This is a genomic window from Glutamicibacter sp. 2E12 (genome assembly GCF_050030965.1).
Taxonomy (GTDB): Bacteria; Actinomycetota; Actinomycetes; order Actinomycetales; family Micrococcaceae; genus Glutamicibacter.
The window spans coordinates 284,310-341,980 of sequence record NZ_CP188297.1 but is presented as its reverse complement, the minus strand read 5'-3'; the positions used below and the strand labels follow the sequence as shown (position 1 = coordinate 341,980).

General features: G+C 63.5%; 49 protein-coding genes, 1 tRNA gene, 3 rRNA genes and 1 pseudogene (2 of these 54 cut by a window edge). 41 read left to right on the top strand and 13 right to left on the bottom strand.

All coding sequences use genetic code 11. The features are described 5' to 3' along the window. The 7 genes from argC to ACP3TE_RS01515 form a co-directional block, all read left to right on the top strand. Positions 1-993, top strand: partial view of an N-acetyl-gamma-glutamyl-phosphate reductase gene (gene argC / locus ACP3TE_RS01545; RefSeq protein ID WP_426734979.1) — the 3' portion only. 39 nt of this gene lie to the left of the window's left edge; 993 of the gene's 1,032 nt are visible here — the last part of the coding sequence; the start codon falls outside the window, past its left edge; its stop codon occupies positions 991-993. After that, positions 990-2,204 carry a bifunctional glutamate N-acetyltransferase/amino-acid acetyltransferase ArgJ gene (gene argJ / locus ACP3TE_RS01540; RefSeq protein WP_332730558.1) on the top strand — a complete coding sequence of 405 codons (1,215 nt, stop codon included), beginning with the start codon at positions 990-992 and terminating at the stop codon, positions 2,202-2,204. The genes argC and argJ overlap by 4 nt, the downstream gene beginning before the upstream one ends. Before the next feature lie 21 nt (positions 2,205-2,225). After that, positions 2,226-3,161, top strand: a complete 936-nt coding sequence (gene argB / locus ACP3TE_RS01535) for an acetylglutamate kinase (protein ID WP_426734976.1) — start codon at positions 2,226-2,228, stop codon at positions 3,159-3,161. Further along, complete coding sequence (locus tag ACP3TE_RS01530; protein ID WP_426734975.1) at positions 3,158-4,417, top strand: acetylornithine transaminase; 1,260 nt, start codon at positions 3,158-3,160, stop codon at positions 4,415-4,417. The genes argB and ACP3TE_RS01530 overlap by 4 nt, the downstream gene beginning before the upstream one ends. 52 nt (positions 4,418-4,469) lie before the next feature. Then, positions 4,470-5,429: an ornithine carbamoyltransferase gene (gene argF, locus ACP3TE_RS01525; protein WP_105658130.1), complete on the top strand. Its 960-nt coding sequence runs from the start codon at positions 4,470-4,472 to the stop codon at positions 5,427-5,429. A gap of 1 nt (position 5,430) precedes the next feature. After that, a complete protein-coding gene (locus ACP3TE_RS01520; RefSeq protein ID WP_105658129.1) occupies positions 5,431-5,934 on the top strand; it encodes an arginine repressor in 504 nt (167 codons plus the stop codon). Positions 5,935-6,033: 99 nt separating this feature from the next. Next, entirely contained in the window at positions 6,034-7,869 is a 1,836-nt protein-coding gene (locus ACP3TE_RS01515; RefSeq protein WP_426734973.1) for an HNH endonuclease signature motif containing protein, read from the top strand. Between the two features lie 80 nt (positions 7,870-7,949). Here the strand turns inward: ACP3TE_RS01515 and ACP3TE_RS01510 are convergent, their stop codons facing one another. Next, a complete protein-coding gene (locus tag ACP3TE_RS01510) occupies positions 7,950-8,501 on the bottom strand; it encodes a macro domain-containing protein (protein WP_426734971.1) in 552 nt (183 codons plus the stop codon). Positions 8,502-8,753: 252 nt separating this feature from the next. Here ACP3TE_RS01510 and argH point away from each other — a divergent pair, with 252 nt between their 5' ends. From argH to ACP3TE_RS01415, 19 genes and pseudogenes are all read left to right on the top strand, one after another. After that, a complete protein-coding gene (argH, locus tag ACP3TE_RS01505) occupies positions 8,754-10,169 on the top strand; it encodes an argininosuccinate lyase (RefSeq protein WP_105658126.1) in 1,416 nt (471 codons plus the stop codon). Positions 10,170-10,288: 119 nt separating this feature from the next. After that, positions 10,289-11,029: a maleylpyruvate isomerase family mycothiol-dependent enzyme gene (locus ACP3TE_RS01500; protein WP_105658125.1), complete on the top strand. Its 741-nt coding sequence runs from the start codon at positions 10,289-10,291 to the stop codon at positions 11,027-11,029. A 105-nt stretch (positions 11,030-11,134) separates the two neighbouring features. After that, positions 11,135-11,674, top strand: a complete 540-nt coding sequence (locus tag ACP3TE_RS01495; RefSeq protein WP_105658124.1) for an adenine phosphoribosyltransferase — start codon at positions 11,135-11,137, stop codon at positions 11,672-11,674. A 257-nt stretch (positions 11,675-11,931) separates the two neighbouring features. Beyond that, entirely contained in the window at positions 11,932-14,205 is a 2,274-nt protein-coding gene (locus ACP3TE_RS01490) for a HelD family protein (protein WP_426736167.1), read from the top strand. A 190-nt stretch (positions 14,206-14,395) separates the two neighbouring features. Further along, a complete protein-coding gene (gene tyrS, locus ACP3TE_RS01485; protein WP_105658122.1) occupies positions 14,396-15,715 on the top strand; it encodes a tyrosine--tRNA ligase in 1,320 nt (439 codons plus the stop codon). Between the two features lie 522 nt (positions 15,716-16,237). Next, a 16S ribosomal RNA gene (locus ACP3TE_RS01480) occupies positions 16,238-17,763 on the top strand. A 598-nt stretch (positions 17,764-18,361) separates the two neighbouring features. After that, positions 18,362-21,494 (top strand): 23S ribosomal RNA (locus ACP3TE_RS01475). Positions 21,495-21,644: 150 nt separating this feature from the next. Beyond that, a 5S ribosomal RNA gene (gene rrf / locus ACP3TE_RS01470) occupies positions 21,645-21,761 on the top strand. The 16S, 23S and 5S rRNA genes sit together here, the layout of an rRNA operon. A 389-nt stretch (positions 21,762-22,150) precedes the next feature. After that, positions 22,151-22,921 (top strand): annotated as a pseudogene (locus ACP3TE_RS01465) (DEAD/DEAH box helicase); the annotation flags it as partial. Positions 22,922-23,416: 495 nt separating this feature from the next. Beyond that, the gene (locus tag ACP3TE_RS01460; protein WP_426736165.1) at positions 23,417-24,295 is read left to right on the top strand and encodes a hypothetical protein; all 879 of its coding nucleotides are present in this window, start codon (positions 23,417-23,419) and stop codon (positions 24,293-24,295) included. 48 nt (positions 24,296-24,343) lie between these two features. After that, positions 24,344-25,351, top strand: coding sequence for an HAD-IIA family hydrolase (locus ACP3TE_RS01455; protein WP_426734969.1), 1,008 nt, complete (start codon positions 24,344-24,346; stop codon positions 25,349-25,351). Between the two features lie 2 nt (positions 25,352-25,353). After that, positions 25,354-25,527: a hypothetical protein gene (locus tag ACP3TE_RS01450; RefSeq protein WP_388063492.1), complete on the top strand. Its 174-nt coding sequence runs from the start codon at positions 25,354-25,356 to the stop codon at positions 25,525-25,527. After that, on the top strand, positions 25,524-26,312 hold the full coding sequence (locus ACP3TE_RS01445; RefSeq protein WP_105659025.1) for a TlyA family RNA methyltransferase: 789 nt from the start codon (positions 25,524-25,526) through the stop codon (positions 26,310-26,312). The genes ACP3TE_RS01450 and ACP3TE_RS01445 overlap by 4 nt, the downstream gene beginning before the upstream one ends. 74 nt (positions 26,313-26,386) lie before the next feature. Next, positions 26,387-27,412 carry an NAD kinase gene (locus ACP3TE_RS01440; protein WP_105659026.1) on the top strand — a complete coding sequence of 342 codons (1,026 nt, stop codon included), beginning with the start codon at positions 26,387-26,389 and terminating at the stop codon, positions 27,410-27,412. A 117-nt stretch (positions 27,413-27,529) separates the two neighbouring features. Further along, the gene (gene recN / locus ACP3TE_RS01435; RefSeq protein WP_426734966.1) at positions 27,530-29,284 is read left to right on the top strand and encodes a DNA repair protein RecN; all 1,755 of its coding nucleotides are present in this window, start codon (positions 27,530-27,532) and stop codon (positions 29,282-29,284) included. A 107-nt stretch (positions 29,285-29,391) separates the two neighbouring features. Next, positions 29,392-31,071, top strand: a complete 1,680-nt coding sequence (locus ACP3TE_RS01430; protein WP_105659028.1) for a CTP synthase — start codon at positions 29,392-29,394, stop codon at positions 31,069-31,071. A gap of 120 nt (positions 31,072-31,191) precedes the next feature. Then, a complete protein-coding gene (locus ACP3TE_RS01425) occupies positions 31,192-31,836 on the top strand; it encodes an NUDIX domain-containing protein (RefSeq protein WP_426734964.1) in 645 nt (214 codons plus the stop codon). After that, complete coding sequence (gene xerD / locus ACP3TE_RS01420) at positions 31,833-32,756, top strand: site-specific tyrosine recombinase XerD (RefSeq protein ID WP_426734963.1); 924 nt, start codon at positions 31,833-31,835, stop codon at positions 32,754-32,756. Before ACP3TE_RS01425 ends, xerD begins: the two co-directional genes overlap by 4 nt. Next, positions 32,756-33,262 carry an 8-oxo-dGTP diphosphatase gene (locus ACP3TE_RS01415; RefSeq protein ID WP_426734961.1) on the top strand — a complete coding sequence of 169 codons (507 nt, stop codon included), beginning with the start codon at positions 32,756-32,758 and terminating at the stop codon, positions 33,260-33,262. Before xerD ends, ACP3TE_RS01415 begins: the two co-directional genes overlap by 1 nt. Positions 33,263-33,276: 14 nt before the next feature. On the opposite strand, the gene ACP3TE_RS01410 is transcribed toward ACP3TE_RS01415, so the two are convergent. The 6 genes from ACP3TE_RS01410 to ACP3TE_RS01385 form a co-directional block, all read right to left on the bottom strand. Beyond that, complete coding sequence (locus tag ACP3TE_RS01410) at positions 33,277-33,489, bottom strand: helix-turn-helix domain-containing protein (RefSeq protein WP_105659032.1); 213 nt, start codon at positions 33,487-33,489, stop codon at positions 33,277-33,279. Next, positions 33,489-33,986: a DUF2975 domain-containing protein gene (locus tag ACP3TE_RS01405; RefSeq protein WP_105662543.1), complete on the bottom strand. Its 498-nt coding sequence runs from the start codon at positions 33,984-33,986 to the stop codon at positions 33,489-33,491. The genes ACP3TE_RS01410 and ACP3TE_RS01405 overlap by 1 nt, the downstream gene beginning before the upstream one ends. A 178-nt stretch (positions 33,987-34,164) precedes the next feature. Beyond that, positions 34,165-35,304, bottom strand: a complete 1,140-nt coding sequence (locus tag ACP3TE_RS01400; RefSeq protein WP_332487340.1) for a bifunctional 2-methylcitrate synthase/citrate synthase — start codon at positions 35,302-35,304, stop codon at positions 34,165-34,167. Positions 35,305-35,399: 95 nt separating this feature from the next. Then, entirely contained in the window at positions 35,400-36,329 is a 930-nt protein-coding gene (gene prpB, locus ACP3TE_RS01395; protein ID WP_332487338.1) for a methylisocitrate lyase, read from the bottom strand. Between the two features lies 1 nt (position 36,330). Then, entirely contained in the window at positions 36,331-37,848 is a 1,518-nt protein-coding gene (locus ACP3TE_RS01390) for an MmgE/PrpD family protein (protein WP_105659036.1), read from the bottom strand. Beyond that, positions 37,845-38,498 carry a GntR family transcriptional regulator gene (locus ACP3TE_RS01385; RefSeq protein WP_332487334.1) on the bottom strand — a complete coding sequence of 218 codons (654 nt, stop codon included), beginning with the start codon at positions 38,496-38,498 and terminating at the stop codon, positions 37,845-37,847. The genes ACP3TE_RS01390 and ACP3TE_RS01385 overlap by 4 nt, the downstream gene beginning before the upstream one ends. A gap of 188 nt (positions 38,499-38,686) precedes the next feature. Between ACP3TE_RS01385 and ACP3TE_RS01380 the strand changes: the two genes are divergently transcribed. Then, a complete protein-coding gene (locus ACP3TE_RS01380) occupies positions 38,687-40,603 on the top strand; it encodes an AMP-binding protein (RefSeq protein ID WP_133834501.1) in 1,917 nt (638 codons plus the stop codon). Positions 40,604-40,616: 13 nt separating this feature from the next. On the opposite strand, the gene ACP3TE_RS01375 is transcribed toward ACP3TE_RS01380, so the two are convergent. Then, on the bottom strand, positions 40,617-41,366 hold the full coding sequence (locus tag ACP3TE_RS01375) for a response regulator (RefSeq protein ID WP_332503127.1): 750 nt from the start codon (positions 41,364-41,366) through the stop codon (positions 40,617-40,619). A 14-nt stretch (positions 41,367-41,380) separates the two neighbouring features. Beyond that, on the bottom strand, positions 41,381-43,093 hold the full coding sequence (locus ACP3TE_RS01370; protein WP_426734957.1) for an ATP-binding protein: 1,713 nt from the start codon (positions 43,091-43,093) through the stop codon (positions 41,381-41,383). Positions 43,094-43,260: 167 nt separating this feature from the next. On the opposite strand from ACP3TE_RS01370, the gene ACP3TE_RS01365 reads away from it, so the two are divergent. From ACP3TE_RS01365 to ACP3TE_RS01355, 3 genes are all read left to right on the top strand, one after another. Then, a complete protein-coding gene (locus ACP3TE_RS01365; RefSeq protein WP_105659041.1) occupies positions 43,261-44,559 on the top strand; it encodes a cation:dicarboxylate symporter family transporter in 1,299 nt (432 codons plus the stop codon). Between the two features lie 115 nt (positions 44,560-44,674). After that, complete coding sequence (locus ACP3TE_RS01360; RefSeq protein ID WP_426734954.1) at positions 44,675-45,298, top strand: GDSL-type esterase/lipase family protein; 624 nt, start codon at positions 44,675-44,677, stop codon at positions 45,296-45,298. Then, positions 45,295-45,738: a cytidine deaminase family protein gene (locus ACP3TE_RS01355; RefSeq protein ID WP_105662547.1), complete on the top strand. Its 444-nt coding sequence runs from the start codon at positions 45,295-45,297 to the stop codon at positions 45,736-45,738. The genes ACP3TE_RS01360 and ACP3TE_RS01355 overlap by 4 nt, the downstream gene beginning before the upstream one ends. A 16-nt stretch (positions 45,739-45,754) precedes the next feature. Here the strand turns inward: ACP3TE_RS01355 and ACP3TE_RS01350 are convergent, their stop codons facing one another. The 3 genes from ACP3TE_RS01350 to ACP3TE_RS01340 form a co-directional block, all read right to left on the bottom strand. Next, entirely contained in the window at positions 45,755-46,105 is a 351-nt protein-coding gene (locus tag ACP3TE_RS01350; protein ID WP_105659044.1) for a VOC family protein, read from the bottom strand. A gap of 69 nt (positions 46,106-46,174) precedes the next feature. After that, positions 46,175-46,345: a maleylpyruvate isomerase N-terminal domain-containing protein gene (locus tag ACP3TE_RS01345; RefSeq protein ID WP_426736163.1), complete on the bottom strand. Its 171-nt coding sequence runs from the start codon at positions 46,343-46,345 to the stop codon at positions 46,175-46,177. Between the two features lie 44 nt (positions 46,346-46,389). Next, complete coding sequence (locus ACP3TE_RS01340; protein WP_105659045.1) at positions 46,390-46,770, bottom strand: hypothetical protein; 381 nt, start codon at positions 46,768-46,770, stop codon at positions 46,390-46,392. A gap of 186 nt (positions 46,771-46,956) precedes the next feature. On the opposite strand from ACP3TE_RS01340, the gene ACP3TE_RS01335 reads away from it, so the two are divergent. From ACP3TE_RS01335 to abc-f, 10 genes are all read left to right on the top strand, one after another. Beyond that, positions 46,957-47,853, top strand: a complete 897-nt coding sequence (locus ACP3TE_RS01335; protein WP_426734951.1) for a ParA family protein — start codon at positions 46,957-46,959, stop codon at positions 47,851-47,853. Further along, positions 47,853-48,755: a segregation and condensation protein A gene (locus tag ACP3TE_RS01330; RefSeq protein WP_105659046.1), complete on the top strand. Its 903-nt coding sequence runs from the start codon at positions 47,853-47,855 to the stop codon at positions 48,753-48,755. The genes ACP3TE_RS01335 and ACP3TE_RS01330 overlap by 1 nt, the downstream gene beginning before the upstream one ends. Further along, positions 48,748-49,338: an SMC-Scp complex subunit ScpB gene (scpB, locus tag ACP3TE_RS01325; RefSeq protein WP_105659047.1), complete on the top strand. Its 591-nt coding sequence runs from the start codon at positions 48,748-48,750 to the stop codon at positions 49,336-49,338. Before ACP3TE_RS01330 ends, scpB begins: the two co-directional genes overlap by 8 nt. A gap of 101 nt (positions 49,339-49,439) precedes the next feature. After that, a complete protein-coding gene (locus tag ACP3TE_RS01320; protein ID WP_426734949.1) occupies positions 49,440-50,561 on the top strand; it encodes a pseudouridine synthase in 1,122 nt (373 codons plus the stop codon). Positions 50,562-50,564: 3 nt separating this feature from the next. Beyond that, entirely contained in the window at positions 50,565-51,665 is a 1,101-nt protein-coding gene (locus ACP3TE_RS01315) for a prephenate dehydrogenase (RefSeq protein WP_133834497.1), read from the top strand. Then, entirely contained in the window at positions 51,647-52,342 is a 696-nt protein-coding gene (cmk, locus tag ACP3TE_RS01310; RefSeq protein WP_426734947.1) for a (d)CMP kinase, read from the top strand. Before ACP3TE_RS01315 ends, cmk begins: the two co-directional genes overlap by 19 nt. Positions 52,343-52,407: 65 nt before the next feature. Continuing rightward, the gene (gene der, locus ACP3TE_RS01305; protein WP_105659051.1) at positions 52,408-53,940 is read left to right on the top strand and encodes a ribosome biogenesis GTPase Der; all 1,533 of its coding nucleotides are present in this window, start codon (positions 52,408-52,410) and stop codon (positions 53,938-53,940) included. A gap of 101 nt (positions 53,941-54,041) precedes the next feature. Continuing rightward, a tRNA-Pro gene (locus tag ACP3TE_RS01300) sits at positions 54,042-54,115 on the top strand. 100 nt (positions 54,116-54,215) lie between these two features. Then, positions 54,216-55,058 carry a PhzF family phenazine biosynthesis protein gene (locus ACP3TE_RS01295; RefSeq protein ID WP_426734944.1) on the top strand — a complete coding sequence of 281 codons (843 nt, stop codon included), beginning with the start codon at positions 54,216-54,218 and terminating at the stop codon, positions 55,056-55,058. A 209-nt stretch (positions 55,059-55,267) separates the two neighbouring features. Then, complete coding sequence (abc-f, locus tag ACP3TE_RS01290) at positions 55,268-56,974, top strand: ribosomal protection-like ABC-F family protein (RefSeq protein ID WP_426734940.1); 1,707 nt, start codon at positions 55,268-55,270, stop codon at positions 56,972-56,974. Here the strand turns inward: abc-f and ACP3TE_RS01285 are convergent. After that, on the bottom strand, positions 56,967-57,437 hold the full coding sequence (locus ACP3TE_RS01285; protein WP_426734938.1) for a hypothetical protein: 471 nt from the start codon (positions 57,435-57,437) through the stop codon (positions 56,967-56,969). The genes abc-f and ACP3TE_RS01285 overlap by 8 nt on opposite strands. A gap of 18 nt (positions 57,438-57,455) precedes the next feature. Here ACP3TE_RS01285 and ACP3TE_RS01280 point away from each other — a divergent pair, with 18 nt between their 5' ends. After that, on the top strand, positions 57,456-57,671 hold the 5' portion of the coding sequence (locus tag ACP3TE_RS01280) for a hypothetical protein (RefSeq protein ID WP_426734936.1). The gene runs 96 nt beyond the window's last position; only the first 216 of its 312 coding nucleotides appear in the window; it begins with the start codon at positions 57,456-57,458; the stop codon falls past the right edge of the window.

Here is a 57,671-nt window from a genome sequence, read left to right as displayed (position 1 = left end):
GCCGGTGGCGAGGTCCTGCGCATCCTCGCGGCCCACCCAGAAGTAGAGATTGGCGCGATCACCGCGCATTCGCAGGCCGGGCAGCGGCTCGGCTCGATCGCCCCGCACCTGCATGCGCTCGCCGATCGCGTCCTGCTGGACACCACCGTGGAAAACCTCGCCGGGCACGACGTCGTGTTCCTGGCCCTGCCGCACGGCACATCGGCCGCCGTGGCCGCGGCGCTGCCCGAATCCACCCTGGTCATCGACGCCGGCGCGGACCACCGGCTGGAATCCGCCGAGGCCTGGGAGAAATTCTACGGCTCGGCGCATGCCGGCTTTTGGCCCTATGGCCTGCCCGAACTTCCCGGCGCGCGCGAAAAGCTGGTGGGCACCAAGCGCGTGGCCGTCCCGGGCTGCTACCCGACCGGAGCGCAGCTGGCCCTGGCTCCGGGCTTCGCCGCTGGCCTGCTGGAAGCCGACGACGTGGTCATCGTCTCCGCCTCGGGCACCTCGGGCGCCGGCAAGTCGCTGAAGCCCAACCTGCTGGGCAGCGAAACCATGGGCTCGATGAGCACCTACGGGGTGGGCGGGTCCCACCGCCACATCCCGGAAATGGAGCAGGGCTTCTCCCAGCTCGCCGGCGAACCGGTTACCGTCTCCTTCACCCCCACCCTGGCCCCGATGCCGCGCGGCATCCTGACCACCGCCACCGCCAAGGCCAAGCCCGAGGTGAGCGAAGCGCAGCTGCGCGAAGCCTGGTCCGCGGCCTATGCCGACGAGCTCTTCGTGCACCTGCTGCCCGAGGGCCAATGGCCCACCACCGGAGCGGTGCAGGGATCGAACCACGTCCAGCTGCAGCTGGCCTTCGACACCCACGCCAACCGCGTGATCGTCACCGCCGCACTGGATAATCTCACCAAGGGCACCGCAGGTGCCGCGGTCCAGTCGATGAACATCGCACTGGGACTGGAAGAAAACACCGGATTGCTCATGCAAGGAGTTGCACCGTGAGCCTCGCGCACACCAACACCCACCCATCCGCTGCCGCCACCGGGGTCACCGCACCGGCAGGCTTCGCCGCCGCCGGCGTCCCGGCAGGCCTGAAGTCCACCGGCAAGAACGACGTGGTCGTGGTCAAGAACCTCGGCCCGCAGTTCACCGCCGCCGGCGTATTCACCTCCAACCGCGTGGCCGCCGCCCCGGTGCACTGGTCCAAGCAGGTGCTGGCCGACGGCCGCATCGACGCCGTGGTGCTCAACTCCGGCGGGGCCAACGCCTGCACCGGCGCCGAAGGCTTCGCGAACACCCACAAGACCGCCGAATACGCCGCGCAGCTGCTCTCGGTTTCCGCCGGCGACGTGGCCGTGGCGTCCACCGGGCTGATCGGGATGCAGCTGCCCATGGACAAGCTGCTGCCCGGGGTCCAGGCTGCCGCCGGGGCGCTGGCCGACGACCAGAACGCGGCCGATGCGGCCGCCGCGGGCATCATGACCACCGACACCGTGCCGAAGCTGGTCTCCCGCATCGTCGGGGCACCGGGCTCCGGCCAGGTCATCATCGGCGGCATGGCCAAGGGCGCGGGCATGCTCGCCCCGGCGCTGGCCACCATGCTGGTGGTGCTCACCACCGATGCGGTGCTGACCTCCGCACAGGCCGATGCCGCGTTGCGCGCCGCCACCGCGATGAGCTTCGACCGCGCGGACTCCGATGGCTGCATGTCCACCAACGACACCGTGCTGCTGCTGGCCTCCGGCGCCTCGGGCGCCGCCCCGGACCTGGCCGAGTTCACCGCGGCGCTGACCGACGCCTGCTGCGAGCTGGCCGCGAAGCTGATCGAGGACGCCGAAGGCGCGGAGCACACCATCGCGATCCGCACCTTCAACGCCGCTACCGAGGCCGACGCCCTGGAAGTCTCCAAGGCCGTCTCGCGCTCCAACCTGGTCAAGACCGCGGTCTTCGGCAAGGATCCGAACTGGGGCCGGGTGCTCTCCGAAGTCGGCACCACCAAGGCCGCGTTCGAGCCCGATGAGCTGAACGTGTCGATCAACTCCGTGATGGTCTGCAAGAACGGCGGGGTGGGCGAGGACCGCAGCCTGGTTTCGCTCGAAGAACGCAACGTGTTGATCGAGATCGACCTGAACGCGGGCACCGAGGAAGCCACCGTGCTGACCAACGACCTGACCCACGACTACGTCCACGAGAACTCCGCCTACTCCAGCTAGGCAGAAACTAGGAACACTCCCATGGCCCACACCGCCCGCACCAACCTGGGCATCGCCCAGTCCAAGGCCGAAGCGCTCATCGAGGCGCTGCCCTGGATCCAGCGCTTCGCCGGGACCACGATGGTCATCAAATACGGTGGCAACGCGATGGTCAACGACGAACTGCGCCGCGCCTTCGCCGAGGACATCGTGTTCCTGCGCCACGCCGGGATCAACCCGGTGGTGGTGCACGGCGGGGGACCGCAGATCAACAGGATGCTCGACACCCTCGGGATCGAATCCGAATTCCGCGGCGGGCTGCGGGTCACCACCCCCGAAGCCATGGACGTGGTGCGGATGGTGCTCACCGGCCAGGTGCAGCGCGACCTGGTCGGCCTGATCAACTCGCACGGACCCTACTCGGTGGGCATGTCCGGCGAGGACGGCGCCACCTTGCAGGCAGTGCGCACCGGCACGGTCGTGGACGGCCTGCCCGTGGACCTGGGGCTGGTCGGCGAGGTCACGACCGTGCGCACCGACCAGGTGGACTCGCTGGTGGATGCCGGGATGATCCCGGTCATCTCCACCGTCGCCCCGGAGTTCGACGAATCCGGCGAGCCCACCGGCGCGGTGCTGAACGTCAACGCGGATACCGCCGCGGCCGCGCTGGCCACCGCGCTGGGCGCCGCCAAGCTGGTGATCCTCACCGACGTGGAGGGCCTGTACGCCGCCTGGCCGGACAAGTCCTCGCTGATCAGCTCGATCACCAACGACGAGCTGCGCACCATGCTGCCGTCCCTGGAATCGGGCATGATCCCGAAAATGGGCGCCTGCCTCAAAGCCGTCGACGGGGGCGTGGGCCAGGCCCACATCGTCGATGGCCGCGCCCCGCACTCGATGCTGCTGGAAATCTTCACCACCGCCGGCGTGGGCACCCAGGTGCTCCCGGCCTCCGCACAAAAGAAGGACGCCAAGTGAGCGAGCACGCCGCTGAAACCACCTCCTCCGCCCTGGCTGGAACCGCTGAAGCTGCCGGGCTGGCGCAGCTGTCCTCGGCCGCCCTGGCCGAACGCTACTCCACCTCCCTGCTCGGCGTCTTCGGCACCCCGCAGCGCGTGCTGGTGCGCGGGGCCGGCTGCCATGTCTGGGATGCCGACGGCCACCAGTACCTGGATCTGCTCGGCGGCATCGCGGTCAACACCCTGGGCCACGGGCACCCGCTGCTGGCTTCCGTGATCAGCAGCCAGCTGTCCACCCTGGGCCATGTCTCGAACTTCTTCACTTCCCCCAGCCAGATCGCGCTGGCCGAGAAGCTGCTGGACATCTCCGCCGCCCCGGCCGGCTCCAAGGTCTTCTTCGCCAACTCCGGCACCGAAGCCAATGAGGCCGCGCTGAAGCTGACCCGGCGCAACGCCGGCACGCCGCAGGCCCCGCGCACCAAGGTGATCGCCCTGGAGCATTCCTTCCACGGCCGCACCCTGGGCGCGCTGTCGCTGACCTACAAGGAAAAGTACCGCGCGCCCTTCGCCCCGCTGCCCGAAAACGTCAGCTGGATCCCGGCCGGGGACATCGACGCGCTGCGTGCCGCGGTGGACGAAACCGTCGCGGCGGTCTTCATCGAGCCGATCCAGGGCGAAGCCGGCGTGAAGATGCTCTCCGCGCAGTACCTGCAGGCCGCCCGCGACATCACCCGCGAAGCCGGCGCCCTGCTGGTCTTCGACGAGGTGCAGACCGGCATGGGCCGCACCGGGGCGTTCTTCGCCTCGGCCCCGGTGATCCCGGACGTGATGACCCTGGCCAAGGGCCTGGGCGGAGGCTTCCCGATCGGGGCGATGATCGTGTTCGGCGAGCAGAACACCGCCTGGCTGGCCCCTGGCGACCACGGCACCACCTTCGGCGGCAACCCGGTGGCCTGCGCCGCCGGCCTAGCCGTCATCCACACCATCGAATCCCAGAACCTGCTGGCCCATGTGCGCGCCACCGGCGACTGGCTGCGCGAGCAGCTGGCAGGCGTCGAGGGCATTGCCGCCGTGCGCGGCGCCGGGCTGCTCACCGCCTTCGAACTGGAATCCGCCAACGCGCCGAAGCTGGTCGCCGCGGCGCTGGATGCCGGATTCATCGTGAACGCCACCGACGAGAAGACCATCCGCCTGGCCCCGCCGCTGGTGATCACCACCGAGCAGCTGGACACCCTGATCGCGGCCCTGCCGCAGCTGATCAGCGCCGCCAGCTAGCGGCCGGCAGCAACTTCGCGACCACCCCCTGCGACAGCAAAGGACTAACACCATGAGCGCAACCCGCCACTTCCTGACCGACCTGGATTTCACCCCCGACGAGCAGTCCAAGGTGCTGGACCTGGCCGCGGCGATGAAGGCCGACAAGTACGGCTACCAGCCGTTCGCCGGCCCGCAGAGCGTCGCGGTCTTCTTCGACAAGACCTCCACCCGCACCCGCGTGTCCTTCCACGCCGGCATCGCCGAACTCGGCGGCTCGCCGCTGATCATCAACTCCGCCGATTCGCAGCTGGGCCACAAGGAGTCCATCGCCGATTCCGCCAAGGTGCTCGAGCGCATGGTCTCCACCATCGTGTGGCGCACCTTCGCCCAGTCCGGCCTGGAAGAAATGGCCGCGAACTCTTCGGTTCCGGTGATCAACGCGCTATCCGACGACTACCACCCCTGCCAGCTGATCGCCGACCTGCTCACCGTGCGCGAGCACAAGGGCAAGACCGCCGGGCTGACCATGGCCTACCTGGGCGACGCGGCCAACAACATGGCCAACTCCTACCTGCTGGCCGGGGTCACCGCCGGCATGCACGTGCGCATCGCCGGCCCCGAGGGCTACCTGCCCGAAGCCCGCATCATCGAGGCCGCGCAGCAGCGTGCCGCGCTGACCGGGGGATCGGCCACGATCACCACCGATGCCGCCGCCGCGCTGCAAGACGCCGACGTGGTCGTCACCGACACCTGGGTGTCCATGGGCCAGGAAGCCGAGAAGGCCGAACGCCAGCAGCTGTTCACCGGCTACTCGGTGACCGCCGAAGCCATGAAGCTGGCCAAGGACGACGCGATCGTGCTGCATTGCCTGCCGGCCTACCGCGGCTACGAGATCGACGCCGAGGTGATCGATGGCCCGCAGTCGGTCGTGTTCGACGAGGCCGAGAACCGCGTGCACGCGCAGAAGGCCGTGATGGCCTGGCTGATGGTCGCCTCCGGCCTGGCCGAAGATCCACGAGTGGAGCTCTAGGATGTCCGCCCAGCCAAGCACCAAAACCGCCCGCCAGGCCCGCATCCGCGCGTTCCTGGGCAACAACTCGGTCAAGTCCCAGGCCGAGCTGCTCGGCCTGCTCAAAGACGACGGGCTGGAAGTCACCCAGGCCACGCTCTCGCGCGACCTGGTGGAAATCGGAGCGGTGCGCATCCGCGACAACTCCGGGCAGCTGATCTACGCGGTGCGCCAGGAAGGCGGGGACCGTTCCCCGAAGACCGCGATCACCCAGGAAGTGCTCGACGCGCGCCTGGCCAAGATCTGCGCCGAGCAGCTGGTCACCGCCGAGGCCTCCGGGAATATCGTGGTGCTGCGCACCCCGCCGGGCGCGGCGAACCTGCTGGCCCTGGCCATCGACCACTCGCAGATGCCCTCGATCCTGGGCTGCATCGCGGGGGATGACACCATCATGGTCACCACCCGCGCGGCCGACGGTGGCGCCGAAGTGGCCGCCCGCTTCCTGCAGCTGGCCGAGCCGCGCTGACCGGCGCCGCCAGTCCATCGGGCGCTTGCCGCCGCGAACTTCTCCACAGTCCGCGGCGGCTTTGCCATGCCGGTCGAGATGGCGCCCGATGATCGGGGCATGGAACCACTTCAGAGCGCCAGCGCCACGAGCACCGCGGGACCCGCACTGGCCGCCAGCCTGGGGACCGTGGCGCAGCAGCTGGCCAGCGGCACCCCGCTGGACGCCGCCAGCTTGCTGCGCGCCGAAGCCGCGTGCCTGTTGCTGTTCCAGAACCTCTGCGCCCAGGCCTCGGGCTGCGCCGATCCGCGCCTCGCGCTAGCCCACGCCCACTTCGCCGAAGCATTCAGCCGCCAAGCTACCCGCACCGTTATCACGGCGGCGAGCCTGGTGGAAACCACCGCCGCCCACGCCCTGGACCTCGCGGAATTCGACCACCTGCGCGCGGGCACCACCGATTTCAGCGCCCCGCCGCGATTCGCCCCTGGCCGCACCCTCTACCTCGATGCGGCCACCGTCCTGTCCCAGATGCTCGATGTGAATTATTTCGAAGCCGACCGCCGCGTCAAGGACGCCCACCTGGTCCATGCCCGCAAGGATATCGCCGGCGCCGCCTGTGCCCCGCGCTTCACCCTGCTCGCAGAACACTTCGCCGGCACCCCCGCCCCTGGCACGCCAGTCGCAGATCCGTCCACGGAGGCCTTGCTGTCGCCGGCCGGCTGGGCCCTGCCTGGCCTGCACAGCACGCCGGATCCCCGCGAGGTGCTGAAAACCGCCCGCGCGCTGGACAAGTTCGAACCCGAAGACACCACTTTCGACGGCCTGCCCACCACGGCCACTGCCAAGGCCGCCGACGGCACCTTGCTGGAGGAACATGCCGCCGCGCACCTGAGGGAAGAACAGATCCGCATCCGGCAGAAGCACATCAATGGCTTGATCAAGGAGTACAAGGATGCGCACGATCAGGCTCCGACCCCGAAGCTGGGCCTCTTCCGCGGCAAGGTGGTCAACGGGGTCCATGAATTCATCGTCCGTGTCCGGGAAATCGACGCGGAACTCTGGGAATCGCTGATCACGCAGGCCGACAACAAGCGCACCAAGGCCGGCGCCGCCGCCCGCAAGGCCGCAGGCGCCGCCAGCGACAGCCCTTCCGGCGATGAGCACGGCGATACCGCAGAGCCGTCTTCCAGCGGACACCCCGTCCCGGAATCCGACGGCGGCGAGCATGCGCCTGATGGCAAGGCCGAGTGGGAAGAACCCGCGGAGCACCTCTGGAACAGCGACCAACCTGCTCCGGACTGGGCGGGCGTTGGCCTGCCAGCTCCTGCGGATGATGCCACGCCAGATCCCGACCCGCCGAACCCGCCGGGCACACCACTGCCGGGCTTGCCGGCAACTTGTTCGGTGCCCGAACGCCGGCTCAATGCGCTGAACGCAATCCTGCGCAATATCGGGCCCGACAGCCGGGGCAAGCGCATCACCCCCGAAATCGTGGTGCACGCGCGCTTCGAGGATCTCCAGAATCTCGCATCGCTCACCGGCATCAGCGCGCACGGCGTGCAAATTTCCGCGCCCCAGTTGCGCACCATGCTGTGCGAAGCCAAGGTGATCAGCCCGATCTACAACGCGGACGGGGTGATCATGGATATCGGCCGCGACGCCCGGCTCTTCCCGCGCTGGATGAAACTTGCCGCCCGCGACCGGGACGGCGGCTGCCTGGTCCCAGGCTGCACGGCAGACCCGGCACTGATCGAATTCCACCACTTCAAACCGTGGGCCAAGGGCGGCCATACCCGACTCCAGGACTGCTGCCCGCTCTGCGCACTGCACCACACCATGGTCCACAGCGGCTACCTGAAACTGGTCAAGATCAAGGGCCTGCCCCATGTCATCCTGCCCAAGCATCTGGATCCGCAGCAGCTGCCGCGGCGCAACACCTATTTCGCCCGCACCTAGCTACCCGACCTCGCAAAACTGCCGCGCCCTCGACTAGGAGTGCGCGGCAGAGTTCGTGCGTTGTTGCCATTCGGATCCGGTCAGGCGGCAATATCCTCCACGGCATCCAGCGAGAAAGCCCGCTCGAAGGCGGCCTGGACCTCATCGGTATGCGCGACCAGGATGATCTTGTGGATTGGCGAAATATGCTTATTGGTCTCGATCCACCGGCTGATCGCTGCATGGGCGATGCTGGCAACCTGCTCAGGATCCCACCCGAATGCCCCTGCGCCAATCGCCGGGAACGCGACCGAGTGGGCCTCGTGGCGGGCCGCGACATATAGGGAGTTCACGAAGCAGTCGTCGAGGATCTTGGGGTTCGGCTTGATCAGCGCCAAGTTGGGGGCCGCGGTGTGGACGACCCACTTGGCATACAGGTTGCCGGCCTTGGTGACGACGGCAATGCCCGAAGGAATCCCGTCGGGGTAGCGGTTGGCCCGGATTTCCCGGCAGGCGGCCAGCAGGCTGGGACCAGCAGCTGCATGGATCGCGCCGTCGACGCCGCCTCCACCGAGCAGCGAAGGATTGGCCGCATTGACGATGGCATCAACATGAAGGGTGGTGATATCACCCCGGTACAGCTGGATTTCCATTGGGTACCTCCGAGGAACGTTCCGTATCGGCTCTATGATCACACCATACGCCCGGGCGCTGAGTACTGGAAGAGGCAAAACTTAAGGTTTCCGGCGGGTTCCGGAGCCTGGCCAGGCCGCGCTGAGCAGGCCGCTGCGATAAGCATGTGATGCATGAATCGGCACACCGTTGCATAAATATGAGTTACATTGCATAAAGCTTTGCTAGAGTAGGGTGCAACGTCAATTTTCTCCGGCAGAAAGGAACGGGCCATGGCCTCGTCAACAAATGAAGGATCGCTCTGGGGCGGTCGCTTCTCCGGCGGCCCAGCCGATGCAATGGCAGCGCTGAGCAAGTCCACCCACTTCGACTGGCGCCTGGCCAGCTACGATATTGCCGGATCCCGTGCCCATGCCAAGGTGCTGAACCGCGCGGGCCTGCTCACCGATGCCGAGCTGGCAGACATGATCGCCGCCCTGGACCAGCTCGAAGCCGACGTCATCTCCGAGGCCTATGTCGCAGCACCAACCGACGAAGACGTCCACGGCTCGCTGGAACGCGGCCTGCTGGAGCGCGCCGGCACCGCCCTGGGCGGCAAGCTGCGCGCCGGCCGGTCGCGCAATGACCAGATCGCCACCCTGGGCCGGATGTTCCTGCGCGACCACGCGCGGATCATCGCCCGCGGCGTGATCGACACCCTTGACGCCATGGTCGAGCAGGCCAAGGCGCACCCCTATGCGCCGATGCCCGGGCGCACCCACCTGCAGCATGCCCAGCCGATCCTGCTCTCGCACCTGCTGCTGGCCTACTCCTGGCCGCTGCTGCGCGATGTGCAGCGCCTGGTCGACTGGGACAAGCGTGCCGCCGTGTCGCCCTATGGTTCCGGTGCGCTGGCCGGCCAGACCCTGGGCCTGGATCCGAACTTCGTCGCCGCCGAGCTGGGCTTCGACTCGGCCGTGCACAACTCGATCGACGGCACCGCCGCCCGCGACGTGTTCGCCGAATTCTCCTGGATCGCGGCCATGATCGGCGTGGACCTCTCGCGCGTCTCGGAGGAGGTCATCCTCTGGGCCACCAAGGAATTCAGCTTCGTGAAGCTGCACGATTCCTTCTCCACCGGCTCCTCGATCATGCCGCAGAAGAAGAACCCCGATATCGCCGAGCTGGCCCGCGGCAAGGCAGGGCGCCTGATCGGCGACCTGACCGGCCTGCTGGCTACCCTCAAGGCCTTGCCCCTGGCCTACAACCGCGACCTGCAGGAAGACAAGGAACCGGTGTTCGACGCCGCGGACACCCTGGAAATCCTGCTGCCGGCGGTCGCCGGAATGATGGGCACCTTGACCTTCAATACCGAGCGCATGGCGGATCTGGCCCCGCAGGGCTTCGCCTTGGCGACCGACATCGCCGAATGGCTGGTCCGCCAGGGCGTGCCGTTCCGCGACGCCCACGAGCTCTCCGGCGCTGCGGTGCAGCTGGCCGAATCGCGCGGCGTGGAACTGTGGGACCTGACCGACGAGGAATACGCCGGCATCTCCGAGCACCTGACCCCGGCGGTACGCGAGGTGCTCTCCACCGAGGGTTCGCTGAACGCCCGCAACGGCCAGGGCGGCACCGCCCCGAGCGCGGTCGCAGCGCAGCTCGCCGAGTTCGAGCGCCAGCTCGACCAGATCAAGGCCTGGGCCAAGTAGCACCGGGCAGGGCCAAGCGGCCGCCGCGCGGGAAGAATCCTGCCAGGCGGCCACTTGCGCGTTAACCACGGCTTCGAGCCCTTGCGCATTTGCGCCCGGTTCGCGCTAAAGTGTGATTCATGACTCGACTCCTGGCCCCTGCCGAACTCATCGCGCAGGTCACCACCGCATTGGATGAACTTTCCGTACAGGTGCGGGAGGTTCCCGACACCCAGTACAGCAAGCCCAGTTCGCTGCCGGGCTGGAGCACCGCCCAGCTGATCGCGCATCTGGCCTCCTTCGCGAAGGCCGCCGTGCGCCAGTTCGAGAACGCCGGAGCCCAGCGGCCGCCGCTGATGTACGACGGGGGCGCCGAGGGCCGGATCGAGGCGATCAACATGACCGCGCTGATGCGCCCGGAGTCCCTGCGCGCCTTGGCCGCCGACGCGTTGGCCCAGTTGCGCGCCACCCTGCCTGGTGCCGAAGCCACGTGGGAGCAGCCGGTGGGGTACCGCCCGGGGGCCAAGGCCGCGGACCTGATGTACGCGACCTGGCGAGAGATGCTGATCCACGCCACCGACCTGGACGAATTCCTGCGCCCGGCCGCCAGCTGGCCGCCGGCATTCAGCGCGCATCTGTTCCGGGCGCTCGAAGCCCGCGTTCCGGAAGGAACCCGCCTGGTGCTGCAGCCGCATGGCAAACCCCGGATGGTGCTCGGGGACGGGGCGAAATCGTGGGTGCTCTCGGGCGCCGATTTCGACTTGGCCGCATGGATGGCCGGACGCCCTGCGGCCGGGCCGGTGCAGGTTACCGCAGCCGCCGACGGGGCCGCGGACCCGCAGCTGCTGCCCTGGCCCAGCGATCGCTTGATGAACCGCTAGCCTGGATGGTTAACCGCCGTACCGCATGGACACCGCCCAAAATGTGCTCATGATTATGCACGATCGTGCGGCGTGCGGCGCGCGAAGGGACTAAAATTACTAGGCGTGACTACTTCTGAGAGCATTAGCGACCTGCTGGATCGACTGTGCGAGATCGTGCCCGACTACCCGCAGCCAGGGATCTCCTTCAAGGACCTCACCCCGGTCTTCGCCGACCCGACCGGCCTGCGCCGCATGGTCGACGAGCTGATCGCCCCCTTCGAGGGGCAGTTCGACATCGTCGCGGGCCTCGAAGCCCGCGGTTTCGTGCTGGCGGCGGCCGCCGCCTACGCCTCGGGCAAGGGCATGCTGACCATCCGCAAGGCCGGCAAGCTGCCGCGCGAGGTCTACCGCGACGAGTACACCTTGGAATACGGCACCAGCTGCCTGGAGGTGCACAAGGACGAGATCGCCCCGGGCACCCGCGTGCTGATTCTCGACGACGTGCTGGCCACCGGCGGCACCGTGGGTTCAGCGGTCCGCCTGCTGGAGCAGACCGGTGCCAGGATCGCCGGCGTCGGCGTCGTGCTGGAACTTGATGGCCTCGAAGGACGGGCCAAGCTGCCGGGGCACAAGGTCCTCTCCTTGCAGGTCGTCCACTCCTGAGCCGGACAGCGCGGTGCCGAAGCGGCAGCCGGGAAGCGGCGCGCAGGTAACAAACCGCCACGCTTCCACGCCGCTGGCGAACAGCCCGGCAGCGGGCCCGGCCAGCGCTTGGCACCGGTGCGCGCGATTACCTGCGCCGGGCCAAAGGCGCGTATCATTATCTGTCCTGTGTTTTTACGTGGGAACCGTTTTACGTAGGGCCCTGTGCTTTGCGCAGGGGCACATTTTGAGCGCGAGGGGAAACTGGGTTGACCGATATGATCGAGGCCGATCTGTTAGCTGAATCCGACTATGTGGGCCGCCTGTACGCGCGGCTGGACGAGTTGCGCGCCGAAAAGGTGGAGCAGCTTGAGCGCACCCGGGCCCAGGGGGCGGTGGGCACCTTCCAGAACATGTCCGAACGCGACTCTTTCGCCACCCTCTACGAGGACCGGATTGCCCAGCTCGACGCCGTCGAGGACCGCCTGGTCTTCGGCCGCCTGGATATGGCAGCCAACGGCCAGGGGCAGCAGTCCGGCAACGGCTCATCCTCCGGCACCCCCCGCTACATCGGCCGCATCGGCCTGTCCGACGAGGACCTGAACCGGCTGATGATCGACTGGCGCGCCAGCGAAGCGGCCCCCTTCTACCAGGCGACCGCGCTGAATCCGCGCGGGGTGCGCCGCCGCCGCCACCTGATGCTCAAGGGCCGGACCGTGGCCGGCATCGAGGACGACGTGCTCGACGAGACCTGGCTGGATGAGGGGCACACCCACCACGGCGAGGGCGCGCTGATGGCCGCTTTGCGCGAGAAGCGCACCGGCCGCATGGGCGATATCGTCGGCACCATCCAGGCCGAGCAGGATGCGATCATCCGCGCGCAGCTGCCCGGCGCCGTCGTGGTCCAGGGCGGTCCGGGCACCGGCAAGACCGCCGTCGCCCTGCACCGCGCGGCGTTCCTGCTCTACGAGTACCGCGAACGGCTGAAGAACGCCGGGGTGCTGATCGTCGGCCCGTCCACTTCCTTCATGCGCTACATCGAGCGCGTACTGCCCTCGCTGGGCGAGACCGGCGTGGTCATGTCCTCGGTGGGCGAGCTCTACCACGGCATCCACGCCGTGCCGGAAACCAACCGCACCGTCGCCCGGCTCAAGGGCCAGCTGTCCATGGCCAGGGTGATCGCCACTGCGGTGCGCAACCGCCAGCGGCTGATTCCGGAAACCCGCACCCTGGTGGTGGAGGGAACCCGCCTGACCCTGACCCCGAAGATGGTCAAGAACGCGCGCGAACGAGCCCGCCACACCCACAAGCCCTACAACGAGGCCCGCGAAACCTTCGTCAAGGTGCTGGTGGGGGACCTGGCCGAGCAGTTGCGCCGCAAGCTGGAGGAATCGGCCGGGCAGTCCTCGACCACCGACCGTTCCTACCTGCCCCAGGAAGTGCGCGAATCGCACGATGTGCGCGTGGCGCTGAACCTGTGCTGGATGCCGATGACCCCGCAGCAGCTGGTGGCCGAGTTGTTCGCCACCCCGCACCTTTTGGCCGCCGCGGCCCCGCATCTGGAGGAAACGGACCGCGACGCCCTGTACCGCCGGGCCGGCTCGCCGTTCACCGAGGCCGATGTGCCGCTGCTCGATGAGGCATCCGGGCTGCTCGGCGAGTTCGCCGACCCGCTGGCCGGCACGCACACCGCCCAGTACGAGGCCGACGTGGAAAATGCCAAGGCCGCGCTGCGCAATATGCACACCATGCTGGAAAACGCCGGCATCGACGGTGTGGTCACCGCGGAGCAGGTGGCCGGGGTGAACCAGGAAACTGCGGCCCGGCTCACGGCCGCCGAACGCGCCGTCGCCGATCGCACCTGGGCCTACGGGCACATCGTGGTCGACGAGGCGCAGGAGCTTTCGCCGATGCAATGGCGCCTGCTGGTTCGCCGCTGCCCGATGAAGTCCTTCACCATCGTGGGCGACATCGCCCAGACCTCGGCCGCCTCGGGCGCCAGCAGCTGGTCCCAGGCCCTGGAGCCGTTCTTCGGTGAGCGCTTCGAGCTCGAAGAGCTGACCGTCAACTACCGCACCCCGGCGCAGATCGCCGACGCGGCGGTGCGCGTGGCCCAGGCCGCCGGCCTGCGGATCACCACCCCGCAGGCGGTCCGCGAAGGCGACTGGCCACCGGTGCTGACCAAAACCACCGAGGCCGAAGTCCAGGATGCGGTCCTGGCCGCACTGGGCGAGGAGCTGGAGTACTCGGCCGGGGGACTGCAGGCGATCATCGTGCCTCAGCAGGATCTGGCCCGCATCCGCGCGGCGGTCCAGGACGTGCATGGCGACCGCGTTGGCGCCGGTTCGGGCGGATTGAGCCAGGACATCGTGGTGATCACCGCGCGCGAGTCCAAGGGCCTGGAATTCGACGGCGTGCTGATCCTGGAACCGGCCGAGCTGGTCGACGAGGTGGACGGCGGCGTGGGCGATTTGTATGTGGCGATGACCCGTACCACCCAGCGCCTGCGCGTGGTCCACACCCGCGAACTGCCTGAAGGCCTGGAAGGCTAGCAGCGCACCGGGGGGTCGGCTATGTGACCAAGGGGCGGGCCGGGGAAGTGGCACGAGCCTGCCACCAAGCGATAACCTTAAACCCATGCGCCGGGAAGGCAACCCCAACTCCCGGTGCGATCACAGGTGCACGCAAGCAGCAACGCGGGCACTCGGGGCAGAACGAAGACAGAAAATGGTCACAGTGAGCATGTCTGATACGAAGCAGAATCCCGTGATTGCGGGACAGAGCAACGACGCATCTTTCGAGAACGTCTGGCAGGAACTCAAGTGGCGCGGCCTGGTGCACGTGTCCACCGACGAAACCGAGCTGGAACGAGCCCTGTCCGAAGAGTCTGTGACCTACTATTGCGGGTTCGATCCCACTGCGCCGTCCCTGCATCTGGGCAACCTGGTGCAGTTGCTGAATATGCGCCGCCTGCAGCTGGCCGGCCACAAGCCGCTGGCCCTGGTTGGCGGTTCCACCGGCCTGATCGGCGACCCGCGCCAAACTGCGGAGCGCACCTTGAACACCAGGGAGACGGTGACCGAGTGGGTCGCCAAGCTCCAGGCGCAGGTTTCCCGCTTCCTCTCCGATGAGGGCGAGAACGCGGTGCAGCTGGTCAACAACCTGGACTGGACGCAGCAGCTGTCGGCCTTGGACTTCTTGCGCGATGTGGGCAAGTACTTCCGTGTGGGCACCATGATCAAGAAGGAGATCGTCGCCGCGCGACTGAACTCCGACGAGGGCATCAGCTACACCGAGTTCTCCTACCAGGTGCTGCAGGGCTACGACTTCCTGGAGCTGAACCGCCAGTACGGCTGCACCCTGCAGACCGGCGGCTCGGACCAGTGGGGCAACCTGACCAGCGGCACCGACCTGATCCGCAAGGTCCAGGGCAACTCGGTGCACGCCTACGGCACCCCGCTGATCACCAACTCCGACGGCACCAAGTTCGGCAAGTCCGAGGGCAACGCCATCTGGCTGGATGCCGAAATGTGCAGCCCGTACACCTTCTACCAGTTCTGGCTGAACACCTCCGACGCGGATGTGATCGACCGCTTGAAGGTATTCACCTTCCTGACCCGCGAGCAGATCGCGGAACTGGCAACCGAAGTTGCAGAGCGCCCGTTCAAGCGCGTCGCCCAGCGCACCTTGGCCTGGGAAGTCACTTCCCTGGTTCACGGTGTGCAGGCTACCGAGCAGGTGATCGCCGCTTCGGCTGCGGTCTTCGGCAATGGCGATCTGGGCGCGATTGATCTTCCTACCTTGGAATCGGTTATCGCGGAGCTGCCTTCGGCGAAGGTTGCTGCGGACGATCTGGGCATTTTGAATGTCCTGGTTGCCTCGGGCCTGAGCAAGTCATTGTCCGAAGCACGCCGTACGGTCACTGAAGGTGGCGCCTACGTCAATAACGGCAAGGTTGGCGGCATCGAAACTGAACTGGCCGAGGCGGACTTCCTGCATGGCCGCTACGCGATCGTGCGCCGCGGCAAGAAGAACATGGCAGTGGCTGAACTGGCCAAGTAGGGCCCAGTAACTACCGCACTACACGAAACCGCCGGAAAAGCTTGTGAACCAAGACACTTTTCCGGCGGTTTTGTTGTACCTAATTATGATAATCCCTAGTCAAGGTAGGATTAGTGGCTGAAATTCGACCCGTAGGCCGATTTTGCGTCGTGGCTGAACCCGTGTAGAGTTTTATCTCGCGCCGCTGATCCGGACAGCCTGAAAGGGCGAAACGGAAACGGCGGGGTGAACAAGACTGAAACGTCGAGTTGACAACAGTCAACTTGGTGGTAAGCTTGTAAAGTTGCTCCGGAGCGAAGCAGTCATCGAAGGATTGGTGGTTGTGGTGTCGAGAGTGTTTGTTGTTTGAGAACTCAATAGTGTGCCAAGTTTGTTGATACCGAATATTTTTATTTGGTGAATACATAACATTTGCTTGAGGCATTGCACCCCCGTGCAGTGTTCTTGAGTGTTTTATTATTCGCCAGGACTTCATTGGCTTCGCCCTTATTTTCCAAGGGGTTGCCGGTGGCTTTTTATTTTTTTATGGAGAGTTTGATCCTGGCTCAGGATGAACGCTGGCGGCGTGCTTAACACATGCAAGTCGAACGATGAAGCCCAGCTTGCTGGGTGGATTAGTGGCGAACGGGTGAGTAACACGTGAGTAACCTGCCCCCGACTCTGGGATAAGCCCGGGAAACTGGGTCTAATACCGGATATTACCTTTGACCGCATGGTTGTTGGTGGAAAGATTTATCGGTGGGGGATGGACTCGCGGCCTATCAGCTTGTTGGTGAGGTAATGGCTCACCAAGGCGACGACGGGTAGCCGGCCTGAGAGGGTGACCGGCCACACTGGGACTGAGACACGGCCCAGACTCCTACGGGAGGCAGCAGTGGGGAATATTGCACAATGGGCGAAAGCCTGATGCAGCGACGCCGCGTGAGGGATGACGGCCTTCGGGTTGTAAACCTCTTTCAGTAGGGAAGAAGCGAAAGTGACGGTACCTGCAGAAGAAGCGCCGGCTAACTACGTGCCAGCAGCCGCGGTAATACGTAGGGCGCAAGCGTTATCCGGATTTATTGGGCGTAAAGAGCTCGTAGGCGGTTTGTCGCGTCTGCCGTGAAAGTCCGAGGCTCAACCTCGGATCTGCGGTGGGTACGGGCAGACTAGAGTGATGTAGGGGAGACTGGAATTCCTGGTGTAGCGGTGAAATGCGCAGATATCAGGAGGAACACCGATGGCGAAGGCAGGTCTCTGGGCATTTACTGACGCTGAGGAGCGAAAGCATGGGGAGCGAACAGGATTAGATACCCTGGTAGTCCATGCCGTAAACGTTGGGCACTAGGTGTGGGGGACATTCCACGTTTTCCGCGCCGTAGCTAACGCATTAAGTGCCCCGCCTGGGGAGTACGGCCGCAAGGCTAAAACTCAAAGGAATTGACGGGGGCCCGCACAAGCGGCGGAGCATGCGGATTAATTCGATGCAACGCGAAGAACCTTACCAAGGCTTGACATGTGCCAGACCGCCTCAGAGATGGGGTTTCCCTTCGGGGCTGGTTCACAGGTGGTGCATGGTTGTCGTCAGCTCGTGTCGTGAGATGTTGGGTTAAGTCCCGCAACGAGCGCAACCCTCGTTCCATGTTGCCAGCACGTAAAGGTGGGGACTCATGGGAGACTGCCGGGGTCAACTCGGAGGAAGGTGGGGATGACGTCAAATCATCATGCCCCTTATGTCTTGGGCTTCACGCATGCTACAATGGCCGGTACAATGGGTTGCGATACTGTGAGGTGGAGCTAATCCCTAAAAGCCGGTCTCAGTTCGGATTGGGGTCTGCAACTCGACCCCATGAAGTCGGAGTCGCTAGTAATCGCAGATCAGCAACGCTGCGGTGAATACGTTCCCGGGCCTTGTACACACCGCCCGTCAAGTCACGAAAGTTGGTAACACCCGAAGCCGATGGCCTAACCACCTTGTGTGGGGGGAGTCGTCGAAGGTGGGACTGGCGATTGGGACTAAGTCGTAACAAGGTAGCCGTACCGGAAGGTGCGGCTGGATCACCTCCTTTCTAAGGAGCTAACCATTATTGGTTGCCCATGCTGGACACGAGTGTTGTCCGGGTGGGTTGCTCATGGGTGGAATATCAATGGACTCAATACCGGAAAACGTGCTGGCTGATGCTGGTGCGGGGTATTGGCTGTGGCCGCGTGGTGCTTGGGCATCTGCTAGTACGCATTGCAGGGGGTTTTCTTCTTGCGGTGCTGGAATGCGGTGTGTGGGTGTTGTGTGGTTTGTATGGTTTGGCATGCTGTTGGGTTTTGAGGCAACAAGCCTCCTTTCCTGGTGAATGGTTGCTGGGGTTCTTCCTGTGGGGAGGGTCCTGGTGGTGTTCGCTTGGGTGAGGGGTTCTTGGTGTTTCGGTGTTTGTCCTGTGTTTGCTGCAAGGATGTCCTGTTGGATTGATGCTGGCCTTTGGTTGGTGTTGGTTTTGGGGTGTTGTTGCGGGGGTGCGGGGTTGTTGTTTGGGAACTGTATAGTGAACGCGAGCATCTTGCAGATGAGATGAGCTGGGTAGTCCTTTTCCTTGGATTGCCTGGTGTTGGAGTCTTGTCTGCGTGATTTTGTTAGATTGTTTTATTGCTCATATCTTTTGACTTTGATGTTGTGTTGAAGTTTTTAAGGGCGCACGGTGGATGCCTTGGCATCAAGAGCCGATGAAGGACGTGGGAATCTGCGATAAGCCTGGTGGAGTCGATAACCGGACGTTGAGACCAGGATTTCCGAATGGGGGAACCCCGCACCATGTTATGTGGTGTGACCTGCAGCTGAATGTATAGGCTGTGTGGAGGGAACGCGGGGAAGTGAAACATCTCAGTACCCGCAGGAAGAGAAAACAACAGTGATTCCGTTAGTAGTGGCGAGCGAACGCGGATGGGGCTAAACCGGTTGGTGTGTGATAGCGGATAGGCGTTGCATCACCGGGGTTGTGGGGTCGGCATGTACCAGCGCTATCTTGCTGGTGGGATGAGGTGCAGGCGTATAGGTGAATCGGTTGGAATGCCGGACCATAGAGGGTGATAGTCCCGTAGGTGTAATGCGTGTCTGCCGTTCTAGTGTTGATACCCGAGTAGCACGGGGCCCGTGAAACCTTGTGTGAATCTGCCAGGACCACCTGGTAAGCCTGAATACTACTTGATGACCGATAGTGAATCAGTACCGTGAGGGAATGGTGAAAAGTACCCCGGGAGGGGAGTGAAATAGTACCTGAAACCGTGCGCTTACAATCCGTTAGAGCTGGGGACTTGTTCCCTGGTGATGGCGTGCCTTTTGAAGAATGAGCCTGCGAGTTAGTGTTACGTCGCGAGGTTAACCCGTGTGGGGAAGCCGTAGCGAAAGCGAGTCTGAATAGGGCGTTTGAGTGGCGTGATCTAGACCCGAAGCGAAGTGATCTACCCATGGCCAGGTTGAAGCGCGTGTAAGAGCGTGTGGAGGACCGAACCCACTTCAGTTGAAAATGGAGGGGATGAGCTGTGGGTAGGGGTGAAAGGCCAATCAAACTTCGTGATAGCTGGTTCTCCCCGAAATGCATTTAGGTGCAGCGTTGCGTGTTTCTTGCTGGAGGTAGAGCTACTGGATAGGCGATGGGCCCTACAAGGTTACTGACCTTAGCCAAACTCCGAATGCCGGCAAGTGAGAGCGCAGCAGTGAGACTGTGGGGGATAAGCTTCATAGTCGAGAGGGAAACAGCCCAGAACGCCAACTAAGGCCCCTAAGCGTGTGCTAAGTGGAAAAGGATGTGGAGTTGCTGTGACAACCAGGAGGTTGGCTTAGAAGCAGCCACCCTTGAAAGAGTGCGTAATAGCTCACTGGTCAAGTGATTCCGCGCCGATAATGTAGCGGGGCTCAAGCACACCGCCGAAGTTGCGTCATTCAAATATTAACCTGGTTTCGATTGGGTGTTTGGATGGGTAGGGGAGCGTCGTGTGGACGGTGAAGTCGCGGTGTAAACCAGCGGTGGAGGCCACACGAGTGAGAATGCAGGCATGAGTAGCGAATGACGGGTGAGAAACCCGTCCGCCGAATGATCAAGGGTTCCAGGGTTAAGCTAATCTGCCCTGGGTTAGTCGGGACCTAAGGCGAGGCCGACAGGCGTAGTCGATGGACAACGGGTTGATATTCCCGTACCGGCGAAGGACCGCCCATACTGAGCTGTGGATGCTAACCATGATTGACGCTAGCTGTTGGTGCCTTCGGGTATCTTGCTGGTTGATGTGGTGGGAACCGATGCAGTGAGGTCAGCGTATTAACAGGTGTGACGCAGGAAGGTAGCCGAGCCAGGCAATGGAATTGACCTGGTCCAAGGGTGTAGGAAGAGTGGTTGGCAAATCCGCCGCTCATATATTCTGAGACCTGATAGGCGCCCCGTTTTCGGGGTGATTCGGTGATCCTATGCTGCCTAGAAAAGCATCGGCGCGAGGTCCAAGTCCGCCCGTACCCCAAACCGACACAGGTGATCAGGTAGAGAATACTAAGGCGATCGAGAGAATCATGGTTAAGGAACTCGGCAAAATGCCCCCGTAACTTCGGAAGAAGGGGGGCCTGCCCCGTGATGAGAACTTGCTTCTCTGATGCGGGTGTGGGCCGCAGAGACCAGGGGGAAGCGACTGTTTACTAAAAACACAGGTCCGTGCGAAGTCGCAAGACGATGTATACGGACTGACTCCTGCCCGGTGCTGGAAGGTTAAGAGGACTGGTTAGCAGTAATGCGAAGCTGAGAATTTAAGCCCCAGTAAACGGCGGTGGTAACTATAACCATCCTAAGGTAGCGAAATTCCTTGTCGGGTAAGTTCCGACCTGCACGAATGGAGTAACGACTTCCCCGCTGTCTCAACCATGAACTCGGCGAAATTGCAGTACGAGTAAAGATGCTCGTTACGCGCAGCAGGACGGAAAGACCCCGAGACCTTTACTATAGTTTGGTATTGGTGTTCGGTGCAGCTTGTGTAGGATAGGTGGGAGACTGTGAAGCTTGGACGCTAGTTCAGGTGGAGTCATCGTTGAAATACCACTCTGGCTGTACCGGTCACCTAACTTCGGACCATGATCTGGTTCAGGGACAGTGCCTGATGGGTAGTTTAACTGGGGCGGTTGCCTCCTAAAATGTAACGGAGGCGCCCAAAGGTTCCCTCAGCCTGGTTGGCAATCAGGTGTCGAGTGTAAGTGCACAAGGGAGCTTGACTGTGAGAGTGACAGCTCGAGCAGGGACGAAAGTCGGGACTAGTGATCCGGCGGCACCTCGTGGAAGGGCCGTCGCTCAACGGATAAAAGGTACCTCGGGGATAACAGGCTGATCTTGCCCAAGAGTCCATATCGACGGCATGGTTTGGCACCTCGATGTCGGCTCGTCGCATCCTGGGGCTGGAGTAGGTCCCAAGGGTTGGGCTGTTCGCCCATTAAAGCGGTACGCGAGCTGGGTTTAGAACGTCGTGAGACAGTTCGGTCCCTATCCGCTGCGCGCGTTGGAAATTTGAGAAGGGCTGTCCTTAGTACGAGAGGACCGGGACGGACGAACCTCTGGTGTGTCAGTTGTACTGCCAAGTGCATCGCTGATTAGCTACGTTTGGAAGGGATAACCGCTGAAAGCATCTAAGCGGGAAGCCTGCTTCGAGATGAGATTTCCATGCACCTTGAGTGTGAGAGGCCCCCAGCTAGACCACTGGGTTGATAGGCAGGATGTGGAAGCAAGGACTAAAGACTTGTGTAGCTGACCTGTACTAATAGGCCGATGACTTTCAACACACAATAAAACAATATTGAACTGATGATTTCAATGCTGTTCGCGTTCACTATGCGGTTACGAGACAACAACCTCAAACCGAAAAAATACATGGCTTTTGCATGACACCGAAGGCAACACCAAACCGCAGGGTTTGTGTGCTTCGTGATTGTTACGGCGGTCATAGCGTGGGGGAAACGCCCGGTCCCATACCGAACCCGGAAGCTAAGGCCCACTGCGCCGATGGTACTGCACTCGTGAGGGTGTGGGAGAGTAGGTCACCGCCGGACTTAACTTGAGTAGATGGTTTGAGGCCCTGGTACCGTTTGGTGCCGGGGCCTCACCTGTTTAACCCGTGCCCTGGTAGCCGACTTGCTACAGCCTATGGGTTCAGTTTCATGCTGGGCCTTTTTGTCGTTAACCCCTTTTAGAAGAGTTGAATCTATCAAGGGGCTTCGATCGGCTACGCATGCGTCGATGGCTGGGGGACAACCTTAGGGCCGCCACTGAGTGTCTTGCCACATTGGACCCGTTTCTCTATGGTATGAATCGTGCCTCCCGTAGACTTGAATTTAGATGTACATGCCTCGAGGGCATGCTGAATAGTTAATAGTGAAGTGATTTGCAAAGGCAAACACGAAGGTTGCGGTATTGAGATAGCCGCTGAAGGGGACATTAGATGTCTAACGAATTCCGCCGTAACTCCGACAACGGACGAGGCGACTTCCGGAACTCAGATTCAAACCGCAACAACTCCCGCGATGGCTTCAAGCGTCGCGACGACCGTAGTGATTTCAAGCGCAGCGACGATAACCGTGGTGGCTTCCGCGGTGACCGTAATGCTGACCGCGGCGGTGACTTCAAGCGTGATGACAACCGCGGTGGCGGCTTCAAGCGTGATGACAACCGCGGTGGCGGCTTCAAGCGTGATGACAACCGTGGTGGTGGCTTCAAGCGTGATGACAACCGTGGTGGTGGCTTCAAGCGTGATGACAACCGTGGTGGTGGCTTCAAGCGTGATGACAACCGTGGTGGTGGCTTCAAGCGTGATGACAACCGTGGTGGCGGTTTCCGCAATGACGATCGTGGCGGCTTCAAGCGCGATGACAACCGCGGTGGCGGTTTCCGTGGCGAGCGTCGCGATGACAACCGCGGTGGTGGCTTCAAGCGTGACGATAACCGCGGTGGCGGTTTCCGCAATGATGACCGTGGTGGTTTCCGCGGCGAGCGTCGCGATGACAACCGTGGCGGTGGCTTCCGCAATGATGACCGTGGTGGTTTCCGTGGCGAGCGTCGCGATGACAACCGTGGCGGTGGCTTCAAGCGTGAGGACAACCGCGGTGGTGGCTTCAAGCGCGATGACAACCGTGGTGGCGGTTTCCGCAATGATGACCGTGGCGGCTTCAAGCGTGACGACAACCGTGGTGGCGGTTTCCGCAATGACGATCGTGGCGGCTTCAAGCGTGATGACAACCGTGGCGGTGGCTTCAAGCGTGACGACAACCGTGGTGGCGGTTTCCGCAATGATGACCGTGGTGGCTTCAAGCGTGACGACAACCGTGGTGGCGGTTTCCGCAATGACGATCGTGGCGGCTTCAAGCGTGACGATAACCGCGGTGGCGGTGGCTTCAAGCGTGATGACAACCGCGGTGGTGGCTTCAAGCGTGACGACAACCGCGGCGGCGGTTTCCGCAATGACGACCGAGGCGGGTTCAAGCGTGACGATAACCGCGGTGGTGGCTTCAAGCGTGATGACAACCGTGGCGGTGGCTTCAAGCGTGCCGACGACCGTCGCTCGAAGGGTGAGTACCCAGCACGTGAAGACCGCTTTGCTGATAAGCGCGGTGACGCACCGCGCGCACATAATCCTGGCGATCTTCGCATCTCGAACCGTGCCGATCGTGAACAGTCCCCAGATATCGATGAGGATGTTACCGGTAAGGAGTTGGACCGCGTAGCACGCGCCCAGCTGCGTTACCTCGAAGAGCGCTCGGCAAGCTGGGTCGCCAAGCACTTGGTGATGGCTGGCCGCCTGCTGGAAGACGACCCAGAGCTGGCATACGAGCACACCCTGGCAGCATCGCGCCGCGGCGGCCGTGTCGCGGTGGTTCGCGAGGCCGTTGGCATCGCTGCCTACCACGCTGGCAAGTACGCCGATGCACTGCGCGAACTGCGTACCCACCGTCGTATTTCCGGTTCGGACTACAACCTGCCATTGATCGCTGACTCGCTGCGTGGCCTGGGCCGCCCAGAGAAGGCAATCGAGCTCGCCCATTCCGAGGAATGCGCCAATCTGGAAAGCGCCGTCAAGGTTGAAATGCAGATGGTTGCTGCCGGTTCGTATGGTGACTTGGGCAAGCTGGATAAGGCTCTGGCTGAGCTGGAGTCGCTGGAACAGCTGAACTTCAACCGTGCCTTCTCCTTCAGCCCACGTTTGTTCACTGCCTACGCTGATCTGCTGTCGGCTGCCGGCCGTGCAGAAGACGCGAAGCGCTGGAACGCTCAGGTCGAGGTTGCAGAAAGCGCCCTGGGCATCGAGCGTGAAACCGAATCCTTCATCATGGACCTGGCTCCGGAGATGGATGAGGAAGAAGAAACCCCACGCGCCAAGGATCTGATCGAGCCTTCCGAAGCTGAAGAAGCAGATGCCGAAGCTGAAGCTGAAGCTGAGGCTGAAGAAGCAGATGCAGAAGCCGAGGCCGAAGAAGCCGAAGAGGCAGAAGCCGAGCAGACCGGCATCGACGAGGAAGATGACCTGAACGAAGTCATCGAATCCGACACGGAAGCCGGCGAAGCTGACGTGGAAGAAGAATCGGCGAAGTAAGCTTTGGCGTAGTAGCCAAATACCTCAAGTAGTAGGAACCACCACCGAATGCTGATTTCCGGATTTGATTCCGTCCTCTCCGACTTGGACGGCGTCGTCTATGCTGGCCCGAACGCTATTGACGACGCCGTGGAGTCGCTGAATACCCTCGCGGAAGTGAATGTCACCTTGGCGTTCATTACCAACAATGCTGGGCGTTCGCCGATGTCCGTCGCGGCCCACCTGCGCCAGCTGGGCGTGAAAACCAGCGCTGAGCAGGTTTTCGGTTCTGCCGACGCCGGTGCGGAGATGCTGGCCCGCGAATTGAATCCGGGATCCAAGGTTTTGGTGGTGGGTTCCCCCTACCTGCGCGAATGCATTGCCGTGCGCGGGTTGGAAGTCGTCGAATCCCATAAGGAAGAACCCGTGGCGGTGATCCAGGGGTTCGACCCGGACATCTCGTGGAAGAATCTGGCCGAGGCCAGCTACGCGATCAATCACGGTGCCACATGGGTTGCCACCAACACCGACCTGACGATTCCGCGCGCCGAGGGCCTGGCCCCGGGCAACGGATCGCTGGTCAATGCGGTGAAACTGGCCACGAGCGTGGAACCACGCGTGGCGGGAAAACCCGAATCCTACCTGTTCGCGCGGGCCGCGGACCGACTGGATTCCCAGCGCCCGCTGGTCGTCGGCGACCGCCTGGATACCGACATCCTCGGCGGCTTCCGTGCCGGGTTCTCCACCGCACTGGTGCTGACCGGTGTGGACACGCCGCGCACCGCATTGGGCGCACCGGTCGAGCAGCGCCCCAACTACCTCATCAATTCGATGGCTGATCTGTACCGGCCGTACCCGACCATCAAGGTCCTGGGGTACGGCGTGCAGGTCGGCGACGCGGTTGCCAAGGTCGATAACGGCGCGATCGAAGTCTCGGGCAGCGACCAGGACCTGAATGCCTGGCGCGCCGCCTGCCATGCCTGGTGGCTGGCCCATCCGCGCCAGTCGGGGCACGAAGAACCGGAAATCCGGTTTACCGAACGCGGGCTCGATGCCCTGCGCAAGATCCGGGGCTAAGCATGCAGCCGCAGAATCCTCTTCCGAGCCCTGGCCCTCGCGGGCCGGATGATGCAGCAGTGGAGCAGGCGCTGTCTTCCCTGGCCGACCATGACATTACCGAGCATGCCGGAATCTATGAGCAACTGCTCGCCGGCCTGCAGCAAGAACTGAATCGTACGGAGCACGGCGCGTGAATCGCCTGGATCAAGAACTTGTCACCCGTGGGCTGGCGCGCTCGCGCACCGAAGCAGCCAAGCTGATCGATGCCCAGCGGGTGCTGCTGAACGGGCAGGCCGCCACCAAGGCCGCCAAGAAGGTTTCCGCCACCGATGAGCTGGCGCTGGTGCCCAGCGAAGGCGAAGAATACGTCTCCCGTGCCGGGCATAAGCTCGCCGGAGCCCTAGATGCTTTTACGACTATTGACCCCGCTGGCCTGCACTGCCTGGACGCCGGTGCCTCGACCGGCGGCTTCACCGACGTGCTGTTGCGCCGCGGTGCGAAATCTGTGGTCGCAGCCGATGTAGGCCATGGCCAGCTGGTCGACGAGCTGCGCGAAGACCCCCGCGTCACGGTCCACGAAGGACTGAACGTCCGCTATCTGGCCCCCGAAGATATTGGGGGACCAGTCGACCTCGTAGTAGCCGACTTGTCCTTTATTTCGCTGCGCCTGGTGATCGACGCCTTGGCCGGGGCCGCCAAGGACGGCGGCTTCCTGCTGCTGATGGTCAAGCCGCAGTTCGAGGTCGGGCGCGAACACCTGAACCGCACCGGCGTGGTCACCGATCCCGCCCTGCGCCGCAGCTCCGTTGAAGCGGTGGTCGCCAGCGCGCAAGCCGCGGGACTGCACCTGCGCGGGCTGGCACGCAGCCCGCTGCCGGGACAGGACGGCAATGTCGAATTCTTCCTTTGGCTTGCCGCAGGAGAGGATCCACAGCCTGCCGATGTTCCACGCATCGGGCAGGATGTTGACTATTCTTAGTAGTGACGTGTTTTAGCCGTGGTCGATAACCACGGTCATTTTGCACCTCGCGATGCTGAGAGGGGCCGACCGCCTTGCGCCGAATCCTGATTTTCACCCATACCGGACGCCAAGAAGCGATCACCGCGGCCATAGAAACCTGCGCCCTGCTCAACGCCGCCGGAGCTATCCCGGTGATGCGCGGCAAGGACCAGCTGGCGATGACCGAAGCGATCGGCGCGGCTGTGCCTTCGGTGCAGGTGCTCGGCGAGGATTGCCAGATCGAGGACGTCGACATGGGCGTGGTGCTCGGTGGCGATGGCTCCGTGTTGCGTGCCGCGGAATTGGTGCGGGAATCCCCGATGCCGCTGGTGGGGGTAAACCTCGGGCATGTGGGTTTCCTCGCAGAAGCAGAACGCAGCGAACTGGCCTCCACCGTGGAAGCACTGGTCAATGAGACCTACACCGTGGAAGAACGCATGACCATGGAGGTCAAGGTGTGGCTGGACAACGTCTGCCTCGCCGAGACCTGGGCCTTGAACGAGGCCGCGGTGGAAAAGGCCAACCGCGAACGCATGGTCGAGGTCGTGATCGAGGTCGACGGCAGGCCGATCTCCACCTTCGGTTGCGATGGTGTTGTGATGGCCACGCCTACCGGTTCCACCGCGTACTCCTTCTCCGCCGGCGGCCCGGTGGTCTGGCCGGACGTGGCGGCGCTGATCATGGTGCCGATCTCCGCGCACGCACTGTTCGCCAAGCCCCTGGTCATTTCCCCGGATTCGATCATGGCCGTCGAAATGCTGACCCGCACCGATGCCGGGGCCGTGCTCTGGTGCGATGGACGGCGCACCATCGAGCTGCCGCCGGGAGCCCGTGTGGAAGTAACGCGCAGCGACCGCCCGGTGTACATGGCGCGATTGAACACGACGCCGTTTTCCGAGCGCCTGGTCAACAAGTTCGAGCTGCCCATTACCGGTTGGCGCGGACCAGCGAAGGAAGAGGCGCGCCGTCCGGCCACTACGGCACTGCCGGTGATCGGACCAGGCCTGCAAAGCGTCGATCCGCATTACCGCGATGAACCGGGCATTCCCATGGTGGGACGCCCCGAGGACCAGGACTGAATAGCGGCCTCGAAGAAAAACTTTCCACACGCTCGAACATAGTTACGAAAAATAGGGTTAGAACACATATACTAAAAGCGCACGGTACGACTTGAACTCGACATTCGGGAGCAGGCATTGATTCAGGAAATCCAGATATCCAACCTTGGGGTGATCACCGAGGCCACGCTTCCGCTTGGTCCGGGACTCACGGTAGTCACGGGTGAAACCGGCGCTGGCAAGACCATGGTGATCACCGCCTTGTCCCTGCTGCTCGGGCGCCGGGCCGATGCCGGTGCGGTGCGCAACGGCGCCAAGCACGCCCTGGCTGAAGCCGTGGTGCACTTGCCGCCAGATCACCATGTGCTCGATGCCGCAGGCCAAGCAGGCGCATTCATCGAACCAGCAGGGGAGAACAGCGAACTGCTGCTTTCACGCTCGCTCTCGGCCCAAGGCCGTTCACGCACCACCATCGGCGGACGCAGCGCCCCTGTCGGCCTGCTGGCCGAGCTGGGGCACGATCTGGTGGCCGTCCATGGCCAGTCGGACCAGATTCGCCTGAAAGAGCCGGTAGCCCAACGCGATGCCCTGGACCGCTTTGCTGGCAGCTCGCTGTCGCGCACGCTAAGCAACTACCAGCGAGCCTACCGCCAGTGGCGATCGGCTTCCAAGGAGCTGGCGGGGCTCAAAACCGAATCGCGCAACCGTGTTCGCGAAGCAGAGAACTTGCGCCTGGCGCTGGACGAGATCGATTCCCTGGATCCGCAGCCGGGCGAGGACGAAGCCTTGCGCGAGCAATCCATGAAGCTGGGCAATGTCGAGTCCCTGCGCACCGCCGGCCGGCAGGCGCAAGCCGTCATCGACTCGGAGGATTTCGAGAACCCGGGCGTTACCACCCTGGCGGAGACCGCCCGCGGCGTGCTGGCCCAGGCCAGTGACGATGACACTGCGCTGGCCGCCTTCGCGGAGCGGGCAGCGGAACTGGGCATTCTCGCCTCGGAACTCTCCAGTGATCTTGCCGCCTACGTTGCCGACCTCGATGAAGAAGGCCCGGAGCGCTTGGCGCAGATTGAAGCCCGCCGTGCCGATTTGAGCAAGCTCATGCGCAAGTATGCACCGAGCATTGATCAGGTGCTCGCCTGGGCTGCCGAATCCCGTACCCGTCTGGAAGAACTCGGTGGGGATGACTCGCGCATCGAGGAGCTGGAAACAGAAGTCGTTGAATTGGAGCACAAGGTGGCCTCGCTGGCCTCGGACCTCTCCGACGCGCGCCGCAAGGCTGCCAAGAAACTCTCCGCGCAGGTTTCAGCCGAGCTCAAGGCCCTGGCGATGCCGGATGCCAAGCTCGTCATCGAGGTGAAGGAACTGGAAGAACCAGGTGCCTTCGGCCAGGACGCGATTTCCATGCTGCTGGCCCCGCATGCCGGAGCCTCGCCGCGACCGCTGGGCAAGGGTGCCAGCGGCGGCGAGCTCTCCCGCGTCATGCTGGCCATTGAAGTCGTCCTAGCGGCGGTCGACCCGGTGCCGACCTTCGTCTTTGACGAGGTGGACCAGGGCGTGGGTGGCAAAGCGGCGGTGGCCATTGGCGAGCGCCTGTCGATGCTGGCAAAGCATGTGCAGGTCATCGTCGTGACCCACCTGCCCCAGGTGGCCGCCTATGCGGATCGGCACATTCGTGTGATCAAGAATTCAGATGCCAAGTCGAAGGCGGGAGCTGGCTACACTGCCAGCGATGTCATCAGCTTGGATCAGGAAGCCCGCGTCAAGGAACTTGCGCGCATGCTCGCCGGCCAAGAGGAATCCGGCACGGCGCAGGCGCATGCTGAGGAGTTGCTTGAAGAAGCGCAGAACCTAGTGTCATCGCTCACCTCCAAGAAAATGGCGAAAGCCTAAAAGTCTTGGTGAGCCCCTGAATTACGGCAATGCTAGGGCATTGGCCGGAGGTGCACTAGAGTCTTATGAGGATGCGAAATATTGGAATGGTGATAGGATGAAATCCCGTGGTGCAGCGTAATTCAACTCGTGATTCTCGGTCGTCTGAAACGACAAAGCATATCTTCGTCACCGGCGGTGTGGCCTCTTCCCTGGGTAAGGGATTGACGGCATCCAGCCTTGGACATCTACTTCGAGCTCGTGGTCTCTCAGTGACCATGCAGAAGCTCGACCCGTACCTGAACGTCGATCCAGGTACTATGAACCCCTTCCAGCACGGTGAAGTCTTCGTTACTGACGATGGCGCAGAAACCGATCTGGATATCGGACACTATGAGCGTTTCCTGGATGAGAACCTTCCGGGTACCGCCAACGTGACCACCGGACAGGTCTACTCGACCGTTCTGGAACGCGAACGTCGCGGTGAATACCTCGGTGATACCGTTCAGGTCATCCCTCACATCACCGATGAGATCAAGCGTCGTATGCGCTTGGCAGCAACCGAACCAGGGGCCGGCAAGTCGGCACCTGACGTGATCATCACGGAAATCGGTGGCACCGTCGGCGATATCGAATCCCAGCCATTCCTCGAAGCAGCACGCCAGGTCCGCCAGGACATCGGCCGCAAGAACGCATTCTTCGTACATGTTTCCCTGGTTCCATTCATCGGCCCAAGCCATGAACTGAAGACCAAGCCTACCCAGCACTCCGTTGCCGCTTTGCGTTCGATCGGTATCCAGCCGGATTCGTTGGTAATCCGCTCGGACCGTCCAATCCCGGCAGAAATGCGCGCCAAGCTCGGCCGTACCTGCGATGTGGACACCGAAGCAGTGATCAACTGCGCCGATGCTCCAAGCATCTACGACATCCCAAAGGTCATCCACTCCCAGGGCCTGGACGCTTACATCGTCCAGACCTTGGAGATGAAGTTCCGCGACGTCGACTGGGCTTCGTGGGATCGCTTGCTCGAAGTCGTGCACAACCCCGCAACCGAGCTGACCGTAGCTTTGGTGGGCAAGTACATCGATCTGCCCGACGCCTACCTGTCGGTCACCGAAGCTCTGCGTGCCGGCGGGTTCGCAAACAACGCCAAGGTCAACATCCGCTGGGTACCAGCAGATGACTGCGCTACCGAAGCAGGGGCCGCCAAGGCGCTTGAGGGTGCAGAGGCAATCTGCGTCCCCGGTGGCTTCGGCATCCGCGGTCTGGAAGGCAAGCTGGGCGCGCTGCGCTTCGCTCGCGAAAACAAGCTGCCAACCCTGGGCCTGTGCCTGGGACTGCAGTCGATGGTCATCGAATACGCCCGCAACATGGCTGGCCTCACCGATGCATCGTCCACCGAATTCGATCCTGAAACCTCGACCCCGGTCATCGCGACCATGGAAGAGCAGCTGGACATCGTTGAAGGCAAGGGCGACCTGGGCGGCACCATGCGTTTGGGCCTGTACGACGCAAAGCTGCTTGAGGGATCGGTTCTGGCTGAGACCTACGGCAAGACCGAGGTTGCGGAGCGCCATCGCCACCGCTACGAGGTCAACAACTCGTACCGCGCGCAGCTCGAAGAGGCTGGCCTGGTCTTCGCTGGCACCTCGCCAGATGGCAACCTGGTCGAGTTCGTTGAACTGCCAAGGGAAGTACACCCGTACTACGTTTCAACGCAGGCTCACCCTGAGCTCTCCAGCCGCCCGACTCGCCCGCACCCGCTGTTTGCAGGTCTGGTCGAGGCAGCTCTGGGGCTGCGCAAGTAAGTAATACAGCTTGCCGCAGGTAAAACTCTGAAGGCACTGCGCGCCGGTCGTTACTGACCGGCGCGTAGCTGTTTAAGCTGGAGAATACCGACCAGCTTTTTCTACCGAAGGACGATCCTCGTGCCGCTGCATCCGATAGCCGATGAATTCTCACCACGTGAATTGCTGAACCGTGAAACCGTGTATGAGGGACGGATCTGGGACGTCGTCCATGACACGGTGAAGCTCTCCGAATCCGGGGCGACCATTGAACGCGATTACATCAACCACCCCGGTGCTGTATGCGTTCTGGTCATGGATGCTGAAGAACGCATCTTGATGGTCAACCAGTACCGCCACCCGGTAGGCATGCGGCTGTGGGAAATCCCTGCCGGGCTGCTCGATGTGGCTGGAGAACCACCTTTGGAAGCTGCCAAGCGCGAATTATGGGAAGAAGCGGATCGTACCGCCGAGCACTGGTCGATCCTCACCGATGTCTTCTTGAGCCCGGGCTCCTCGGCCGAGGCAGTGCGAGTCTACCTCGCGCGCGATGCGAAACTGGTTGCCGCCGATCAGCGCCATGAGCGTACCGAGGAGGAATCTGAAATGATCAGCACCTGGGTGCCGCTGGAGGAAGCCGTCGCAGCCGTGCTGGCAGGCAAGATCCATAATCCCACCGCGACAATCGCGATCCTTGCCGCTCATGCAGCCCGTACCAGCAAGTACTTGGACCTGCGCGATGCGAACGAGCCATTCGATGTGCACCCATACCTGCGTGAAGGATGAGCGGCCACTTCGAGACCCCGCTCAAGCGCTACCTGCAGCATCTGGCGATCGAGCGCGGGCTGGCCGAGAATACAATGGCTTCCTACCGGAGGGATCTGCTTCGCTACGTTGAAGCGCTGCAGGCAGCCGGCGTAGCACAACCGCAGCAGATTACCGAGCTGGCCATCAGCGGCTACCTTCAGGATCTATCCCGCGGGGACGAGGAGCATAAGCCGTTGAGCGCCCGCTCCGTCGCTCGCCATTCGGTAGCCATCCGCCAACTGCACAAGTACTGGGAGCTCGAAGGGATTTGCGCGCCTAACCCAGCCCGCGAGATCCAGCCTCCGGCTATCGGGCAATCCCTGCCCAAAGCGATCTCCATCGACCTTGTTACCAGGATCCTCGAATCGGTGAGCATCGAAACCCCTGCCGGGCTGAGGGATCGCGCGATTCTGGAATTCTTGTACTCCACCGGTGCGCGCATTTCCGAAGTCGTGGACCTGGACGTCGATGACCTGCACTTTGCCGACGATGCGGTGGTGCGCTTGTTCGGCAAGGGATCCAAGGAGCGGGTCGTTCCGGTGGGCGGTTATGCCCAGCGTGCGGTGAGCGATTATCTGGTGCGTGCCCGTCCCGGGCTAGCCGCCAAGGGCAAGGGAACTCCAGCGTTGTTCCTGAACCAGCGCGGGGGACGGCTTTCCCGCCAATCGGTGTGGCTGTTGCTTTCGAAGGCCGCTGAGCGCGCCGGGGTTTCCACCGAGGTCTCTCCGCATACGCTGCGCCACTCCTTCGCCACTCATTTGCTGGAGGGCGGCGCGGATGTGCGGGTGGTCCAGGAGCTGCTGGGACATGCATCGGTCACCACCACGCAGATCTACACCAAGGTCACCGTGGATTCGCTGCGTGAGGCCTACCAGTTGGCCCACCCGAGGGTGAACTAGTGGTCGCCGGCCACCAGGTGCGTTCTGCCAAGCAGGTAGCCCTCGTGGCGCTGCTGCAGGAGCGCGAAGGACGGCTGCACGTGTTGCTCGGACGCAAGCGTCGCGGATTCGGCAAGGGCAATATCGTGTTGCCCGGCGGCAAGATCGAGCAGGGAGAGAGCGCGCGGCAAGCGGCCGTCCGGGAATTCTCCGAGGAAACCGGACTGCTTCTCGCTCCGGAGGATCTGGAGCCTGCGGCGCAGGTCATTTTCCGGTTCCCCGCCCAGCCGGCAGCCGACATGGAATGCGCCACCTTCATTGCCTGGAAGGCATCGGGCCAGCTGCACATCACCGAGGAGCTCGAGCCGCTGTGGGCCGATCCGGCGGCCTTGCCCTTGGAGCAGATGTGGCAGGATTCCCCGTTGTGGCTGCCGCAACTCGTAGCCGGCGGGAAATTTACCGTCGAGATCGTGCTGGCGCAGGACAACACCTCGGTGCAGAGCATCAGCTTCGAGAACTGGGACTAGCCAGCGAGCTGCATCTAGTCCTGTTCGGTTTCGAAGATCAAGAGGTCGCCGGGCTGGCATTCCAATTCCCGGCAGAGGGCTTCAAGTGTGCTGAAACGTACGGCCTTGGCGCGCCCGTTCTTGAGCACCGCGAGGTTGGCCGGGGTAATGCCGATGCGTTCGGCCAACTCGCCGACGGCCATTTTGCGGCGGGCCAGCATCACGTCTATATCTACGCGGATTCCCATTAGATCACGCCGCCCAGTTCGGTACGGAGCGCATCGGCTTGGGCTTCGGTCATCGCCGCTTGTGCGAGCAACTGCCGCAGTACGAGCACGATGATGCTGATGCCGATCATCAGCACCCCGGCTCCACCAACAAGAAGCACGACTCCGGGTGCAATTTCCGTGCTGGCGGCGAAGATCGCTCCGAGGGCAAAAGTGGATAGGGCGCCGATCGTGAAGGCAATGATGATCGGCGTTACATAGCCCAGGGAAGCGGGATCGAAAACGGTGCCGCGTTTAACTCTCGTGGCTAGTTTCCACACGCTGTAGACGCAGGTTTCAATGATGAGCCCGGCGAGAAGCAAGTAGCCGAGGAAAGAGGCTTGAAAGAACTTGTCGGTGCCGTTGCTCGGCGACTCGTGGATCAAGATCATCGGGATCATGAACAGCTGCACAAAAAGCGTGCCAGCCAGGATCACGGCCAGAACTACCTTCAAACCGATAATGCTGAATTTTCCCATGGCAATAGACCTTATCGTTCTTCGGAATGCATCTATCGTTAAACGATAGGCCCATTGGCCTGGGACTGCAACCTTGGGCAACGATGGCAAGCCGATGCCGTCTCGCAGCAGGCACGGCAATGGCCACGGGCTGGCACGGCTATGCCATACCCGCGGCCAATGCCGTGAGTCGAAGCGTCTACAGCGAGCGCTGCTCCACGCCGTTATAAGCCGAAAGCGGGCGGATCAGCGCATTGGCTGCACGCTGCTCGAAGATGTGGCTGGTCCAGCCGGTGATGCGTGCCGCGATGAAGATCGGGGTGAACATCTCGGTGTCGAAGCCCATCAGATGATAGGTAGGGCCGGCCGGGTAGTCGAGGTTCGGCTTGATGGACTTGGCCTCGTCCATGGCTGCCTCCAGGCCGTCGTACAAGCCCAGCATCTCATGGCGGCCGTAGTGCTCGATCATGCGATCCAGCGCGGCCTTCATGGTTGGCACGCGGGAGTCGCCGTGCTTGTAGACGCGGTGGCCGAAGCCCATGACCTTCTTCTTGGCGGCCAGCGCCTCTTCCATCCACGCCTTGGCGCGCTTGGCAGCATCCTCGCGGGATTCTTCCTTGTCGATGCCGATCTCGTTGAAGGTATGCATGACAGCTTCGTTGGCGCCGCCGTGCAGGGGGCCCTTCAGTGCGCCGATCGCCCCGGTGACGGCCGAGTGCAGGTCGGAGAGGGTCGAGGTGATCACGCGGGCGGTGAAGGTCGAAGCGTTGAAGGAGTGCTCGGCATAGAGCACCATCGATACGCGGAACGCGTCGACAACCTCGGGGGCTGCTTCTTCGCCGAAGGCCATCCACAGGAAGTTCGAGGAGTAATCCAGATCTCCGCGCGGAGCTACCGCGTCCTGGCCGCGGCGGCGGCGCTGGTCGTAGGCAACCACCGCCGGGAAGGCCGCGAACAGCTCCTTGGCCTTGAGCAGCTCCGCCTCGGGGGAGGAGTTCTCGGCCTCGGGGTGGTTGGCGCCGATTACCGAGACGGCGGTACGGCCCACATCCATGGGATGGCAGTCAGCTGGAAGCAGGTCGATGGCGGCCTTCACCCGCGGGTCCAGCGCGCGGTTGGCCCGCTCGAAAGCACTGAACTCGGTCAGTTCGCTTTGCGTTGGCAGCTCGCCGGTCCAGAGCAGCAAGGCGACCTCTTCGAAGGACTTGTTCGCGGCCAGGTCCTGGACCGGGTAGCCGCGGTAGAGCAGCGAGTTGGTGTCTGGATTGACCTTGGAGACGGCGGTGTAGTCAACGACGACGCCTGCTAGGCCCTTCTTGATTTCCTCGGTGGCAGTCATTCTTGCTCCTCTTCATTGCCGGAGAATAATAATGCTTTGGGTCGCGCCGGCCGGCGGGTGCCGGCCGGCGCAGGGGGTAGTAGGTGCTTGCGAGCCTAGAGGTTCGCGCTGTTGGAATCAATGTCCAGGGTTGGGACCTGGAAGTTGAAGATTCCGGTGTCGAAGCGGTTGTATGCCTCGTAGTCCACGAGCTCGTACAAACGTGACCTGGTCAACATGCTATCCACTTCACGGGCCTGGGTGCCATCCTCGCTAATGGCATCCAGTACGCGTTCAGCCGCGCCCATTGCGCTGCGCAGCAAGGTGACCGGATAGATGATCAGCGCGACGCCTGCATCGGCCAGTTCCTGGCGGTTGAACAGCTCGGACTTGCCGAACTCGGTCATGTTCGCCAGTACCGGCACGTCGACCGCGTTGCATACTGCCTCGAATTCGGCGACGTTCTTCATCGCCTCCGGGAAGATCGCGTCGGCACCAGCATCGACCATCGCCTTGGCACGGTCGATCGCCGCATCCAGGCCATCGACCGCACGGATATCGGTGCGGGCCATGATCAGGAAGTTCTCATCGATGCGTGCATCAGCGGCAGCGGCGATGCGCTTGAGCATGGTGTCGGTATCCACCACATTCTTGCCATCCAGGTGCCCGCAGCGCTTCGGGTTGAACTGGTCCTCGATGTGGCAGCCGGCCAGGCCGGCGTATTCGAGTTCCTGGATGGTGCGGGCCACGTTCATCGGCTCGCCGAATCCGGTGTCGGCATCCACGATCGCCGGCAGGTCAGACATGCGCGCGATCTGCCCGGCGCGGGTTGCTACCTCGGTCAGCGAAGTCAGGCCGATATCCGGCAGGCCCAGGTCGTTGGCCAGCACGGCACCGGAGATGTAGATTCCGTCGAACTGCTTCTCGCTGATCAGCTTGGCCGAGAGCGGGTTGAAGGCTCCGGGGAACTGGCGGGCAGCGCCCGGGGTGAGCATCTCGCGCAGCGCAAGGCGCTTTTCTGCGGGGGTCCTGGTCGAGTACAGCATGCTAGAACAGGCCCTTCGGTGCGGCCGCGGCGTCGATGACGCCCGCTGCGGCGGCGATGTTCAGCTGGTCCAATTCGCCGGCGGCCAGGTTTTCCAGGTTTTCCGCGGCCGCGATGAAGCGGTCGATCTCGGCGTCGTCCACCAGGCCGGCGGCCAGGGTGCGGAACTTGTTGATGTACTGCTCGCGGGCGAAGGGACGGGCGCCCAGCGGGTGCGCGTCCGCAACGGCGATTTCGTCGGTGATCACGGTGCCATCGTTCAAGGTGATTTCCACCGAGCCGCCGAAAGCCTTCTCGGCAATATCCAGCGAGTGGTAGCGGCGGGTCCATTCGGCATCTTCTTCGGTGGCCACCTTGTTCCACAGCTCCACGGTGTCGGCGCGGCCGGCACGCTCTGGCGAGTAGGAATCCACGTGGTGCCATGCGCCATCCTGCAGGGCGACGGTGAAGATGTACGGGATCGAGTGATCCAGGGTCTCGCGCGATGCGGTTGGATCGTACTTCTGCGGGTCGTTGGCTCCGGAACCGATGACGTAGTGCGTGTGGTGGCTGGTCTTGATCAGCACCGACTTGACGTTCTGCGGGTCGGTGGCCTCCGGGTGCTCGCCATGCAGCTTGCGGGCCAGGTCGATCCAGGCCTGCGCCTGGTACTCGGCCGAATGCTCCTTGGTGTAGGTGTCCAGGATGGCGCGCTTGGCTTCGCCGGCCTCTGGCAGCGGCACCTCGTAGGCGGCATCCTTGCCGTCGAGCATCCAGGCGATCACGCCGTCTTCGCCTTCGTAGATTGGCACGGGGGAAGTCTGGCCGCGCATCGCGCGGTCGGCAGCCTCGACGGCCATCTTGCCGGCGAAGGCCGGGGCATGGGCCTTCCAGGTGGAGATTTCGCCCTTGCGCGACTGGCGGGTGGCGGTGGTGGTGTGCAGGCCCTGGCCAACGGCCTGGAAGATGGTCTCGACATCCAGCCCCAGCAGGGTGCCGATGCCGGCAGCGGCCGATGGGCCCAGGTGCGCTACGTGGTCGATCTTGTGCTTGTGCAGGCAGATGGCCTTGACCAAGTCCACCTGGATCTCGTAGCCCGTGGCGATGCCGCGGATCAGGTCCTTGCCCGAAGCTCCGGTGTGCTGGGCAACCGCCAGGATCGGCGGGATGTTATCGCCCGGGTGGGAGTACTCGGCAGCCAGGAAGGTGTCGTGGTAATCCAATTCGCGCACGGCCACCCCGTTGGCCCACGCTGCCCATTCCGGGGAAACCTTCTCGGAAATGCCGAAGACGCTGGCGCCCGCACCGCCGGTGGATGGCGCGTGGGACAGTGCCTGGGCACGGGCGGCAACGATCGGCCCGCGGTTCAGCGAAGCGATCGCGACCGAAGCATTGTCGATGATGCGGTTAATGATCATGCCGGCCACTTCTGCGGTGACCTCTACCGGATCGGCAGCAACCGTGGCGATCTTATGTGCCAGCTGGTCTTCGCGAGCCAGGTTTTCCTCTGAGCGGTATACGCGTACGGGGTGGTTGATCATGGTAACTGCCTTTCTGATCCGGCCGCATGGGCCATGATGTGGGTGAAGGATTCGTGCAGGTGAACTGTGGTGGCCGCGGCCGCGACCTCTGGGTTTCCGCTGGCGATTGCCCTGGCGATGGCCGCGTGCTCGGAAGCGGAAGCCTTGAGCCTTTCGGGATTGTCCTTGGCCATGCGCCGCACCCGTTGCAGGTTCACCCGCAAGGTGCGCAGGGCGTTGGACAGGTAATTATTGCCAGCTGCTTCGTCGATGGACTCGTCCAGCAGCTGCACCAGCTGGTAGTAGGACTCCCGGGATCCGGGAAGCTCCACCTCCGTGAGAGCTGCTTCGAAGCGGCTGGCCAGCTGCGTGAAGGCCGATCGCTGCGCGGACTTGGCAGCTTCGCGTGCGCTGGCGCATTCCAATGCCAAGCGCAGTACGAACAGGTCTTCCACGTGGTCCTCGCTGACCTCGGAGACGACAGCGCCGCGTCCGCGATGCTGAACCGCCAAGCCGTCGGCGACCAGCCGGCCCAAGGCCTCGCGCACCGGAGTGCGGGAAACGCCCAGGCGCTCTGACTGTTCCACTTCGGCCAGGACGGTCCCTGGAGCCAGGCGCCATTCGACAATGTCGGCGCGGAGGCTCTCGTAAACCTTGTCGCTTGCTCTCATGGCTCCAGTGTATACATGAAACCCGAAAATGTGTGAGTTGCGCCAAATTCTTTTGGTATTTTTTCGAAATCTGTATACAAAGTGGTTGCGGTGATGTGATCGTACTCATACAGTTAACGCCAAGAGGACGACCTCAACCACCACACAGGTGCCGGATGATGATGCCCCGGTGCCAGGAGGAGAGAACCATGGTGCAGGAATACCGCCAGGCCTATGACCAAGCCACCAATGACCCCGCCGCATTCTGGCTGCAAGCTGCCCGGGATATCCATTGGGACAAGGCGCCGCGGATTGCGCTGGATGATTCGCGCAAGCCGCTGTATGGCTGGTTCCCGGATGGCATGCTGAACCTTTCGGCCAATGCGCTGGACCGCCACGTCGAAGCCGGACGCGGAGAGAGCGCCGCCTTGGTCTACGATTCGGCAATGCTGGGCACCGCCACCACCTACTCCTACTCCGAACTGCTGCGCGAAGTGGAAATCTTCGCCGGCGTGCTGGCTGGACGCGGCGTGAAGGCCGGTGACCGCGTGCTGGTCTACCTGCCGATGATCCCGCAGGCGGCCATCGCGATGCTTGCTTGCGCACGCCTGGGTGCAATCCACTCGGTGGTCTTCGGCGGCTTCGCGCCCAAGGAACTGGCGGCCCGCATCACCGACTGCGCCCCGGTCGCGATCATTACCGCCTCCGGCGGCATCGAGCCAAGCCGCCGCATCGAATACCTGCCGGCAGTGGCCGAAGCGCTGGGCCTGGCCGAGCCTGCGGTCAGGGACGTGATCGTTGCCCACCGCGATGGCTTCGAGCACGGCCTGGACGAATACCAGGCAAAGCCGGTCAACGGCCAGCAGATCAATTGGCTGGACTGGGAAGAGCAGGCGAAGACCGCCTCGCCGGCCGGGCCGGTCTCCGTGCCATCCACCCACCCGCTCTACGTGCTCTACACCTCGGGAACCACCGGTGCCCCCAAGGGCGTGGTGCGCGACACCGGCGGCTACGCCACGGCCCTGCAGTACTCCATGAACGCGGTTTACGACGTGCATCCGGGAGATACCATGTTCACCGCCTCCGACGTGGGCTGGGTGGTCGGACACTCCTACATCGTCTATGCGCCGCTGATCGCCGGGGCCACCACGGTGCTCTACGAGGGCAAGCCCATCGGGACTCCGGATGCCGGTGCGTTCGGCCGGATCATCGAGGACCACAAGGTCACCACGATGTTCACCGCGCCGACTGCGCTGCGCGCGGTGCGCAAGGCCGACCCGGAAGGCGCGATGATCGCCAGCCACGATCTGTCATCGCTGCGTGCGCTGTTCGTCGCCGGCGAGCGGCTGGATCCGGATACCTACCACTTCGCCTCGAAGCTGCTGGGCATCCCCGTGGTGGATAACTGGTGGCAGACCGAAACCGGCTGGCCGATCGCGTCCAACCCGCTGGGCCTGGAAGAGCTGCCTGCCAAGGCCGGTTCGCCGACCACCCCGGTACCGGGGTTCGACGTGCAGATCCGCGATGCGCTGGGCGAGCAGCTAGGCGCGAACCAGGAAGGCAACATCGTTGTCCGGCTGCCCTTGCCGCCCGGCGCCTTGACCACCCTGTGGGGCAACGACCAGCGCTTCATCGACACCTACCTCTCGCAGATCCAGGGGTGCTACCTCACCGGCGATTCCGGCTTCCTGGACGACGACGGCTACCTGTTCGTCATGGGGCGAACCGATGACGTGATCAACGTGTCCGGGCACCGCCTGTCCACCGGTGCCATGGAGCAGGTGCTGGCGAGCCATCCCGCCGTGGCCGAATGCGCGGTGATCGGCCTGGCCGACGCGCTCAAGGGCCAGCGGGCCAGCGGCTATGTGGTGCTCAAGTCCGGTGTGCAGATCCAGGAGGAAACGCTGAAGAAGGAAATCGTCGCGCTGGTGCGCCAGCATATCGGCGCGGTGGCCGACTTCCGCGAAGTCACCGTCGTGGCGGCGCTGCCCAAAACCCGTTCGGGCAAGATCCTGCGCAAGACCATGCGGCAGATTGCCGATGGCAAGGACTACTCGGTCCCGTCGACCATCGAAGACACCGCGGTGCTCGACGAGCTGGTGCCGCTACTGCGTCCCGAAGCCTAGGGGAAACCAGAGCCTAGCTGCGCGAGGCTGCCCGGTATTCGTATTCCGGGCGGCCTCGCGTGCCATGCCGGGGCTGCTTGACCACGGCCTTGACCTCGGCAAGATGCTCCAGATAGCGCCGGGCGGTGACCCGGGAGATACCCAGCTCTTCTCCGAGCTCGGTCGCTGACAGGCAGGTATCGGGCTTGCTGCGCAGATGGTCGGTGATCTGCGCCAGCGTTTCCGGAATCAGCCCCTTGGGCAGGGACGCGGAAGCGCTGGTGGTGCGCAGGGCCGAGAACGCATTATCCAGCGCGGCCTGGCTGGTATCCGGGCCGGTGGAGCTGATCTCGGAAATGAACCGCCGGTGGTTCTCCAATTTCTCGGTGAACGCCGCGAAGGTGAAGGGCTTGATCAGGTACTGGGTGATTCCGGTGGCTACCGCCGAACGCACCACAGCCAAATCCCGCACCGCGGTAATGGCGATGATGTCGGTGGTCAGCCCGCGGCCGCGCATGCGCTTGGCGACGTCGATGCCGTGCAGGTCGGGCAGGGTCATATCCAGCAGGACCAGGTCAAAGGGATCCTGGGCATCGCGGGCCGCGGCCAGGAGCCCGAGCGCCTGCTGGCCGTTGGCGGCAATGGCGCCGGTGGCGAATCCCGGAACGCGGTTGACGTACTTGGCGTGGGAGGCGGCAGTTTGCGGCTCGTCGTCGACCACGAGCACCTTGAAGCTGTGCGAGGCGGTGCCCGGCGGGGGCGTGGCTGCAGGGGATTCGTGCACGGTACCCTCCTGGGCTAGTCGCTGATTCTCAAGGGCAAGGTGACGGTGAAGATTGCGCCGGCATCGTTATCAACACCCATTGTGCCACCTAGCCGCAGCACCGCCTGCTGCACCAGTGCCAGCCCCAGGCCGCGCGGCTGGCCGCCGGCCTTGGTGCTGGCCCCGAAGCGCAGCAGCTGATCGAGGAACTCGGGTTCGATGCCCGGGCCGGAATCGGCCACCGCGATGATCAGCTCGTCATCGGCCGCGGCCGCGGCCACTTCCACCCACACCGTCGCGTCCTGGGTGCCCGCCGAAGCATCCAGCGCGTTATCCAGCAGGTTGCCGACGATGGTGACGATGTCGGTGGCGGCAAAGGCATTGCCCGGAATCATGCCCTGCGCGTTGATATCGAGCTTCACGCCGCGCTCATGGGCTTGGGCGGCCTTGGCCACCAGCAGGCTGGAAAGATAGACGTCGTCGATGGAATGCACGATCGCATCGGTGAGCTTCTGCGAATGCTGGCGGTCATCGACCGCGAAGGCCAGCGCCTTGTCGCTCTGGCCATTTTCGATCAGCGTGGCAATGGTGTGCAGGCGGTTGGCATGCTCATGGGTTTGCGCTCGCAGGGCGGTGGAGAAGGTCTTCAGCGATTGCACTTCGCCGGCCAGTTCCTGCACTTCGGTCAAATCGCGCAGCGTCATGACCTGGCCGGTCACCTGCTGGGAACCGAACCAGCGGGCCGGCAGCCCGCCGCGGCGGGGCAATCGCGCGTTGGTCAGGCGGGCCGGGCCCTGGGAAATGGACAGCACGGTGTGGGTGCCCAAATGGATTTCGTCCTTGCAGCTGCGTCCGGTCGCCATCAGGGTGCGCAGGGTTTCGGGGATCTGCACCTGGTCGAGGTCCAATCCGCCGGAAGGCACTTCCTCGGGGAAGCCGAGCAATCTGGAAGCTTCCTGGTTGTAGAGCACGATGCGGTGCCGCCGGTCCAGCAGGACCAGGCCCTCGCGAACCGAGTGCAGGGCCGAGAAGTAGAAGGCGTAGAGCCGGCGCAGCCCGTGCGGGCCGAAGCCGAGCGTGGCCTGGTTGACGTAGCGGGAGAAGGACCATGAGCTGAAACCCGCCAGCAGCAGGGCCAGCGCCGAAACGGTCATGATCTGCGGAAGTTCGCTGCGGTAGATCGACTCCAGGCTCTCCAGCGTGATGCCCGAAGAGACCATCCCCACCAGCTCGCCGTCGTGGTAGACCGGGGCGATGGTGCGCACCGAAAGGCCCAAGGTGCCCGCGGCCACCTCGTTGTGGGTCTGGCCGGCCAGCGCTTGGTTGATGCTGCCCGAATATCCCTTGCCCAGCTGCTCGGGGTCGGGGTGGGTGACGCGCAGGGCATCGGGGGTCATGATCGTAATGAAATCCACGCCTTGCCCGCGGTCCAGGATCTTGTCGGTGTAGGGCTGCAGCTGCTCGGTGGGGTGATCGCCGGCCAGGGCCTGGGACACGAAAGGATCGTTGGCCAGGGTGATGGAAATCGTGGCCACCGTGGCCTGCTTGTCATCCTGGATCACCTGCGCCTGGTGCTGGTAGGTGGCGACCGCCAGGCCCACGACGACGAAGATGACCACCAGCATCTGGGCGGCGAAGATGACTACCGCCAGGGACCAGCCGTCGCGGCTGAGCGGTGCGGGGGAGGCGGCCTCGCGGGTGGGGCGGGCCAGCGACAGGTCGGTGAAATGATCGGTCACTGCGCTCATCTCCTTGTGCTGCCTGGTCCTTGTACTGTTCACCGCGTGACCAATATGAACGCAATGGAGATGCGGATCACTTCGAACCGCACCATGGATACAGAACGATTCTACGTAATGCCGGCTGTGCAAGGGTGCACGGTTCGGTTCCATGCGCTCACAAGGGTAGGACTACCATGGCTGTCACAGACCAGATGCCGCCGGCAGGCAATTCGCCGCAGGCCGGAACGAAGAAGAAAGACAAGACCCACTGGCTGTACATCATGGTGATTGCCGCCGTGGTGCTCGGCGCAGCGGTCGGCCTGCTGGCCCCGGAGGTGGGCAAGGCCCTCAAGCCCCTGGGCACCGGATTCGTCGCACTGATCAAGATGCTGATCGGTCCAGTCATCTTCTGCACCATCGTCCTGGGCGTTGGTTCCATTGCCAAGGCGGCAACCGTCGGCAAGGTCGGCGGCCTGGCGCTGCTGTACTTCATCACCATGTCCACCTTTGCGCTGGCCATCGGCCTGGTCGTCGGCAACATCATCCACCCGGGTTCGGGGCTGAAGCTCGAGCCGTACGAGTCGGGATCCGGCGGCGGGGAGAACTCCACCGTGGCCTTCCTGCTGGAAATGATTCCGGGCGACATCCCCGTGCTGCCGACCCTGGTGCTGGCCCTGCTGGTCGGCTTCGCGCTGCAGTCCATGGGCAAGTCCGGCGAGCCTGTGCTCAACGCAGTCAAGCACATCCAGGCGGTGGTCTTCCGCCTGATGATGATGATCATGTGGGCTGCCCCGATCGGTGCCTTCGGTGCCATTGCCGCCGTGGTCGGCGCTACCGGCTGGGCCGCCATCGGCTCGATGGCGATCCTCATGGGTGCCTTCTACGTCACCTGCGCGCTCTTCATCGTCGTCGTCCTCGGTTCCCTGTTGCGCCTGGTCACCGGCCTGAACATCTTCCTGCTGCTGAAGTACCTGGCTCGCGAATACCTGCTGATCTTCTCCACCTCATCCTCCGAGTCGGCACTGCCGCGCCTGATCGCCAAGATGGAGCACGCAGGGGTGTCCAAGCCCGTCGTGGGCATCACCGTGCCTACCGGCTACTCCTTCAACCTCGATGGCACCGCCATCTACCTGACCATGGCGGCACTCTTCGTCTCAACGGCCATGGGCATGCCCATGAGCCTGAGCGAGCAGATCGGCCTGCTGGTCTTCATGATCATCGCTTCCAAGGGCGCAGCCGGCGTGACCGGCGCCGGCCTGGCCACCCTGGCAGCCGGCCTGCAGTCGCACCGCCCGGAACTGCTGGACGGCATGGGCGTGATCGTGGGCATCGACAAGTTCATGTCCGAGGCCCGCGCGCTGACCAACTTCACCGGCAACGCCGTGGCAACCTTGCTGATCGGCAAGTGGACCAGGGAGATCGACATGGACCAGGCCAAGGCTGTACTGGCGGGCAGCCTTCCATTCGACGAGAGCAGCGTCGAAGGCCACTAGGACCTTGCTGGAAATCCGTTATCCGACACGTTCGGGTAACGGATTTTCTGCGTCTGGGCGCCTTTGACAAGATAGGGCCCAGCCGGGCGCAGCAGCCAGCAGGCGGAAAGGCATCATGGGTTCAGCGGTACGAGTGTGCTTTGTCGGCGATTCCTTCGTCGCAGGAGTCGGCGATGAAACCCATCGCGGATGGGCAGGGCGGCTGGTCGCCCGGGGAATCGAACGGGGCCATGGGCTCACCGGCTACAACCTCGGTGTTCGCGGCGATACCAGCGCCATGATCCGGCAGCGATTCGAAGCTGAATGCGCCGCACGCTTTCCGCCAGGGGATTACGCGCCAGGCGTGGTGCTCTGCTTCGGAGTCAACGACGTGATCCGCTGGGACGCGAAGCCGCGGGTGGCCGCCGGAGAACGGATCCAGAACCTCGAGGCCATCCTGGATGCGGCAAAGGAACGCAATTGGCCGGTTCTCATGATCGGTCCGCCGCCGATCGCCGATGATGCATTGAACGCGGAACTGCGCGAGCTGGATGCGCAAATGCGGGCACGGTGCGCATCGAGGAATGTGCCTTATCTAAGCGTGTTCGGGGATCTCGCGGAACATGAGCTGTGGCGCCGCCAAGTGGCCGCCGATGATGGAGCGCACCCGCGCGCAGCAGGCTACGACCTGCTGGCGGGGATGGCCAGCAGGCTTGGGACCCGTGGCTTGCGGAACTGGGCAGCTAGGCTGGAGCAATGAACGGGACACCGCACCGGCAGCAGTATCGTGCACTGGCAGACGCCGAAGAAGAACTGGTCGAACTCGCCCGGCGGACCATTGAGGCAGCAACCGACGCGCCCGATGGCGGCGACGGAGTGCACACCATGGGTGCCGCGGTGCTGGCTGCCGACGGCGCCATGCACGCGGGCGTGAATTTCTACCACTTCACCGGAGGCCCGTGTGCAGAGCTGGTGGCCTTCGGTGCGGCCCGTGCGGCCGGGGCAAGGGATCCGCAGGTGGTGGTGGCAGTGGGCAACCAGGGGCGCGGCATCAAAAACCCGTGCGGGCGCTGCCGCCAGGTGATGGCTGATAGCTATCCGTGGCTGCGGGTCATCGTCGATACCCCGCACGGGGCGCGCAGCATCGGCATTCGCGAGCTGCTGCCGTTGTCTTTCGACTGGTTGGCCGAGCAAGCCTGAGAGCCTGATGCCCGGCTCAGCGCGAGAGGCCGGGCAAGGGCGAAGCGAGCACCACCCGGTTGCCGTCGGGATCCTGCAGCTGCACGATCCGTGCTCCGCCGCCGGGCTGCGGGCCGTGATGCCCGATGCCCGCATCCAGCAGGCGCGCGGCCTGCGCGTCGAGGTCGGCCACTTCCAGGACCAGCGTGCTGTATCCGGCACGGTCGGGCTCCGCGAAGACCTGGACTCCGAATCCCGGGGCCAGATGCCATTCGAGCAGCCCGTCCATGGGCCGCTGGTCCGGCGCCCGGTTGAAGAGCCGCGCGTACCAGTGCTCGGCTCGGGCCAAATTCGATACCGTGCAATTGCTGAGCATTCCCGTGAACATCTGCCTCGCCCCTTATGCCGCCGGATGCCGGCGCGTGTGGAACCATTCGACCACCGGAATGCGCCAGGATCAAGAACTTATCCGAATAGCCAGCGGATGATCGGGCTGGGCACCAGGGCGCTGCCCAGCCGGGGACTCCACGGCAGGACCACCCTCCAGTGCCTGGCCGGTGGCTTGGGCCAGATCGCAGGGGTGGTCGAGCAGGTCGCGTACCGTCCAAGCGGTGCATGGCGCGGGAATCCTGGCTCATGATGATTCCGGTTTTCGGCCCAGAAGCACACAGGTCAGTGGCCGGCCGCGGTGAGCAGGCGCTGCAGGCGCGGGCCGAACTGGACCTCATGATCCAGAGCCATCAGCTCGTCGATCGACGCGTGCAGCTGTTGCGCAGCGAGAATCGACTGGATGTACTCCCAATAAGCATGCAGCTCCTCGGCCCGTGTCCACCCCGGTGCCGGTTCATCCGGGCCCACCACAACCAACGCGGTTTCGCGGATTCCGGCCGGCGTCACCTGCGCCCATTCTTCGCTGCTGGACCATCCGCGGTCGTCGAGCACCACGATGAATAGCCCGTCGTCCAGTTGGGCCTGGAGGAGCACACGGACCCTTGCCTGCTTGCTGCCTGGCTCGGCTTCCGCCCAGCTGGCGAGCTTTTCAATGGTGCGCATCGCGCCCTTCCCGTAAATGCCAGATTGCGTTCAGCTCGCATACAACATTAGAGCTAAGGTTCAAGGTAAAGGCTCGCCGTGGAAGAACCCAAAAAACCAAGATCTTTTGCTTCGACCGATAACCTTGAAAAGAGCTTACAGCTCGAAGAATCAGGTTTATCGAACGGGAAGTGTGGTTTACCCATCGTGAGCGAGGAACAGGGAAACAAGCACCGCGGAGCGGGGATGCTCAAGGAGCCTCGCCCAGTGGGTCCTACTGGCAAGCCATTGACAGATTTCCCCGTGCCAGCACCGTTGCCATCGCACGGCCCGGCACGCGTGATCGCCATGGTGAACCAGAAGGGCGGCGTTGGCAAGACCACCTCCACCATCAATCTCGCCGCCGCGCTCGCCGAGTACGGCCGCAAGGTGCTGCTGGTGGACTTCGACCCGCAGGGCGCGCTGTCTGCCGGCTTCGGAACCAACCCGCATGAAATGGACATCACCGTCTACAACGTGCTGATGGACCGCAAGGTGAAGATCACCGACGCCATCGTGAAGACCGACGTCGAGAACATCGATCTGCTGCCAGCCAACATCGATTTGTCCGCAGCCGAGGTGCAGCTGGTCAACGAGGTCGCCCGCGAGCAGGTGCTGGAACGTGCGCTGCGCAATGTCATCGACGACTACGATGTGGTGCTCATCGACTGCCAGCCATCGCTGGGCCTGCTGACCATCAACGCGCTCACCGCCGCCCATGGCGTGATCATCCCGCTGACCGCAGAGTTCTTTGCGCTGCGTGCGGTGGCATTGCTGATGGAAACCATCGACAAGGTCAAGGACCGGCTGAACCAGGTGCTGGAGTTGGACGGCGTGGTGGCCACCATGTACGACGCCCGCACCCTGCACAGCCGCGAGGTCATCACCCGGCTGGATGAGGCCTTCGGCGACAAGCTCTTCGAGACCGTCATCAAGCGCACCATCAAGTTCGCCGACGCGAACGTGGCCGCCGAACCGATTACTTCCTACGCCGCCAACCACCCGGGCGCTGAGGCCTACCGCAGCCTCGCCCGCGAACTGATTTGGCGTGGTGGTGCCCCGTAATGAGCGCCACGCTCAGCGAAGAAGCCGCCACCGATTCCACCACGCCAGCAGGAGCTGAGCAGGAATCGGCTGGCGGTTTTCGCCTTGCCCTGCAGAATTTCAACGGGCCCTTCGATGTGCTGCTGCACCTGATTACCAAACGCGAGCTGGATATTACCGAGGTCGCGTTGGCAGAGGTCACCGACGAATTCATCGCCTACCTGCGCGAGCTGCAAGCCACCAGTGCCGCCGAGGGGAGCGACGGGATGAAGGTGCTCGATGAAACCACCGAATTCCTCGTGGTCGCCTCCACGCTGCTGGATTTGAAGGCGGCCCGCTTGCTGCCGCGCGGCGAAATGGCCGATGAGGAGGACTTCGAGCTGCTCGAAGCCCGCGACCTGCTTTTCGCGCGGCTGCTGCAGTACAAGGCCTTCAAGCAGGCCGCCGAGTTCTTGGGCGAACGCTACGGAATCGAGGGAGCGCGCCATCCCCGCGAAGTCTCGCTGGAACCGCAGTTCGCGGCCCTGCTGCCGGAACTGGTGTTCAGCATCGGGCCCGACGCCTTGGCCGCGATGGCGGCCAAGGCGCTGGCGCCGAAGCCGGAACCGGAAACAGAGGTCGGCATCGGGCATCTGCACGGGGCGAACGTCACCATTGCCGAGGAAGCCGATGCGATCACCGCCCTGCTCGAAGCCCGCGGCACGCTGGCATTCACCGAGCTGGTGGCAGACGCGGATGCGCAGCTGGTGGTGGTCGTGCGTTTTCTGGCATTGTTGGAGATGTTCAGGCAGAGAGCCATTAGCTTTGCGCAGGAAGATCCGCTCGGCCCGCTGCTGATCTCGCTGGTCCAGGAGTCCAGTTTCGATGCGCAGGCCGTGCAAGACGACTACGAGGGGAGTGGTGGTGAGGTGGATCATGAGTGAGATTGCACCCATTGACCAGCTGCCAGGAGGCCTGGAATCGGGCCTTGAAGCGGTGCTGATGGTCGCCGATATCCCCGTATCTTCGGCGCGTTTGGCCGAAATCTTCGAAGTCCCCACCGCCAGGGTTGCCGCCGCTTTGGAGACCCTTGCTACCGAGTATGATAGTAAGGATCGCCCGCGCGGATTTGAACTGCGTCGCGTCGCCTCCGGGTGGCGCTTCTATTCGCGGGCCGATTACGCCGATTTCGTCTCCAGTTATGTGCTCGACGGGCAGACAGCACGCCTGTCACAGGCCGCCCTAGAAACCCTGGCTGTCATCGCTTACCGACAGCCGGTCTCGCGTGGACGTATTTCGGCGATTCGAGGTGTCAACGTCGATTCAGTGGTGCGCACGCTGCTCACCCGCGGATTGATCACGGAGTATCCGGAAGTTGGGGATGGCGGAGCGACGCTGTACCAAACCACCGAATACTTCCTGGAACGACTGGGACTGGGCTCGCTTGATGAGTTGCCTGCGCTGTCCCCGTATCTTCCCGGGGTGGCCGACCTCGAATCGCTCGATTCGGCAACCTACGACGACTAGGTAGCTGCCAGCCGGCAGCTACAACGGACCAACCACGCGTGAAGCCCCAAGACTGGCGGGCTCGCGCAGCGAACACGTAACAGCAAGGGACACAGGCAAGCATGAGCAGGGGACCATCCTCAGGCCGCAACGATCGCGGCAACAATTCAAACTTCGGCGGCAAGCCAGCAGGCGGCCGCGGCACTACCGGCGGCAAGTCCGGCGGCAAGGCCTACGGCAAGCCAGGCGGTGCAGGCCGCACCGGTGGCAAGTCCTTCGGCGAGAAGCCATTCGGCGAGAAGCCGTATGGCAAGTCCGCCTCGGGCAAGCCAGGGGAAAAGTCGAATTCGGCCAAGCGCAACACCGCAGCACCGCGCAAGAACTCCGAGCGTGCTTTCGGCAAGGAACGCTTCGGCAACTCCGTGCCGACCAACTATGCGCGCCCGACCCAGCGCGCCCGCGCCCAGGCTCGTGCCGAAAGCCAGGCAGCTCGCGAGATCAACGGCGAGCAGCAGGACGGCATCCGCCTGCAGAAGGCCATGGCCAACGCCGGGGTGGCCTCGCGCCGCGTCTGCGAGGAGATGATCCTCGAAGGCCGCGTCGAGGTCAACGGCAACCTGGTCGTCGAGCTGGGTTCGCGCGTGGATCCAGCCAAGGACCGCATCCACGTCGATGGCATGCGCATCCAGATGAACCAGGCAAACCGCTACTTCGTCTTCAACAAGCCGAAGCACGTGATGTGCACCATGGATGACCCGGAGGGCCGCCGCACCATCGCCGACTACTTCAAGAACGAGCACCACTCGCTGCGCTTGTTCCACGTTGGCCGACTGGACTACAAGACCGAAGGCGTCTTGATCCTGACCAACGACGGAGAGCTGGCCAACCGCCTGCAGCACCCGAAGTACGAAGTCCCCAAGACCTACCTGGTGCAGATCCCCGGTCCGCTGCCGCGTGCGGTGAGCAACCAGCTGCGCGAGGGAATCAAGCTCGAAGATGGCTGGATCAAGGTCGATGACCTGAAGATCATCGCCACCACCCCGAAGCACGTGATGGTCGAGGTGACCCTGCACTCGGGCCGCAACCGCATCGTGCGCCGCATGTTCGACGCCGTAGGCCACCCGGTCCAGCGCCTGGTGCGCGTTGCCGTGGGTCCGGTGCTGCTCGGCGACCAGAAGCAGGGCACCATCCGCTCCCTGGGCAACCAGGAAGTCGGGCACCTCATGGCCATGGTGGGGATGTAGCCCATGGCGTCTTCTCACCTTGCAGGCCCGGTGCTGGTCATCGGCACCGGCTTGCTGGGCACCTCGGTGGGATTGGGCCTGCGCGCCAAGGGCGTGCACGTCTACCTGTCGGATATTTCGCCGACCGCTGCCGGAGTAGCCCAGGACATTGGCGCCGGGGTGCTGCTGGAGCACCAGCAGATCGCCCCGGAACTGGTCGTGATCGGTGCTCCACCGGATGTCACCTCCGCCCTGGTGGGCGACGCGCTGCTGGCCTATCCGAACGCGGCCGTGGTGGACATCGCCAGTGTCAAGGGCTCGATCCTGGCCGGCGTGCTGGCGGACGAGCGGCTGGGCGAGGCCGAGACGTCCCGCTATGTGGGGACGCACCCGATGGCGGGCCGGGAGAAGTCCGGACCGGCCGCGGCCCGTGGCGAATTGTTCACCTCCATGCCGTGGGTCATCTGCGCCCATGAAGGAGCGCAGGCTTCGCGGGTCAAGGCCGCCGAATCCCTGGCCATCGACCTGGGTGCGACCATGTACCGGATGAGCGTGGCCGAGCACGATGAGTCCGTCGCGCTGATCAGCCACTTCCCGCAAGCGGCCAGCTCGATGATCGCCTCGCGCCTGCTGAACGCCGAAAGCCACCAGCTGGCCTTGGCGGGCAACGGGCTGCGCGACACCACGCGCATCGCGGCCAGCGACGAGAAGCTCTGGATCCAGATCTTCTCGCACAATGCCGCCGCACTGGTGCCGATCCTGACCGGGATGAAGGAAGATCTGGACCGGCTGATCAGCACGCTGCAGAACCCGCAGGGCCCCGGCGCGCTGCTGGACCTCTCGCAGCTGATGACCGAGGGCAACGCCGGCAAGGCCCGGATTCCGGGCAAGCACGGTGCACCGCCGCAGGCGTTCGCGTTGGTCACCGTCGTGATCGATGACCGGCCGGGGCAGATCGCCCAGTTGCTGACCGAAATCGGCGACGCGCAGATCAACATCGAGGATTTGCGCATGGAGCACTCCGCGGGCCATCAGGTCGGCATGGTGGATGTTTCGGTCGTGCCCGGCCGGCGCGATGAATTGATAGATGTATTGACCAAGAACGGATGGAAGGTAGCCCAGTGAGCACCTTGAACAACGACAAGCTGGTTATTGCCATCGACGGCCCTAGCGGCTCCGGCAAGTCCTCGGTCTCCAAGGCCGTCGCCCGCAAGCTGGGCGCAGCCTACCTGGACACCGGTGCCATGTACCGTGCGATCACCTACTCGGTGCTCGCCGATGGCACCGATCTGTCCAACGCCGAGGCCATTGCCCAGGCCGTGCGCGATGCCAAGCTGTCCATCTCGGTCGATCCTGATGCTGAACTGGTTGAAATCGGCGGTGTGGACGTGACCGCGGCAATCCGCGAACCACGCATCTCCGAGCAGGTTTCCGCCGTTGCCACCAACCTGGACGCGCGTGCCGAACTGGTCCGCCGCCAGCAGGAAATCATTGCGGCCAACACCCGCATCGTGGCCGAAGGCCGCGACATCACCACCGTGGTCGCCCCGGATGCCGATGCGCGCATCCTGCTGACCGCATCGGAAGAAGCCCGCCTGCGCCGCCGCGGCCTGCAGCTGGGCGGATCGCAGAACGAGTCGCAGCTGGCTACCCAGGTGCTGGCGCGCGATGCGAAGGACTCCACCGTGGTGAACTTCACCCAGGCCGCCGACGGAGTCATGACCGTAGACTCCTCGGACCTGGATTTCGAGCAGACCATCGACGCAGTGCTTGACGCAGTCGGCACTGCAACGAAAAACTAGCCTAAAGCTGGTGCCCATCCTCGGCGAGAGCCGATGAAGATTACGATCGCTGTGAAGGGAAAATCATGAGCGAGAACAACTCCACCCACGACGAGGAATACATCCCCGTTGGAGACGACGATATCGCCGAGCGCCTGGCCGAACTGAGCGAGGAAGAGGCCGCGGTTCGCGCCCAGGCCCTGCTCAGCGGACTGGAAGACTACGAACTGGACGAAGAGGACTCCGCCCTGCTTGCAGGCCTGGATAGCTTCGATGACGATGATGAAGACGTTGTCATTCCGCCGGTCCTGGCTGTTATCGGACGACCTAACGTCGGCAAGTCCACCTTGGTCAACCGCATCCTGGGCCGCCGCGAAGCGGTAGTCGAGGATACCCCGGGCGTCACCCGCGACCGCGTGTCCTATTCCGCCGAGTGGGTGGGACGCCCATTCACCATCGTCGATACCGGTGGCTGGGAGCACGATGCCAAGGGCATCCACGCCTCGGTTGCCGACCAGGCCGAAATTGCCGCCGACGTCGCTGACGCCATCCTCTTCGTGGTCGACTCCCATGTGGGCGCGACCGCAACCGACGAGGCTGTGGTGAAGATGCTGCGCAAGAAGGGCAAGCCGGTCTTCCTAGTGGCCAACAAGGTCGACGACTTCAACCAGGAAGCCGAAGCCGCCGCGCTGTGGGGACTGGGATTCGGCCAGCCATGGCCAGTCTCGGCCCTGCACGGCCGCGGCACCGCCGACCTGCTGGACGCTGTCATGGAGAAAATGCCGGCCCATTCGGCTTTCGGCGGCATGATCCCATCGGGCGGTCCGCGCCGCATTGCGCTGATCGGCCGTCCGAATGTGGGCAAGTCCTCGCTGCTGAACAAGGTGGCCGGCTCCGAGCGCGTAGTTGTCGACGATCTGGCCGGCACCACCCGCGATCCCGTGGACGAACTTGTCGAGCTGGGCGGCGAAGTCTGGCGCTTCGTGGATACCGCCGGTATCCGCCGCCGCCAGCACATGGCCGTCGGCTCGGACTACTACGCGTCGTTGCGTACCCAGACGGCGCTGGAGAAGGCCGAAGTCGCCGTCATCCTGCTGGCTGCCAATGAAACCATCTCCGAGCAGGACGTGCGCATCATCCAGCTGGCCATCGAAGCCGGCCGCGCGATGGTCATCGTCTACAACAAGTGGGATGAGGTGGATGAGGATCGCCGCTACTACCTGGACCAGGAGATCGAGCGCGACCTTGCCCATATCGAGTGGGCACCGCGCGTGAACATCTCGGCGAAGACCGGCTGGCACAAGGACAAGCTCGTTCCCGCACTGAATACCGCGCTGGAATCCTGGGACAAGCGCATTCCAACGGGCAAGCTGAACGCCTTCCTGGGCGAACTTGTCGCAGCCCACCCGCACCCGGTGCGCGGCGGCAAGCAGCCACGCATCCTGTTCGGCACCCAGGCTTCGGCCCGTCCGCCGCGCTTCGTGCTGTTCACCACCGGCTTCCTGGATCCAGGCTACCGCCGCTTCATCACCCGGCGGCTGCGCGAAACCTTCGGTTTCGAAGGAAGCCCCATCGAGGTTTCGATGCGAATCCGCGAGCGCCGCGGACGCAATCGCTAAATTTCGAATTTAGCCCTTCACTTGGTGTAGGCTAATAAAGGAGCTTTTCGCAGACGGCACCCTTGGTTCTCACGACTTGGGGATAACGGCTGCGAGGGCATCGGGCTATGGCGCAGCTTGGTAGCGCGCCTCACTGGGGGTGAGGAGGTCGCAAGTTCAAATCTTGTTAGCCCGACGATCCAATCGGAAAACCCCGTCGAGAGTTTCTCTCGGCGGGGTTTTGCCGTGCCTCCCCAGAATTCCACACCCACGGCGAAGATCCGGAAGATGGTCCAATGCAACGCAGATTCCAGCAGGTCGATGTCTTCGGCGCCACCCCGTACAAGGGCAACCCGCTAGGCGTGGTGCTCGACGGGCAGGGCCTGGATACCGAGTCGATGCAGGACTACTCGCTCTGGTCCAATCTCTCCGAGGTCACCTACGTACTGCCGGCCAGCGATGAGCGGGCCGACTACCGTTTCCGCATCTTTGCGCGCGAACGCGAATTCCCATTTGCCGGCCACCCTGCCTTGGGCACAGCGCGTGCCTGGCTGCATGCCGGGGGAGTGCCGCAGGATCCGAAGCAGCTGGTCGTCGAGTGCGAAGCTGGTTTGGTACCGATCAGGATCGAAGGTGAAACGCTTTCCTTTGCTTCGCCGCCGGCTGTTCGAACCGGTGCAATTGCACCGCACGAACTGACGGAAATGATCCAGATCCTGGGCATTGAGCCCGAGCAGATTGTGGATTCGCAGTGGACGGACAACGGGCCGGGGTGGGCCGCAGTGCTGCTGGAAAACTCGCAGCAGGTTTTGGACATCGCACCGCGGATCCCCAATAGGCCGGGACGCTGGAAAATCGGGGTCTTCGGCGCACTGCCGCAGTCGTCGGCACCGGAAAAATTCGAAGTCCGAGCTCTGGCCATCGAAAACGGGGGCTTGCGCGAGGATCCGGTCACCGGAAGCCTGAATGGAGCGGCCACGCAATGGCTGATGGCCGCCGGGCACGCCACCGCGCCACTGGTCAACCGGCAGGGTGCGAAAGTCGGACGCGATGGGCATGTGCATCTGGACTTGGCCGACGGCCAGATTTGGGTTGGCGGGGCCGCGAACGTCCTGATTGAGGGCATCATCGAGCTGTAGTGCGCAAAACCTTGCCTGTTGTGATGGCTTGGGCTTAGCCTTGAATGGTGGGAACGTTAATTCATGGAGTCCATTTCCTCTAGGCGGTAACCAGTGTCGAGCTTCGCTCCGCTGACGCCATCTTCATTGCACCTTTGTGGTGCCCGCCAACCACCAGCACCGCACCGGCCCTGATTACTCGGCGAACCGGTGCTAGGCAGGAAACTCCCATGACCCAGTCCCAAAATATCCACCAGTCTTCCCAGCATGAGCGCGAAACCGAACCGGACTACGTATGCTCATTGCAAGGCATCGCAGTCAGTTTCGGCGAACGGGATGTGCTGACCGGCATCGACCTTGCAATTTCCGGTACCGACCGCATCGCAGTACTTGGCGATAACGGTTCGGGAAAATCCACGCTGATGCGCGTGATTGCAGGGAATCTCGAACCCGACCACGGGCAGCGGAAGATGAACGCGCCCGGTGCCGTTGCCTACGCTGCGCAGAACCCGAGCTTCGCTGCGAACATGAGCGTGCAACAGGTGATCGATTCCTATCATCGGCGCTTCCGTGAACTGGAAGGCTTGATGCGCGTCGTCTCGGCCAAGCTCGAAGATGCTCCAGAACCTGTCGCCGAACGTTTGATGAAGCAGCTGCAGCAGGTTACCGACCTGTATGAGGCGGCCGACGGCTATTCGCTGGCTCCGCGCCTGGATAGCGCCTTGGAGCAGCTGGGCCTAGGAGATCTGGATCGCCAGCGCCTTGTGTCCCAACTTTCCGGTGGGCAGCGATCACGGCTGTCGCTGGCCTGTGTCCTGTGTTCGGGTGCGCAATTGCTCCTGCTCGATGAACCAACGAACGACCTGGACGAGGCGGCCATGAACTGGCTGGAGCGCACCCTGGATAAGCATCGCGGTGCGCTGGTGCTGATCAGCCATGACCGGATGTTCCTCAAGCGTTTTGCCCGATCCATCGTTGAGGTTGCCGACGGGTCGGTCGCGCATTACGGCAATGGCTATGACGGTTATCTGCATGCCAAGGAGCAGGAGCGCATCGCGATCCGCGTCGCCTACGAAAATTGGGTGCAGGAGCTTGAGCGTTCACAGAACTTGGTTGATAAGTATGCTTCACGCGTCAGCGCCATTCCGCGCAAGCAGGAGAAATCCAGTTTTGGACATGGAAATTTCCGGGCCCGCGATTCCAGCCATGGGTCGACCTCCAAGATCCGCCAGGCAAAATCCCGAATCGAAGACCTCGAAACCCACCGGGCACCCGAGCCGGCTGCTGAGCTGTCGTTCTTGATGCCCGGCAGCACCCAGGACCAGGCTGGTGGCGAAACCTTGCTGCAGGTGATGAACGCCCGGCGCGGCTCGGATCCGAAACTGTCCACGCCACGCTTCGACATCAAGCTCGGCGAGCGCTGGCTAGTCACCGGCCCCAATGGTGCTGGCAAATCCACATTGCTCAAAATGCTCGCCGGAGAACTGGAATGCGCCGAGGGGAAGATCGAGCGCGCTGCCAACTTGCACTGCGGTTGGCTCCGCCAGGAAGTCGGAATTTTTCCTGGCAGCACCCTGGTTGAAGCCTTCGCCGCGGCCACCGGCCAGTATGTCCAGGACGCCGGTGCGTCCCTGGCCCAGCTGGGCCTGTTTTCGCCGCAGGATTTCCTGCGGCACCCCATGGCGCTTTCGGTAGGCCAGCGCCGCCGCCTGGAACTGGCTATTGCGGTCAGCACCAAAGCGCAGATGCTGTTCCTGGACGAGCCGACGAACCATCTCTCACCGGCCTTGGTGGAGCAGCTGGAGTCAGCGCTGGCGGAATATCCGGGCGCCGTGGTCACGGTCAGCCACGACCGGCGCTGGCAGCAGAAAATGCGCGAGCATTCGGTGGTGCATCGGCTCGGGGTGGAAGCAGGACGCGTCGAGCTGATCAGGTAGCGCTGGAGTTCTGGCTTCTCAAGTTCAGTCCGCCATCAAACAGGTGCTGCGGGTCAGTTCTCTCGGACAGGGCACGCAGCCGGGTTCCGGTCTGCCCAGGCCAGGCGAGCTCGGCAGCCGAACGGCGAACGTCCGAAGAGTAGGCGCCGTACGCGCCGGTGCCCAGAACCTGCAGGGCAGCGAACGACTGGTCCTGCTCGGCGATGCCCAACGGGTGGATCCAGGTAGCTGCCAGCACTTCTTGATGCCGCGACCCCCAGGCGGTGGCGTGGGCCGGAACCCGGGCTACGGCACCGCCCAAGGCCCGCAATTCGCCGACCAGGCTGGCCCGATGGGCCAATGACTGCGCCATGGCATCGCCCAACTGCTCATCCGCATGATCGACCAGGACATCACGCATTTTGATGCGCTGCTGACCGGCATGCGACGAATTCGGGGCTGGCACGATCAGCGGATAAGGCACTAGCTCGGTGCGCGAATCGTGAAGTTGGGACAGGCCCAGGGCCTCGCGCAAGACCGGCGCTGCCTGATCTTGGCCATCATTCGCGAGGGAGCGGATCGGGAACCATCGGCGATCCTGCCATTTGCCGCGGACTGCGCTGCCACGGCCAGCATCATCCGCCCCTATCTGTCGGCCACCAAATGGAAGCCGTGGCTGGTCGGAGATGTCTCGTCCTCACGCGACTTGGAGATTGGC

Coding starts and splice junctions, on each gene's coding strand:
- argB (WP_426734976.1), top strand. CDS start 2,226: ATGGCCCACACCGCCCGCACCAACCTGGGCATCGCCCAGTCCAAGGCC.
- argF (WP_105658130.1), top strand. CDS start 4,470: ATGAGCGCAACCCGCCACTTCCTGACCGACCTGGATTTCACCCCCGAC.
- ACP3TE_RS01520 (WP_105658129.1), top strand. CDS start 5,431: ATGTCCGCCCAGCCAAGCACCAAAACCGCCCGCCAGGCCCGCATCCGC.
- ACP3TE_RS01515 (WP_426734973.1), top strand. CDS start 6,034: ATGGAACCACTTCAGAGCGCCAGCGCCACGAGCACCGCGGGACCCGCA.
- ACP3TE_RS01510 (WP_426734971.1), bottom strand. CDS start 8,501: ATGGAAATCCAGCTGTACCGGGGTGATATCACCACCCTTCATGTTGAT.
- argH (WP_105658126.1), top strand. CDS start 8,754: ATGGCCTCGTCAACAAATGAAGGATCGCTCTGGGGCGGTCGCTTCTCC.
- ACP3TE_RS01500 (WP_105658125.1), top strand. CDS start 10,289: ATGACTCGACTCCTGGCCCCTGCCGAACTCATCGCGCAGGTCACCACC.
- ACP3TE_RS01490 (WP_426736167.1), top strand. CDS start 11,932: ATGATCGAGGCCGATCTGTTAGCTGAATCCGACTATGTGGGCCGCCTG.
- tyrS (WP_105658122.1), top strand. CDS start 14,396: ATGTCTGATACGAAGCAGAATCCCGTGATTGCGGGACAGAGCAACGAC.
- ACP3TE_RS01455 (WP_426734969.1), top strand. CDS start 24,344: ATGCTGATTTCCGGATTTGATTCCGTCCTCTCCGACTTGGACGGCGTC.
- ACP3TE_RS01450 (WP_388063492.1), top strand. CDS start 25,354: ATGCAGCCGCAGAATCCTCTTCCGAGCCCTGGCCCTCGCGGGCCGGAT.
- xerD (WP_426734963.1), top strand. CDS start 31,833: ATGAGCGGCCACTTCGAGACCCCGCTCAAGCGCTACCTGCAGCATCTG.
- ACP3TE_RS01410 (WP_105659032.1), bottom strand. CDS start 33,489: ATGGGAATCCGCGTAGATATAGACGTGATGCTGGCCCGCCGCAAAATG.
- ACP3TE_RS01405 (WP_105662543.1), bottom strand. CDS start 33,986: ATGGGAAAATTCAGCATTATCGGTTTGAAGGTAGTTCTGGCCGTGATC.
- ACP3TE_RS01400 (WP_332487340.1), bottom strand. CDS start 35,304: ATGACTGCCACCGAGGAAATCAAGAAGGGCCTAGCAGGCGTCGTCGTT.
- prpB (WP_332487338.1), bottom strand. CDS start 36,329: ATGCTGTACTCGACCAGGACCCCCGCAGAAAAGCGCCTTGCGCTGCGC.
- ACP3TE_RS01390 (WP_105659036.1), bottom strand. CDS start 37,848: ATGATCAACCACCCCGTACGCGTATACCGCTCAGAGGAAAACCTGGCT.
- ACP3TE_RS01385 (WP_332487334.1), bottom strand. CDS start 38,498: ATGAGAGCAAGCGACAAGGTTTACGAGAGCCTCCGCGCCGACATTGTC.
- ACP3TE_RS01380 (WP_133834501.1), top strand. CDS start 38,687: ATGGTGCAGGAATACCGCCAGGCCTATGACCAAGCCACCAATGACCCC.
- ACP3TE_RS01370 (WP_426734957.1), bottom strand. CDS start 43,093: ATGAGCGCAGTGACCGATCATTTCACCGACCTGTCGCTGGCCCGCCCC.
- ACP3TE_RS01365 (WP_105659041.1), top strand. CDS start 43,261: ATGGCTGTCACAGACCAGATGCCGCCGGCAGGCAATTCGCCGCAGGCC.
- ACP3TE_RS01360 (WP_426734954.1), top strand. CDS start 44,675: ATGGGTTCAGCGGTACGAGTGTGCTTTGTCGGCGATTCCTTCGTCGCA.
- ACP3TE_RS01355 (WP_105662547.1), top strand. CDS start 45,295: ATGAACGGGACACCGCACCGGCAGCAGTATCGTGCACTGGCAGACGCC.
- ACP3TE_RS01350 (WP_105659044.1), bottom strand. CDS start 46,105: ATGTTCACGGGAATGCTCAGCAATTGCACGGTATCGAATTTGGCCCGA.
- ACP3TE_RS01340 (WP_105659045.1), bottom strand. CDS start 46,770: ATGCGCACCATTGAAAAGCTCGCCAGCTGGGCGGAAGCCGAGCCAGGC.
- ACP3TE_RS01330 (WP_105659046.1), top strand. CDS start 47,853: ATGAGCGCCACGCTCAGCGAAGAAGCCGCCACCGATTCCACCACGCCA.
- scpB (WP_105659047.1), top strand. CDS start 48,748: ATGAGTGAGATTGCACCCATTGACCAGCTGCCAGGAGGCCTGGAATCG.
- ACP3TE_RS01320 (WP_426734949.1), top strand. CDS start 49,440: ATGAGCAGGGGACCATCCTCAGGCCGCAACGATCGCGGCAACAATTCA.
- ACP3TE_RS01315 (WP_133834497.1), top strand. CDS start 50,565: ATGGCGTCTTCTCACCTTGCAGGCCCGGTGCTGGTCATCGGCACCGGC.
- cmk (WP_426734947.1), top strand. CDS start 51,647: ATGGAAGGTAGCCCAGTGAGCACCTTGAACAACGACAAGCTGGTTATT.
- der (WP_105659051.1), top strand. CDS start 52,408: ATGAGCGAGAACAACTCCACCCACGACGAGGAATACATCCCCGTTGGA.
- ACP3TE_RS01295 (WP_426734944.1), top strand. CDS start 54,216: ATGCAACGCAGATTCCAGCAGGTCGATGTCTTCGGCGCCACCCCGTAC.
- abc-f (WP_426734940.1), top strand. CDS start 55,268: ATGACCCAGTCCCAAAATATCCACCAGTCTTCCCAGCATGAGCGCGAA.